Origin of the sequence: Paenibacillus sp. UMB7766-LJ446, assembly GCF_030226665.1 — a bacterium.
GTDB classification, from domain to species: Bacteria; Bacillota; Bacilli; order Paenibacillales; family Paenibacillaceae; genus Paenibacillus; species Paenibacillus vandeheii.
In genome coordinates, this window is sequence record NZ_JASOYM010000024.1 from 1 (window position 1) to 52425 (window position 52425).

The window sequence follows — 52425 nt, forward strand, 5'->3', positions numbered from 1 at the left end:
GCATGTATTAGGCATGCCGCCAGCGTTCGTCCTGAGCCAGGATCAAACTCTCCAATAAAGTATTGAAAAGAGCGATAAGCTCATTTTGAAACTGACGAGATTAAAAATCTCATTTGTGCTTCGAAATCATACGGTCCGAAGACATGTACCGATTTCTCAGCGTCGATCTTGCAAGCAAGATCGTTACTCACTCGTTGTTCAGTTTTCAAAGATCAAACCTGATAATTTTCTCGCTTTTTCGTCACCATTTTCTCTCAGCGGCGACTTTTATAATATACCATACTTCATTTGTTTCAGTCAAGCTTTTTTTGAAATTCTTTTTTCAAGTTCTTAACAAACTCAGTCATTTCGTCAAAAGCAATTAACCAATCAAGCAAAGCAACGAGATATAATGTACCATATAATTATCTGGGGAGTCAACTACCCAAACAAAGAAATTTTTAAACCCAACAACAATCCAACTCCCGGCAATCCTAGAATGCTTACAGTACCTATTGTGGCAGGGTTCAGTGGAATGTAAGTTCCGGTGATCCAGCCTGAATAATTAACGATATATATCCCTACCGCAGCCAATACCAGATGTATCCCGAATGATGTAAAGAAGGATAGCCCAATCCGTTTTCTAAACAAGATGATGACCAACCCCAGTAACGATACAACAAGCACACTGCCTAATATAATGCTCTTCATGTTCAACACCCCCAAGTTTGGATAGTATACCATCACTTACATTCCCATCCCTCGATCACCTATAGACGCCCTATTAACCCCTAAAAAACGCTTAGCCCGCTTCAAATGAATCTGATATTTACGCTCCGCAGCTTCCAATACATAGATCGCATAATCTATCTCATCCTCCCCTTGTGCCTCTTCAAACTGTCTGACCGCCCGTTCCCACTCCGCCTTGGCTTTCTGAATATCTGAATAGATCTGGTCTTCTTCCATTTCCTTTAGCAATCTTTCACGTTTCTCCACCGATCTCCCTACATTTCGCCATATCAACATAAGCCCTCTCCCTCCTGATCAGCACAGCATATTCTCATACATATCAGGGAAAGGACAAACTTAGAACTGAGCTAAATAATTTAATCAATCGTTAATTTGATGTCAACGCAATTCTTCGGCTAAATATTTATACATCATAAGAATTGAGAGTCTTCACATTTTACCAACGTTAAAACGATTATTAGAACAAAAAAAGAGAGCCTAAAGGGCTCTCCAAAGTAATCCAAACTCATCTATTCTTTTGTTTAAGAAATTAAATTATTATATGTGCACACTCTCATCAAGCAACACGCACAACTATCTCATTTCCCTACGCCCTTCCAGCGCTTTGGAAAGAGTCACTTCATCCGCATACTCCAGGTCGCCCCCAACAGGCAATCCATGGGCAATCCGAGTCACCGATATCTCAAACGGACGGACCAGACGGGAAATATACATTGCCGTGGCCTCACCTTCGATATTCGGATTTGTAGCCAGAATCAGTTCTTTAACCCGTTCATCACTTAACCGAGTCAAAAGCTCCTTCAGACGGATATCATCTGGACCTATCCCCTCCATAGGAGAGATCGCACCCTGCAGCACATGATAGTATCCGTCAAATTCCTTGGTACGCTCCATAGCCACCAAATCTTTGGAATCCTGGACTACACAGATTACCGAGACATCCCTGGATTTATCCTGACAGATCCGACAAGGATCAGTATCCGTAATATTACAGCACACCGAACAGTAATGGAGATTCCGCTTCACACTGACGAGTGCTTTGGCAAAATCAATAACGTCATCTTCCTTCATGTTAAGCACATGAAAAGCTAGTCGCGCGGCCGTCTTGGGGCCAACACCCGGCAAACGGGTGAAGGCATCAATCAGCTTCGCTATCGGTTCGGGATAATACAATCGATTGCGTCTCCTTTGATAGGATCAATTTAAATTAAAATAATCCCGGAATTTTCATGCCACCTGTGAATTTACCCATATCCTGGTTCGCAATTTCATCAGCTTTGGTCATTGCGTCATTAACTGCTGTCATAACCAGATCCTGCAGCATCTCAACATCTTCTGGATCAACCGCTTCTGGCTTGATTGTGATTGCCAGCAATTTTTTATGTCCGTTAACTTCTGCAGTTACAACACCGCCACCAGAAGTACCTTGGACTGTTTTGTCCGCCAGCTCCTCCTGTGCCTTCAGCATTTGCTCCTGCATTTTCTTCACTTGTTTCATCATTTGGTTCATGTTGTTCATGATTATTCATCTCCTTTAGTATAGTTATCGCGCCAGGCGCATGTATATCTATTCTTTGATCACTACAAGGTCCTCACCAAAGAGCTGGATGGCTTCGTCAATCCAAGGCTGCTTGTTGCCTGAACCGCCGTCTTCATGCTCAGGTTCAAGCTTAAAGTCCTCCTTTGGCGTTTCAGTAGCTCCTTCCATCGCTCCGGTCCAATCTTTGAGCATCATCGTCACAAGACGCGCTGAACGTCCAAGCTGTTCAGACAGCACCCGTTCGATCACTTCGCGATTAGCCTGCTTCTCCGTAGTTTCACGGTGGATGTTGTTCTTAAATGCCACCAGAACATTGTCTTCCAGCAGGGATACCGGTTCACCATCCATAAACCAGGCGTGAACGGTTACTTTCTCTTCTTTTACGCGCTGCAGGATCTGCCCCCACTTCTTGCTGACCTCCACAAACTCAGGAGATCCCTTACGCGCAACATACTGATCGAGCTGTGCAGGCAGCTTCGCTGGCGAATTGCCTCTCGACACCGGAGCTCTTGTTGCCGGACGTGAAGGAGCATTTGATGCAGCCTCTCCCCCAGACAAACCCCCCTTAAGCGCACGATCCAGCTTTTTCTCCAGTTCAGCAAGCTGTTGCTTCAATCGGTTGATCTCCCCACCATCCGCTGACGAGGATACGGCAGGAGCCGTACCAACCGAACCCGATACCTCACCCGATGTCGCCCCTTGTGCAGGAATGCTGCACAGTTTAAGGAGAGCTACTTCAAACAGTGTCTGCGGCTGTACTGCATATTTCATTTCGCTCTGGTACCGGTTAAGGGTATCAATCATCTGAAACAGCTGTTCCTTGGTGAATGATTCCGCCATATCACGGAAAGACTCGGGATCAAGCACCCGATCCGTCAGTTTATCTGCATCCGGCACCATCTTAATCATAAGCAAATCGCGGAAATAATAAAGTAAATTCTCCATGCACTTGTCCGCACTCTTACCTTCATGCATGAACCCTTCGATCATTTGCAAGATCTGACCTACATCACCCTTAAGGAGAGAAGCAGCCAGCTTCGCAAACTGTTCAGAAGGAATGCCTCCGGTCATATCCATAACCTGCTGATAGGTCACCCTTCCATCTGTAAAGGAAGAGATCTGATCCAAGACACTGAGTGCATCCCTCATCCCTCCGTCAGACAGGCGGGCGATATACTGGAGTGCGTCCCGATCTGCTTCCATGCCTTCCTGTTCGCAAATCAGCGTAAGTCGTGCCGTCTGTTCTTCCAGGGATACCCGGCGAAAATCAAATCGCTGACAGCGAGAAATAATTGTCGCCGGAAGACGATGGGGTTCTGTTGTTGCCAAAATAAACATCACATGTGGCGGAGGCTCTTCCAATGTTTTGAGCAGCGCATTGAATGCCTCTGTCGTCAGCATGTGCACTTCGTCAATAATATACACTTTCTGCCGGACTTCAGTCGGGGCGTATTTCACCTTTTCCCGAAGATCGCGGATTTCTTCAACGCCACGGTTGGATGCGGCATCAATTTCCTGCACATCCATTACAGCGCCAGTCGTAATCCTGCGGCAAGCTTCACACTCGTTACAAGGCTCAGGCGCAGGCCCGCGTTCGCAGTTTACAGCTTTGGCCAAAATCTTGGCCGCACTTGTCTTCCCTGTTCCTCTGGGCCCGCTAAACAAGTAGGCATGGGAAGTCCGCTGTTCACGAATCGCGTTCTGCAAGGTCTGAATAATATGCTGTTGTCCCACCATATCTTGAAACGACTGGGGACGCCAAGCCCGGTATAACGCGATATGCTCCATGATGCGTTACCTTCCTTCCACTTCGCATTCGAGTCCTTTGTCGTTCCCCCATTATACTATATTCCGGGGTGAATCCAAACTTTATCTGACTCATCATGCTGGTTTTTTTAGACATATCAAAAAGACCTCTGCATACATACAACTGCAAAGGTCTCTACATTTAAATGGTAAGCCGTGCACCTGCTATCGATATTTGCGATCCAAGCGGCACCCCTTAACAACAGCTCGGGCTAGGCAACCCTCCGGCACAAGAGTGATCTCACTTATGGCTGCTTCCTTCCGGACCTGACCAGGTTCATGAGTACTCATTGCGGAGGACCCAACCGTCAACACTACGTTAAGGGACCAAACCTCACATCGACAAAACCTCTAGCAGGAATTCAACCTCGCTGTAGCGGATTGCGAGTTACAGGGCACCGCTACCTCCCCATCTAGCACGGTAAGAAATAGTATAACTTAAGGTTGTCTAAATTGCAACCGGAGGGAATAGGAGAGCACTACAATTACATAAAAACATATAAAAACCCCTGCCGGAACGGCAGAGGTGATTTGGATGTAATAGTCAGACAATCCCCGAGGAATTGCTGAATTAGATTCCGTATTTTTTCTTGAAACGATCAACACGGCCGCCAGCATCGATAAACTTCTGTTTACCGGTGAAGAACGGGTGGCACGCGGAGCAAATCTCTACACGAAGTCCGTCTTTAACCGAACCTGTTTCAAAAGTATTCCCGCAAGCGCAAGATACTTGACCAATCGTGTATTTAGGATGAATTGCTGCTTTCATTACCTTTCACCTCTTTCCGCCCTGAGCCTCAAGCGGACCCAGAGTAAATGGCACAACATCGAAGATTATAACACGGCCTAATCCCGGTTGCAATCCATTATTGTCAAGAAGTGATCAGGCGTTTTGGACGTGCCATTCCAGCTGGCGGAACGTGCGTATAGGAGCCGATAACGACATCAGGCAGCTCTTCCTCAAAAATCTCAATCATTTGCTTCATGCCCAAAATATCACCTTGAGCTGGAGGAATTAATTCCAGATAGCTCTCCGGGTCAATATTGAGGTTACGCATTTGAATAAGACGCAACTCGGTTCTGCGAGCAAACTCAATCATCGCTTCAATCTCTTCCTCACGATCCGTTACTCCCGGGAAGATCAAATAGTTGATCGACGTATATACACCCTGGGAAGCAGCGTATTTCATCGATTTTTCCACATTGGCCAGTGTATATCCGCGAGGTTTGTAATAAGCATTATAGTGGTCATCCAATGCACTGATCGTACTTACACGCATTAGATCAAGCCCCGCATCAACAATACCTCTCATGTGGTCATTCAAACCGGCATTGGTGTTAATGTTGATATATCCCATGTCGGTTATGGAGCGCACTTCACGAATGGCTTCAATAATCAATTTGGCCTGTGTGGAAGGCTCCCCTTCACAACCCTGACCAAAGCTGATAATCGATTCCGGTGTCTTTAAGTGCTCCAGCATGACTTCAACGATTTCGTCCACACGCGGACGGAAATTCATCCGGGTCTGCGGGGAAACGAAACCACTATCATCTGGTTGTTCAGAAATACATCCGAAACAACCTGCGTTACAGGAATAAGATACCGGAACGCCGCCTTCCCAACGATTCAGGAAGGTATTAGACGAAGTCAGACATTCATACCCGAGGGCACAATTGGACAGATGGGTATAGAGGCGGTTTTCAGGATATTGCTTCGTTAAACGTTTAACACCCGCACGTACGTCATCCCGATCACAGTTCAGCGGATTCCATTGATCTGGGTGATCCGACATCCGGGCAGTGACGTAAAACTCACCATCTTTCCATACGACAGCCGAGTAACCGAACAACGGCAGTTTGTACTCCTTATCCGTCTTTACATACCCTGGCAGACACAACCGAGTGAATCCTTGCGGAAGCAAAGCCCCAACCGCCTGGGTGTCGCTAGGCATTGGCAGCATCTCCCCAGTATCCGGGTCCATACCAATCGGACGTGTACTCGGCAGTCCAACCAGCGTTGCACCTTCCGGCAAAGGAATCAGCTCATCCTCCATAATTTCGACGATCATATCTCCGCTGCGGGCAAGCCCGTACAGGGAAGGATGATCAAATACATTACCTTTTTCATCTGCGTATACTAAATACATGATGTTCTCCTCACATCTAATAGGTTATAGCCAAACGACGAGTATATTGTTATTCTAAGCAGCAGCGCTACAAATTGGAGTTAAATCAACGACGTAATTCTAGGTAGTTGTACCGGAAGCCGCAGTCTGTCTTGGCGAGCGCCGAGTCGTAGTCTGTCCGGAGTTACTTGTCGGACTGTTGCCAGCTGTGTCAAATGCCGCCAAGAACTCAGCATTCGTTTTGCTATTACGCAGTTTTTTCAGGAAGCCTTCGACAAAGTCGTGGGAATCGTTCATGTTTTTACGGATCGCCCAGATTGTATCAAGCTCTTCCTTGCTCAGCAACACTTCTTCGCGACGTGTACCGGAACGACGAATATCGATTGCCGGGAAAATACGGCGCTCTGCCAGCTTGCGATCCAGATGAAGCTCCATATTACCCGTACCTTTAAATTCTTCATAAATAATATCGTCCATACGCGATCCCGTATCAATCAATGCTGTAGCCAAAATCGTCAGGCTTCCACCCTCTTCCACATTCCGTGCAGAACCGAAGAAACGTTTCGGGCGATGGAATGCTGCTGGGTCAATACCTCCACTAAGTGTCCGTCCGGACGGTGGGATAACCAGGTTGTATGCACGAGCAAGACGCGTAATGCTATCCAGTAAGATAACGACATCTTTTTTCGCTTCAACCAGACGCAGCGCACGTTCAAGCACCAATTCCGCAACCTTGATATGGTTCTCAGGCAGCTCATCAAACGTAGAAGCCACAACTTCCCCTTTAACCGAACGCGACATATCCGTAACTTCTTCTGGACGTTCATCAATCAACAGGACAAATAGTTCAATTTCTGGGTTGTTGGTTGAGATGCTGTTGGCGATTTCTTTGAGGAGAAGTGTTTTACCCGCTTTGGGAGGTGCTACGATCAATCCGCGCTGTCCCAGTCCTACCGGGGCGAGCACATCCATAATGCGTGTGGACAAATGGTTGGGGGATGTTTCGAGAACCAGTTTCTTCTGCGGGTACAATGGGGTTAATGCCGGGAAGTGAAGTCGTTCCGCAGCCGCCGATGGATTCTCACCATTTACAGCGTTAACTTGCAGCAAACCGAAGTATCGCTCGTTTTCTTTAGGTGTTCTACACTTACCTGAAACGAGGTCACCTGTTCTTAGGTCAAACTTGCGAATCTGTGAGGCTGAGATGTAGATGTCTTCCGTACTTGGCAGGTAATTGATCGGACGAAGGAATCCGTAGCCTTCAGGTAAAATTTCGAGCACGCCTTGCATGAACATTAATCCGCTCTGTTCAGCCTGTGCACGTAATATGGCGAAGATCAATTCTTTCTTTTTCAATGTGCCATAGTAGGGAATTTGATATTTTTTGGCCAGTTTGTAGAGGTCCGTTAGTTTCATTTCTTCCAAATCGGAAATTTGTAGATCCATATAATAACCACCTATTCAATTAATAAGTCCGTGAAATGGATAGTTTCGCTTGATGTTCCGGCTATAAGAGCAGCATCGTTCTGCAATTCTCTTCTGTCCATTGTACGGAATGTAACCGTTATAATGCAAATACTTGTCTTTGAGTGTAAGTTTCCGGGCGGGATGGCCAGCTTTCGGCAAGATCCGCTAGTGAGTGAACACGAATACATGAGGCGTTCGATCCGGGTAGACCGGCTATGGAGCGCAGTTCAAACAAAACCGGGGTTTGGGGAAAAGGAAATGATGTTCTTACAGCCATATGAAGTCTGACTCAAAAAAAGACCCTCCGGTAAAGGAAACAGGAACATTTCGTCTTATCCCGGAGAGACTGAGAACTCTATTAAAACAGGTTTACCCAATTACTGTAAGGATATGCAGTTCTGTCAAAATAATCACTTTAATGCCGTAAAACTCGCCATTCCTTACAGAATTAATCTGTTTCTCGCCACACATCTGCACCTAGCAGACGCAGGTTGGTTACTAGATGATCGTAGCCACGATCGATAAATTCAACGCCAGTCACTTCGGTCACACCTTCACTGACGGTGAGACCTGCGATCACCAGCGCTGCACCAGCGCGAAGATCAGATGCTTTTACCTTAGCCGCATTCAAAGCACTGCCTTCAATAATAGCTGAGCGCCCTTCGACACGGATCTTTGCGCCCATGCGTACCAACTCAGGAACGTGCTTAAATCGGTTGCTATATACAAAGTCGCTCAGGACACTCACCCCCGTTGCCTGTGTCAATACACTGGTCATCGGGGACTGCAAATCCGTCGGAAAACCGGGATAGACAAGTGCCTTAACGTCTACATGATTGTATCTCGGCTTGCCAATGACACGAATACTTTCGTCGAGCTCTTCAATGCCAACGCCCATTTCCAACAACTTTGCCGTTAAAGCCTCCAGATGTTTGGGAATCACATTGTCAATCAGAACGTCGCCACGTGTTGCAGCCGCAGCGATCATATACGTGCCCGCTTGTATCCGGTCCGGAATGATGGAATGACGGCAACCCTTCAGCTCCGACACACCTTCAATACGGATCGTTTCGGTACCGGCACCCTTGATGCTGGCACCCATTGAATTCAAAAGTGTTGCTACATCTATAATCTCAGGCTCTTTAGCCGCGTTTTCGATAATTGTAGAGCCTTTGGCACGAGTAGCCGCCAGCATGATGTTAATGGTTGCACCTACACTGCTTACATCCAGATAAATCTTTGCTCCGCGCAGCTCTTTGGCATGCAAATGAATGGAGCCATGTTCATTCGTTACGGTTGCGCCAAGCGCTTCAAACCCTTTGATATGCTGATCAATCGGACGAGGCTCAAAGTTGCAGCCTCCTGGTAAACCAATGGTTGCTTCTTTAAAACGCCCAAGCAGTGCTCCCATCATATAATACGAAGCACGAAGCTTCTTCACGGGACCATTCGGCATGGGAATGGATTTGATATCGGAAGGATCGATCTTCATCTGACTGCCTTCCCAATGTACACGAGCACCGAGTTCCTCCAAAATTTCTGCATAAACCGCCACGTCACTCAAAAGCGGCAGGTTGTCCAGCACGACTTCTGACTCGGCAAGCAATGCTGCAGGAATAAGCGCGATGGCGCTGTTCTTGGCGCCGCTTATAGTTACAGTTCCCTGTAACGGACGTCCGCCACTAATCATTAATTTTTCCATAAAGCTTAATGTCCCCCTACGTGTTTTGCAGCCGGTTAACGGCAATACGTGCTGTTGGCATTCGATGTAGAAATAAGGCGTGAAAATGGAAAGACACCGGCTAGGCGGTGTTCTTTCCACTTACACAGTATGGAACTGGTAAAGACAAATTACGCTTTGTTGTTGGATCCAAACTCGCGAATTTTACCTTTAACGGTTTCTTTGATTGCATCACGGCCTGGTACGATGAACGTACGTGGATCGTAAGCATCTGGTTTAGCTGCAAGCACTTCGCGAACCACTCTGGAGAACGAAATTTGGTTCTCAGTGTTCACGTTGATTTTGGAAGTACCCAGGGAAATGGCTTTGTCGATATCATGTTTAGGGATACCTGTACCACCATGCAGTACCAGTGGAACGTTAACTGCATCGCGAACTTCTTCCATTTCTTTGAAGCCCAAGTTAGGCTCGCCATGGTAAGGACCGTGTACGGAACCAAGAGCTGGAGCCAATGTGTCGATACCTGTTTCTTTAACGATACGTACACACTCGTTCAGGTCAGCGTACATGATACCACCGATAACGTCGTCTTCTTGTCCACCAACAGTACCTACTTCGGCTTCTACAGAAACGCCTTTAGCGTGTGCATATTCAACAACTTTTTTAGTCATTTCGATGTTTTCATCGATGGAGTGGTGGGAACCGTCGATCATTACGGATGTAAATCCAGCATCGATCGCTTCTTTACACTTATCAAAGCTGGAACCGTGGTCCAAGTGAATAGCAACTGGAACGGTGATTTTCATGTCGTGAATGAGTCCTTCTACCATTTTAACTACTGTGAAGAAACCGCTCATGTGACGAGCTGCGCCTTCGGATACGCCCAGGATTACTGGGGATTTCTCTTCTTCAGCAGCAGCAAGAATCGCTTGAGTCCACTCAAGGTTATTGATGTTGTATTGACCAACTGCATATTTTCCTTCGAGTGCTTTGTTCAACATGTCTGTCATAGATACTAATGGCATGGTTTCAATCCTCCTAGGGGTGTTGGGTTGTGTCTATGGTTTTTAGCCGAAATCACATACGGGCTTATTATACCACATCCCATGTCAAATACTAAACAAGCATTTGCAAAAATGCTGTGCTTTGCAGCACAGTTTTCATAGACACAGCATGATGGCGTATCCATTTCCAATATTCCCCGGATACCAGACTGAAATACCCGTCATGCTCACCCACAGACTCTCAAAGCTTCACACGCAAAAAAATCCTGTATCCACAGGATTCAGCTGCACTTATTCGCAGTATCATTTCGAAGCTGCATATTGACTGCCACTCGCATTTCATCGATATCAAACGGTTTCGTAAAATGCATGAGCGCTCCGAGATCCGTAGCTTCCTTGATCATGTCCAGTTCCCCATAAGCCGTCATCATGATGACTTTGATATCCGGATCAATTTCCTTAATATGTTTCAGAATTTCCAGGCCATCCATGCCAGGAATCTTCATATCAAGCAGTACAAGATCAGGTTTGTCATTATTTACTATCTCCAGGGCGATCTTCCCATTAGGCGCTTGGAACGTATTATATCCTTCGCTGCTGAACACTTCCATTAACAGGATTCGAATACCATTCTGGTCATCGACAATTAACACTTTTTTATTTTCCACTGATTAACCTCCTAGAATTAGGAAAGCATGTACGTCTGAATCTGGATAACAATCCCATAGTCGTCATGATAAGTATTCTACCTTCCCCATCGAAATCCTGCTTACATCGTAAAATGCCAAAAACCATTTTCTCTTATCTCGACATATAAAAAAAGGATGTTCCGGCATCCTTATCGGTTGCCAAGAACATCCTTTTATTTATAGTTTAATAATCAGTGCTTATTTTCCAACGCTCTCCAGAGAAGCTTTTACAAACTCACGGAACAACGGCTGTGGACGGTTCGGACGGGAAGTGAATTCCGGGTGGAATTGTACTGACAGGAACCATGGGTGACCCGGAAGCTCCACGATCTCAACCAGACGTCCATCCGGGGATGTACCCGAAATAACCAAACCGGCTTTTTCAATCGCTTCACGGTATTCATTGTTGAACTCGTACCGGTGACGGTGTCTCTCATAGACCAACTCATCATCATAACAAGCCATTGCCAGGGAACCTTCCTGAAGCTTACAAGGATACAGACCCAGACGCATTGTTCCACCCAGGTTCTCGATATCTTTTTGTTCAGGCAACAGGTCGATTACCGGGAACTCCGTAGCTGGATTAATCTCAGAGCTGTTCGCTCCAGTCAAACCAACGATGGAACGTGCATATTCAATAACAGACACCTGCATACCCAGGCAAATACCGAAGAACGGAATTTGTTTCTCACGGGCATAACGAATTGCAGATACCTTACCTTCGATACCCCGATCACCAAATCCGCCAGGTACAAGGATTCCGCCTACACCGTGCAGCAGGTCGCCTACATTCTCATCCGTGATATCTTCGGAGTGAATCCAGCGGATCTTCACATCAGCATTGGATGCAAATCCTGCATGAGACAAGGATTCAACAACACTTAAATAAGCATCATGCAAAGCAACATATTTACCTACAATGGCAATCTCCACTGTATGCTCCAGCTTGTTGATTCGGTCAACCAGCCCTTCCCACTCGCTCATATCCGGTGCAGGAGTAGTCAGCTTCAGGTGGTTTACCACGATCTCGTCCAAACCTTCTTCACGCAAATTCAAAGGCACTTGGTACAATGTGTCTGCATCACGGCATTCCACCACGGCGTTTTCATCAATGTCACAGAAGAGAGCGATCTTGGCTTTCATGTCTTTGGAAAGCTCATACTCTGTACGGCAAACAATAACGTTTGGCTGAATTCCGATGCTGCGCAATTCCTTCACACTGTGCTGAGTTGGTTTGGTTTTCACTTCACCAGCAGCCTTGATGTAAGGGATAAGTGTTACATGGATGTACATGACGTTGTCACGACCTACATCACTCTTGATTTGACGAATAGCTTCCAGGAAAGGCAAGCTCTCGATGTCACCCACCGTACCGCCAATCTCCGTAATAACGACATCCGAACCCGCTTCACGTCCTGCGCGGAATACACGCTCTTTGATCTCGTTCGTGATGTGTGGAATGACTTGTACCGTTCCGCCCAGATATTCCCCGCGCCGCTCTTTGCTGATGACGGAGGAGTATACTTTACCAGTCGTGACGTTGCTGTTTTTGGAGAGGTTGATGTCAATAAAACGTTCGTAGTGGCCAAGGTCAAGATCCGTTTCCGCGCCATCATCCGTTACAAACACCTCACCATGCTGATAAGGACTCATTGTTCCCGGGTCGATATTGATGTATGGATCAAATTTTTGAATGGTTACCTTCAACCCTCGGTTTTTCAGCAATCTGCCCAGCGAGGCAGCCGTTATCCCTTTGCCCAGGGAGGACACAACTCCGCCTGTCACGAAAATATACTTTGTCACTGTTATTACCCTCCTAATATAAGTACGGAATTCAGGCGATATATGGTATTATCGTAACCCGTTTCCCAGGTAATCATCGTTAAAAAGAGCAATGGCAGAAATTCCCTGCATCTGCGAACTGCTCTTTCATGCGAAGACCGTTTGTAAACAACGTTGTTCTACAGCGTAGAATGGTGCAAACCTTCCGGAAGCCATTACCCAGATCTGTCCCAAAAAAGAGATCATTGGATCATTGAATTTGGTGTTTTGGATATACAAAAACAGACCACGGATTGTTGGCCGGGAGCATGCGGAATTCAAATCATTTTGCAAAATTCTGCCTCTAAAAATACAAAAAAAGTACTCCCGCAGGACGGGGCACTTTTTATAAAAAACATAAATATTTTGTCGCTCATTCATAAGCCCATGCAATAGTTTACCCGTTACCCCGTCTGCTGTCAAGGTTGACTATGCGGGGAAAATGGGTAAACTATCGATGTCAAAAATGACGGTTACTTATCGGAATCGTCGTCAAATTCAGCCTCGTCTTCAGACTCTTCTTCTTCGTCTTCCTCGAGGTCTTCCTCTTCCAAATCGTCATCTTCAACCAGAACTTCTTCATCGCTATCTTCTTCGTCAAAGATGTCGTCTTCGTCATCATCATCGTCATCATCATCTTCGTCCTGATCATCATCAGAATTATCGAAGTCTTCGTCGCTGTTGTAGCTGTCTTCCTCTTCGCCGAAGTCCTCATCTTCCAGATCATCGTCTTCATCGTTGATAATGCGCGGACGCTTCGCACCCGTCATTGTATCTTCCGATCCAGCTACCGGATACCAGCGCTTCAAGCCCCACAGACTCGTACCGACGCAAGCAAAACGGCCATCGATATTAATCTCGGTATATAGCTGGGCGATAAACTCGTTGATTTCTTCATCAGTCATTCCGCGCTGTTTAGCTACCTCATTCATCAAATCACGGTAGTAATACGGCGTATTGGCCGCTTTCAGCACCATAAAGGCGAGGTCCACCAAAGGAATCTCTCTGACCTTTTCTTTATCAATTTTCAAATTGAGCGAGGTACTCACTGACAGACACTTCCTCTCACACATAATTCACTTTATATCCCTACGAACTGGAACGTTACGTATAACATATCCATTAACAAACCTAAGTAAAACCTATTTAGCGTTAAAAAGCAAGTTTTTATGTATGGATGTCTGGCGGGCACATCATCTTTAGGTCAAAAATGGCATCATCATATAAAAAAGACGGAGTCCCCCTCCGCCTTCTGACTGTATACCCTTGAAGGATTGCTCCTCACCAGGGTCCCCGCAAGAGCCCTCTAGCCCTCCATCCATCATATGTCCCTGCGCCCGTTTTGACACGAAGAGAATGTGTTTTTGTAAAAAAAGGGCAGGTTCCCCATGCGGCGGGATGAACGCATTCATAGAATACCTCAGCATGTTCATCCCGAAGGGGGCTGCCCATTATGGACTATACTGGTTTTCTACATCAATTGGTTGAAGGAATGCAACGTCCCGAACCAGAACAGGGGCGGCGATACCTAATTCGGTTCGCCAAACCGAAGCAATATGAAGCCTGCCTCGTGGAACTGTCGCGGATGAGGAATGAATTTACTGATCTTAGTGCGGTCCGCTCCTCCCGGCTGGCCCGCTCCATTATCGCCCCGGTGCATGACCCGGAAGAACTATATCGCTACAGTGATGACATTACGGTAGAAGAAGATGTGTCCATTTCATTGCATGCCGCCACCGCGCTACACAGTAAACCGAGCAGCGTTCAGGGCGTACCTTGGGGCGTAAAGCAGATTCGCGCTCCCAAAGTATGGTCCGTTTCCACAGGGCACCGGATAAAAATCGGTGTAATTGACACAGGTGCCGATTATCAGCACCCTGATCTTCGCTATTCGCTGGCACGCGGAATCAATCTGTTAAACCGCAGTCTGCTTCCTCATGATGATAACGGTCATGGCACCCATATTGCCGGAACCATTGCCGCAGCTAATAGTACGGCAGGCATGATCGGTGTAGCTCCCCGCTCGCTGATCTATCCGGTGAAGGCGTTCGACCATAATGGCTCGGCCTTTGTGTCAGACATCGTACTTGGAATTGACTGGTGTGTGCGCAATCGGGTCGATATCATCAATATGAGCTTTGGCATGAAAACGCGCAGCAAAGCATTACTTGATGTCGTGAACCGTGCGTATCAGGCCGGGATCGTCATTGTCGCTTCGTCAGGAAATGACGGCAAACGCCGCAGCATTGATTATCCGGCACGTTATCAGCAAACGATATCGGTCGGTGCAACCGACAAAAACCGGCGGATTGCCTCGTTCAGTAACCGAGGCGCATTCGTCGATGTGTATGCGCCAGGGGACAAAATCGTCTCCTCCTGGGTGCAAGGCAAGCACCATGAGATGAGCGGCACCTCCATGGCGACGTCGCACGTCAGCGGCGCCATAGCGCTCCTGCTTGCAAAGCATCCCGGCCTGTCACCAGCCGAGATCAAAACGCTCGTGAAGCGCTCGACCGTTCCGCTGCGCCCACGCAAGACCTCCACCACGAAGAGCAAAATACGCGGTGGCGAGATTGACGCCCTCAAGCTAATGCAAGAGGGCGGAGGGTAAGGAGCGCCGGCTGCCGGCGCTGGCCTTGAGTGCCTCGGGCCGTGTAACCATGGCCGCGGGCACAGCAAAAAGTCTCCATGTCCACGCTGCATTGCAGGCGTGGTGCATGGAGACTTTTTGCCAAAGCCATAGGGCGGCTGAGCACCGCCAAGGCTTGTATTACATTTTGTCCGGTGCGGATACGCCCACCAGACGAAGCGCTGTTGCGATGACGGTGCGTACAGCACCGATCAGCGCCAGACGCGCCTGGGTTTGTCCCGCGTCTTCAGTAATGACGCGCTCTGCACGGTAGTAACTGTGGAACAGGGATGCCAGTTCATATACATAACGAACAATACGATGAGGCGCATATCCCGTAGCAGCAGTCGCGATTTCTTCAGGCAGCTCACCCATTTTGCGAAGAAGGTCATATTCATGCTCCGTTGTCAGCTTCGAAAGGTCGATCTGTGACAATGGCAACAGCTCAATGCCCTGTTCTTCTGCCTGACGGTACACGCTGCATACCCGAGCATGAGCATATTGTACATAGAATACCGGATTTTCATTAGACGTCGAAATGGCGAGGTCCATGTCGAAGTCCAGATGAGAATCCATGCTGCGCATGGTGAAGAAGTAACGAATGGCATCGATGCCTACTTCGTCCATGAGATCTTCCATCGTAACTGCTTTGCCTGTACGCTTGGACATCTTCACTTTCTCGCCGTTCTGGAACAAGCTCACCATCTGTGCAATCAACACGACCAATTTCTCCGGATCGTTGCCGAGTGCTTGCATGGCCGCTTTCATCCGTGGAATATAGCCGTGGTGGTCGGCTCCCCAGATGTTAATCATTGTGTCATATCCACGCGCATATTTATCACGGTGGTAAGCAATGTCTGGCGTAAGGTACGTGTACGTACCGTCATTTTTAATCAAAACGCGCTCTTTGTCGTCACCATACTGCATGGTTTTCAACCAAGTTGCTCCGTCTTGCTCATAGATTTCATTACGATCCCGTAATTCGTCAAGCACACGCAGCACTTCTCCGTTATCATACAGTGAAGTTTCGCTGAACCAGATGTCGAAATTGACACGGAAGCGATTCAAGTCACGTTTGATCTTGTCCAGCTCTTTCTCCAAACCGAAGTCACGGAAATAGGCAGCACGGTCACCCGGATGCATGGACAGCAAAGAATCGCCCTTCTCGGCTACCAGCTCCTTGGCAAATCCTTTGATATCCTCACCGTGATAACCGTCTTCCGGCATCTCTGCATCTTGGCCCAGTTCTTGCAAATATCTAGCTTCAATGGAGCGCGACAGGTTAAACACCTGGTTACCGGCATCATTAATGTAGTATTCACGTGTTACATCATACCCGGCATAGTCGAGGATGTTACAAAGCGCATCACCAACAGCCGCTCCACGCGCATGGCCCAGATGCAGGCTGCCTGTCGGGTTGGCACTGACAAACTCCATCTCGACCTTGCGCCCTTCACCCACATTGATTCTTCCATAATTCTCACCCTGCTCATGTACAAGCCCCAGCACAGGATAGAGATAGCTCTTGTCCAATTTGAAGTTAATGAATCCTGGTCCGGCAATTTCAGCCTTCTCGATTCCAGCTTCAGTCAGATTGAGATTGGCAATAATCTCTTCTGCAATCTGGCGTGGATTACGCTTGGCAATCTTGGTCAGTTGCATAGCGGCATTGGTCGCCAAATCGCCGTGTGTTTTCTCGCGTGGTACTTCAAGGGTAATGGTCGGCAGGTCCTCCTGCGCAACAATGCCGGCAGTCACAATGGCATTGCCGATGGCTGTACTTACCCGTTCGTTAATCGTATCTAATGGATTACGTGTCATGAAATTGGTTCCTCCTGTATATGCAAACTAATCGCGAAATGTCCGGATTCTTCGTCAAAGCGGTAAAAGTCGTAGCTCCACGCTGCGCGTGCGCTCAATCCCTGAATGGAAAGTTCCAGCTCCTGTGTATGCGTGGACAAGGCAAACGACATATACGGCGAGCGGTAAAAACCAGGGAGCTTGCGGCCTAGTTCAAACGTTTGCTCCGATTCCACCTCGCCATGACGTATAATCTTGATGGATTGTCCGCCCAGCTTCAATGTTGTTCGGGTAATACCGCCCTCGGGTCCGGTCTGTGGTTCTTCATACCGTACATAGAGCACAGATCCTTTCAACACGGCTTCACCCTGCATTTCCTGCAGTACATCTTCACCTTCATAACGGCTGTGCAGCCGGATCTGAACCGGTCGCATGTTCGACATGAATGTTAACCTCCATTATATTCGAGGCGACGCAAAATCAGGCACGGCCGGTGAGAACAGCCCTTCCTGTATTGTTGTGCCGCTATACGCGCTCATATTTCCGGATAGCTCGCTATCCTACACTCTACTGTATAACTATATCCAGTTCACCCGCTCAATTCAAATCCAAATTCAGAGTTATTGCCCATCAGCGCCAAAAAAAGCAGAGCCACACCTGTAAAGTGCAGCTCCGCCTTGCTTCATTAATAAGGAAATACGTTCCGAATCAGGTCCATCGCGGCTCATATGGAAATGGACAGGTCGACTCTACCAGCTTGGCGCGCACCTGTACGAGACAGCCACAATAGCGACAGGTCGTGCCGTACTGTAAAGCTGGACAATGGGAGCAAATGCTCATACGCCGCTCATATTCACTATCCTCGACTACCGGACGTGAGCGTGAAGCCAACGCCACGAGACGCGCCATCTTGGCTTCACTGATCTTTACATCATATTGATCATTACATCCCTTGCAAGGTTGCTGCTTTCCGATAGGTCCACCTGTCACAGATGCTTCCATTGGATCAGCCCTTTACAGCGATTACTCCAACAGAGGCCGGAGGCAGCACAAAACGCAGTTTGTTATTTTCGAGTGTAATACCCTTCCATTCCGCAGGCTGAACTCGATCCGGCTGTTCAAATGTGTTGAACGCACCATAATCTGCATGATGTAGAATCTGTCCGTATACAGAAGCAGCATCGACTGATTCGATGTGACAGACCACTTCAAGCTCATCCGTATGACTAAGGTTACACGCTGTCACATGAATAATTCCATCATTGCTGCGAGAAGCCGACAAACTTAGTTGAGGGATGGTCTCGTCCCCGAATGTATATCCAGGACTCTCATAGTTCAGCTCCAATCGCTGTGCGTCCATATGCACCTGATACATATCGAACACATGATATGTAGGCGTAAGCAGCATCTTATCTCCTTCAGTCAGAACGAGCGACTGGAGAACATTAACGATCTGTGCCAGATTGGCCATGTGCACTCTTTTATTGTGTGCGTTAAAAATATTCAGATTGATCCCGGCAAGTACGGCATCTCGCATCGTATTTTGCTGGTACAGAAATCCCGGATTCGTACCCGGTTCAACGTTATACCACGTTCCCCACTCATCCACGATAATACCGACTCTGCCCTCAGGGTCGTATTTATCCATAATCTCGGAGTGCTTCACAAGTAACTCTTCCATATATAGCGTCTTTTTCAACGTTGTGAACCATTCGGCTTCTCCAAATCCTGTAGCCTCACCTTTATCCGCCCACTCACCTGTTGGAATGGTGTAATAATGGAGGCTAATTCCATCCATAAAACGACCGGCCTCCCGCATTAATACTTCCATCCAATCGTAGTTGTGATCGTTTGGCCCACAGGCGATTTTATATATCTCATTTCCGGAATAATTACGTACATATGTCGCGTAACGACGGTACTCATCTGCGTAGTATTCAGGACGCATATTACCGCCGCAACCCCAGTTCTCGTTCCCGACACCAAAATATTTCAGCTTCCATGGCTCTTCACGGCCGTTGCTCTTCCGCCAGTTCGCCATCGGAGATTCCCCATCAAACGTGATGTACTCCACCCATTCCTGCATCTCCTGCACCGTACCACTCCCCAGATTGCCACTGATATACGGCTCTGTACCGAGCAACTCACACAATCTCAGAAATTCATGCGTACCAAAATGATTGTTCTCTTCTACCCCGCCCCAGTGTGTGTTGATCATGCGGGCGCGCTCACTTTTTGGACCTACGCCATCTTTCCAATGATATTCATCGGCAAAACAACCACCAGGCCAACGAAGTACGGGAATATGAAGTTTTTGCAGTGCCTTCAGCACGTCATTCCGTATACCTTCTGTATTCGAAATAGGTGAATCTTCCCCTACCCACAGCCCTTCATAAATACATCTCCCCAGATGCTCTGAGAAGTGACCATATATATTGCGATTTATTAATCCTTGTTCCGAATCCGTCTTTAAAATAACATCAACCATAATTTCAACCTCCCCAAAAGTGTTGTTATCGCTTACAATAACGTGTTTGTGAACAGGATTCAACCGTTTTTATTTAAGAACAAACAAGCCCTTTCCGGCAGTTTAAATCCGGAAAAGGCTTGTTTGTTCATGTCGGCCTCATCAGGCCAAATAAGTTAAGATTTATACACTTTTAGATTGAAATTGCCTTGAAATTATTCCATGGCCTGACGCCAATTACTCGTTTTCAGCGGGCAACAATATTTTTTGCTTCCATGTTGTTCCGCCATCTGTCGTCTCATAAATAGCAGGAGAATTGTCGCTTGTTACGACGAGCCAACCTGTTTTGGCAGAAGGAAACGAAATGCGGGAGCTATAACCTGGATCCTTCAGGTCAATATTTTTCCACGTGGAACCTGCATTATAAGAACGGCCAATCCCTACTTTGCCTGCTGCAGGGGATCCTCCCGAGAGATAGGCCGTCTGATTACCGATCAACGCCATGTTCCCTGGGTGACCCCCTGGTTCTGCGGGACCTTTTCCGTTCCCTGTGCTGCTTGCACCTGGAGCCGGACCACCACCTGCTGTATGTTGGGCGAAGACCTGTCTCCAGTTCTTGCCTTCATTCCCGCTCGCGTAGAGAGAATACGACTGCTGGGACATGCCTGCATCGCCATATAGAAGGGCCCATACCTGGTTACCGCTCGCGTATATATCTCCACCGCTCCACGTTGTTGAGGTTACCTTCAGCGATTGCGTCCAGTTCTTGCCTCCATTACTTGTCTGCATGATTCGGTACCCCGAGCCAGGAGCGACTACAATCGCATAACCTTGCTTCTCTGTCGTGAACACAGCTCCGCGTGTATTGGCTGGTGTAGAGATGGGGCTCCATGTTGCACCCCCGTCCTTTGTCATATATGCCCCATTATAGGTGTACCCAAAGCCTTCATTTTTAGTGCGAAAATCAATTCGCTTAAATTGTAAGCCACCAATATCCATCCGTGTCCAGTGTGATCCACCATCTGTTGAGCGGATGAGATACGTCGTAGGAGAATTCTTCACCTGAGCCAATGCAAATCCATTCACATTATTCGGAAAATCAAGTTGTGTGAACTGCCATTGACCGGTATAAATGGACTGCCACGTACAGCCTGCATTCGAGGTACCGATCAGGAATCCCTCGCCAGCAGCCCGTCCGGTTGTATTGTTTAAAAAGTCGATATCCGTAAATTGCAGTCGTTGGTCTTCCACACCACTGCCCTTTTTCAACGTAGCTGTTAATCCATGATCTCCACTTCCACACGTTGGGGAGGATGCAGCGTTAGCGCCTGGTAGTGTATGTACCGGACCAAGTCCCCAAGCCAGCGTTACCGATAATGCGAGTGCGCCGATCCGTTTCCATGTCATTCTGCTCATTGTTGTCATTGTGACACCTCCTTCTATGGTTTTACCCCATTTTGCAGGATTTAACGTAACAATTTGTTTATCCCGCGTGACATTATTGCAATAAAAAAAAACACTCATGCCCACATTTTTTATCTCATGGGCATGAGTGGTTCATCATTAATCTCTACTACGAGCCGATTTAAATGGGATATGTCTTAAAAGCAATAATCACAAAAGTGATACTTAAAATAAGGCACAGGACAAAATGCAATTTATTGTATTTAAGTGTCTTGATGCTAAAGGCAACATATAACATGGCGAGATTAGCCAGTATTAACGTTAAATTGATGAACAAAGTCATTGTTAATATAAGATTGATGGTAAATATCATAAGTACCGCTATAAACCATTTGGGATACATACTCAATTGAGCCCGGATTGCATGCATAACAAAACCCCTTCCCTCTATTTCCATATTATACATAAATATTAAGATAGAGTCATCCCGAATAAGTGTTTTCTGCATGACACACGGGTGTATTTATATATACAACAAATGGTAGAGGTATGGGAACATACGTGCTATAAACGATGTTATGGACTTGAATTGCAAGCGAAAACCCACCTGATAAGGTCGGAAGCCTGACGGTGGGTTTCGCTTGCATAGCAATATTTAATTCATGCACGCCGTGGCAGTCCACAGCCTTTCGGGGTCCTAAGAGTCTTTACCGTTGGCGCGGTGAAGGCTCTTTTTTATATATGGTCAAACCCAATCACCATATACTTCACGAATGTAATATATCAATGAATATATTACTGAATACTTTTGTAGTCAGTATAACATCATCCAGAAATGAGGTTCAATCAATCAAGTTTAAGAGACGATCATAAAAAATGCCCTCTCCTACGCAGGCTTTTAACCTGACGCAGACAGAGGACGCTGTTATTTTGCTATTACTTCACAAATCCAAGCAGCATTTCACGGATCATCTTCGCAGCCACAATTTGTGTCTGTTCCGTAGGATCGTAAATAGGTGCCACTTCCACCAGATCACAACCCACTACATTTACATCTGATCCTGCAATCATGTGGATGGCTTCAAGCAGTTCCTTGGACGTAATACCGCCCGCTTCTGCTGTTCCTGTACCCGGAGCCGCAGACGGATCAAGCACGTCGATATCAATTGTAACGTATACCGGACGGTTACCCATTTTCGGAAGAGCTTCCTTCATCGGAGCTGCCACTTCAAACGGATAGAAGTTGATGTTCTCCCGTCCGAATTGGAACTCCTCACGGGAACCGGAACGAATTCCGAACTGATAAATATTTTTGCCGCCCATCAGTTCAGCTGCTTTACGCACTGGTGTCGAGTGGGACAATGGCTCGCCTTCATAGTTTTCACGAAGGTCCGCATGTGCATCAATATGAATCAAGATAAGGTCGGGATATTTCTTGTACATTTGCTGAATGACAGGCCAAGTGACAAGGTGTTCCCCGCCGAGACCAATCGGGAATTTGTCGTCCGCCAGCAGGCCACCGATATATTCTCCGATGACTTCGAGACTGCGTCCTGCATTACCGAAAGGCAAAAGCAGATCCCCAGCGTCAAAGTATGTCATATCCACAATGCTTTTATCCAGGTAAGGACTGTACTCTTCAAGTCCAACCGACGCCTGACGGATATGGGAAGGGCCAAAACGGGACCCTGGACGGAAGCTGACGGTGTAATCCATCGGCATACCATAAATAACCGCTTTGGAGTTCTCATAGTCCTCCGAACTGCAAATAAACACGTTACCTGAATAAGCTTGATCCAACTTCATCTGATTATTTCCTCCTTATTTCGTAAGGTCTTCCACGAATTTAGGAAGAACAAACGCCGCTTTGTGCAGACGTGGAGAGTAATATTTCGTATCCATCTCTGGAATCTGCGTCTCGTCCACCTCAAGCGGATTATGTTTTTTGCTACCCATTGTAAAGGTCCACAGACCACTTGGGTACGTAGGGATATTACAACCGTACACAAGTACGATAGGGAAGATTTCTTTAACGTCCTTGTTTACCTTTTGAATCAGGTCCGCTTTGAACCATGGGTTGTCCGTTTGAGCAACGAAGATCCCATCTTCTTTTAGCGCTTCATAGATGCCCTGGTAGAAACCGCGCTCAAACAGCGGAGCAGCCGGACCTACAGGCTCTGTGGAGTCAACGATGATTACATCGTATTCATTTTTATGCTCTATAATATGCATGTAGCCGTCGTTCACCAGCACTTCAACGTTAGGCTCGTCCAACTTACCGGCGATTTCAGGCAAATACTTTTTGGAATATTCAATCACTTTCCCGTCGATTTCGACGAGAACTGCTTTTTCTACAGCAGCGTGCTTAATAACTTCACGGATAACTCCGCCGTCACCGCCACCGACAACCAGCACCTTTTTCGGATTCGGGTGTGTGTTTAGCGCAGGGTGGGCCGCCATTTCATGATAAACGAATTCGTCTTTCACCGTCGTCATCACCATGCCGTCAAGCAGCAACATATTGCCAAATTCCTCGGTCTCTACCATAGCCAGATCTTGAAAATCCGTCTTTTCGCTTACATAGGTCTGCTTAATCTTCGCGGTGATTCCGAATGCGGGGGTCTGTTTCTCCGTAAACCACAATTCCATAATCTCTACCTTCTTTCCGTAAAGTTAATGATCAGCCATACCTGACAAAGCGCGGGTGCGCTGCCAGTTCGCCCAAGCACGTCCAGCGTTCGGCGCCATACAGCGTTATGGTTGCTGGCTGCGGGAAAGGTCCGCGTTTCACTACATTATATAGATTAAATTGACCAGAGCGTACATAGCGTCTGAGTGATCAAAGAATCACTGACAATGGTACTGTTCGATCTTCCTTGCCTGTTGTATGTTGTGCCGAACTGTTATCTTTCATTACCCTTTTGCATTATACGCGATTGACGTTTATACTGCAAAACGGTTTTTTTTCTGCAAAAAAGCTATATTTTAAACCGTTAAACGGGATGATTGAATATCCGTGTCACCGAATTCCCATACTGGAAAGAAAAGAAAGGAGCCCGTTCCATGACCCAACCAAGCCAAAAGACCCGCAAACGCGGGTTCCGCATATGGAAAGTCATCAAAAGTCTGACTCTGCTCGCTATTCTCGGCCTAATCGCCCTGGCAGCAGGATTAGTCTACCTATACGCCACTAGTCTGCCGCTGGCTGACTCGGATCGCAATTCCAGGCTGCTGGACAGCCAGGGCGAAGTCATTGCCACTTTCTCGGCGGGAGGCAAAGACTCGGTGCCTGTACAGTTAGGAGATATTTCACCTGACTTGGTCAACGCCACACTAGCAGTTGAGGACCGCAAATTCTATGATCATGTCGGCTTCGACATCCGAGGAATGGGACGGGCTGTACTCGTAAACCTGGAGCATATGCAGATGTCTCAGGGCGCAAGTACACTGACCCAGCAGCTCGCGCGTAACCTGTATTTGTCCCATGAAAAGACGTGGACCCGTAAAGCCAAGGAAGCCATGTACACGGCACAATTGGAGATGAAATACACCAAAGATGAAATTCTGCAGATGTACCTGAATGAAATCTATTACGGTCATGGTGCCTACGGAATCGAAGCGGCTTCCCGGATGTATTTTGGCAAATCGGCCAAACAGTTGACACTCGCCGAAAGTGCCATGCTTGCAGGAATTCCAAAGGGTCCGACGTACTATTCTCCATATAATCATATGAAGAACGCCAAGGATCGGCAGAAGGTTGTATTAAATGCCATGGCTGACATCGGCAAAATTTCGCAAGCGGAAGCTGATAAGGCTTATGAAGAAATGCTCTCGTTCAAGCCGGAAAGTGAACGTAAAACCGTGGAAAGCGCCCCCTATTTCCGCGATTATATCCGGAATCTGGCGGTCAAGGAGCTGGGAATCAGCGAAGCGATGCTGGATCATGGAGGATTGAATATATACACCACGCTTGATCTGCGTGTACAAAAAGCGGCGGAAGACGCCGTAGCCAAAGGCATGGATGCCAAAAGCGAGCTGGAAACCGCTCTGGTATCGATTGATCCCCGTACCGGATACATCAAAGCGATGGTGGGCGGCAAAAATTACCGGACCAATCAGATTAACCATGTACTGGCGACTACACGCCAGCCAGGATCTGCTTTTAAACCGATTATGTATCTGGCTGCCCTGGAATCCAAACAGCTCACCAGTGCTTCCATGTTTAAAAGCGAGCCAACCCTGTTTCATTATGACAATGATCGCAAGACCTATAAACCCGGCAATTTCGGGGATAAGTATCTAGGTGAGATTGATCTGAGACAGGCCATCGCCGCTTCGGACAACATCTACGCGGTAAATACGATTATGCAGATCGGACCTGAACAAGTGGTGAAGATGGCCAAGAATCTAGGGATTACGAGTAATATGAGCCCGGTACCCTCCCTTGCACTCGGAACCTCACCGGTTAGTCCTCTGGAGATGGCTTCCGCATTCTCCGCTATTGCCGCAGGTGGACAGCGAACACCTCCTGTAGCCATTCTACAAGTGACGGACGCCGCAGGACGAGTAATCTATGAAACACCTCAGACCAAGGCTGAGAGGGTCGTTGAACCCGCTGCTGCTTATGTATTAACACGGTTGATGGAGAGTGTGTTCGAAAATGGCGGAACAGGCAATCGGGTATCTGCAACCATTAAACGGCCTGTCGCTGGCAAAACAGGGACAACGAATACGGATGCCTGGTTAGTTGGCTTTACCCCAGAGCTCTCCACAGCTGTCTGGGTCGGTTACGATCAGGGCAAAGCCATCTCCACATCCGACGGGCGTCGTGCGGCACCTATGTTTGCCCAGTTCACGGAACAGGCTCTTGCCAGTGTTCCACCGAAGATCTTCACCGTACCGGATAACGTCGTCAGTGTATATATCGATCCCGAATCCGGCAAACTGGCTGGCAATGGCTGCGCCGAGAAACGGCTGGAAGTTTTTATTGATGGCACAGAACCGACTGAGGTCTGTCGCAGCGCTTCAGACGATTCGGGTTCAGAGGATGATAAAAACAGTCGCGAAGTGCAGAATCAGCAGGGAATACAGGAAGAGAAGCATTCATGGTGGAAGGATTTCAAACGCTGGTGGGTGGAATGACCAAAGTGACGTAAATACGTAATGACGCAATTACGCCACTCCAAAATTTCCAGTTTCAGCACAAAAGCAAAAGCCCCGAACCGATCATCTCGGTCACGGGGCTTTTGCTTCTTTTTTTAAACGGCTTTGCACATGAATTAGGCAAGCGCTTCTTTCAATTCATCTGGAGAAGCGTTCCACCATTCTTCGTTATGCGTAATCAGCAGTTTTTTGAGTGCTGCGCGATCCTCCGGTCCAAGATCATCCAGCATGAACCGGCGCTTCATAGCATAATCCATACGATTCACATGTTCGGCCAGCAGTTTCCATCCACGACGAGCTTCTGTATCAATCCACATCTCACACGCGGTTGCTCCACCATAGAGCTGCCCCTGTTCGTTACGGTCCACAGCTACCCATACCAGCCATACCTGGCGTCCATTGGGTACGTCCTCACGATTGGTGGAGAATTTGATGTTGCGCTCTACCTTACTCTTCGCATGCATTGCACCAATATCGATCTTAGCTTCTCCGTTATCAATAATAACTGGAGACAGGTTGTTCAGATCAATAGAGCCTGCACCGAAGCCTTTGTGTTTGCTCTTTGCACTAACGATATTCAAGGCAATCTGTTTTTTGCCGTTTTGCTCGTTTTGGTCCATTTTATAGCCTCCAAGGGTTGATACAAATATTTTAACTAATAATCGCCCCAATGCAAACATATACATGCTGTAGATGCTTGTCAACGGGAGGTATTTAACGATGATTCCACGACGCGCCAAGAGCTGGCTCACCGCAATTATAGCCCTGTGTGTAATTGCCGGGGGGATATGGCTTGGTCTGGGTACCACACGCTCCATTCATTCTGACTTGCCTGCGCTCGCCCCGGAATCGGGCAAGCCTACGGCACCCGTCAAAACCCAAACATCTCCGGAAAGTATACAGACACCTACCGCTGAAGTGTTCAGCAACCGCGTAGTGGAATATCACATGGATGTGAAGCTCGTAGACGGAAATGTCTTACAAGGGACTCAGACGATAACCTGGACACATCCAGGTAAGAAAACCGTCAGTGAGCTTTATTTTCACATGTATCCCAACGCCTTCTCTTCTGCCGACACCACCTTTATGAAAGAATCCGGGGGAAAGCTTCGCGGCGATGTTATGCCCACGGACGGTTATGGTTCCATGCATATTACAGAAATGAAAACAGAGGACGGGCTTTCCCTCTTGCATCGGATGCAATATGTGCAGCCGGATGACGGAAATATGAAAGATACTACCCTAATTAAGGTACGGCTGCCCAAACCTGTTAAAGCCGGTGAAAGCATCACGCTTCACACCCGATTTGAGGTCAAGCTGCCGAAAATTTTTGCCCGCATGGGAACAGCAGATAACTTTGTTATGGCAGGTCAATGGTTCCCTAAACTTAGCGTATATGAGCCAGTAGGCACACGTGGTCGAACGTCCGAAGGCTGGAATTTGCATCAGTATCATGGCAATTCAGAGTTTTATGCTGATTTCGGCATCTATAGTGTACGTATTCGGGTACCGGAAACATACAAGGTGGCTGCCACAGGATTCCCAACCCAGCAAGCTGTGGTGAAGAACGGCGAAAAAATCTATCAGTTCTATGCGGATGATGTACATGATTTTGCCTGGTCAGCCTCACCTGATTTTGTTTATGCGGAAGAGCCCTTCTCTGCTCCTAATGTGCCTGGCGTTCGAATCAAGCTGTATCTCGACCCTGCGCATGAGGATCTAAAGGAACGTTATTTCTACGCCGCCAAAGCAGCGCTATCCAATTATAGCAAATGGTTTGGCCCTTATCCGTATTCTACACTGTCCATCGTTGTCCCGCCCAAATCGGGGAATGGTGCAGGGGGAATGGAATACCCTACTTTGGTCACTGCCTTCGGTGCGGATGATTCCGCCCCTGGTTACGATCTGGAACGGACGGTTGTGCACGAGATTGGACATCAGTATTTTTACGGTATGGTCGCCAGTAATGAATTTGAAGAGGCTTGGCTGGACGAAGGATTCACCTCCTATGCGGAAGACAAACTGATGGAACAGGAATACGGACTTATCCCGAATCTGCCCGTACAATCAGGTCTCATTACTTCCCCAGCTCCACTGACACAAGAATCCTGGAAGTTTGATTCCCAGAATCATTATGCAGCCAACGTATACACAAGAGGCAAGCTTGTATTACTCGGGATCGAGCAGCAGGTTGGTGCTAAAACGATGGAGCGCATTCTCTCGACCTATGTGAAGAAATACCGCTTCAAACACCCTACTTCTTCTGATTTTCAAAAGGTCGTGGAACAAGTGACCCGCACGTCCTGGTCGGATTATTTTGAACAATACGTATACGGAGACGGCATGGCTGACTTTGCAGTGGAGAAGATCAAGGTCACTCCCGTCCTGAAAGACGGTCAAACCTTGTACGAGTCGTCGGTTACAGTGCAGAAAAAAGGCAGTGAATATACGAAAGTGCCTGTTCGAATTATGTTCGAGGATGGGAAAACCATGACGAAAGAATGGGATGGTAGCAAGGAGCGCATTACCTACAAATTGACCTACACTTCCCCGGTTTCCTGGGCGATGACTGATCCGCTATACACGATCGTGCTGGAGAACCATCATATGAACAATTTTCTGAAATCCGGACTGGATGAGCCAACCAAATCCCGCTGGAGCATGAGCGCAACCAAACTTATAGAAGCTATATTCGGAAGTCTGTCATGGTGAGGTGGATACAGTGAAAGCGAAAATACGTGAAGGCTGGTTTCTCGTCCGTCAGCATATGTTCATTGCGGCACTCTTATTTCTCTATCAATTAATATGGGGATACTTTCTTTATCGGATGGTACAGTCAGCTGTAGTCCCGCTTCTCCTGCGTTATCCTGAACCTGATGCCGGGGAGCTAAGTACAATTCTATTCAAAATGGAGAGCCAGCTTGGTCTGTCAACAAACCCGGAGGTCCATCGCCATTTATGGATTCTAGGGGCTATGCTGCTGCTGCGGATGCTAATTAGCCCACTCATTCAGGCAGGGCTGCTCTACTCACTCCAGCATTTTAATCATTCAGAAGAGCGCGTTCCATTCATTCGCGGCATCAAAAATTTGTGGAAACCGATGTTGTTGCTTCACACGATTCGAACCGTATTGCTGCTGCTGCCGGCTTATTGGCTCGTACCGAAGCTCTATTCCATCTTTATGGATGGCTTTCATTCCCTCCAGCTGCTCTTGCCGGGTATTCCCTATGTTGCTGGTTGGATTGTATACGGGTGGGTAATACATCATGCCCTTCTCTACATGCAGTTTGGGGTCTCGGCTCCTGACGGGGAAGGTGGAGCGCGTGGTACGTTCCAGGCCCTATGGATTGCTCTGCGCCAAATCATCACCTTGATCGGTATTGCGACCCTGCTGGGAGGTCTTCATCTGCTGGTCTTTGGTGCCTTTACCTCAGCTTCATGGTTAGTAACAGGCTTAACCGGCCTTATACTACAACAAACGTACCCACTTGCCCGGTGCTTGCTGAGTCTGTGGAAAATATGCGCCCATTTCCGGTTATGGCAGTCCAACTCGGTCAAGGAATAAATTGAACGGTCAAAATTGTTACCATCTCTATGTAAAGTTAAGCTCATCAAATGCCGTTAAACAAGCAAACCTCGACCTTTCCCCGTCAAAGGTCGAGGTTTTTTTTGCTAATTTTGTTGCTAAACGTTGCCAAAGTGATATACCTCTGTTACAATAATCGCAGTGAGTTTTTAGTAACAACTTTGTAATCTTTACCTTCATATTTGTAACTACTTAAAATTTAATCGTCATTTCTTGATTTCGCAGGTGCACAACTAGCATAGCCAAATTCCTAGCACCTGGGAAGCGGGGGAACCAGTTATGGGTGAATTGATCTTGCAACAGAGGGATCATAGGGGACCTTCAACCGAATCCTTAAGCTAACCTCGCAGGCATTGGAAGGGGTATATCTTTTGTTTAAGAAGAAATTAACCGCAGCTGTACTTAGCCTCACATTCGCATTATCGCTTGGAGCAGGCAGCGCATTCGCAGATTCAAAAATGGACCAAGTCATTGATTCAGCAATGGGAACTACATACAAAAGCGGAGGAACAACGCTTAACGGCTTTGACTGCTCTGGGTTTACAAGTTATGTATTCGACAAGCTGGGCATTGATCTGGCGCGCCAATCAAGTTCACAATTCGACATGGGCGATTCAGTATCCCGTATGGAAATGAGACCAGGTGATCTGGTATTCTTCAATACAACGGGCAAAGGGGTCTCGCACGTAGGGATCTTTGTAGGAGATGGAAAGTTTGCACACTCCTCTTCTTCCAAAGGAGTTACAATCAGCGCATTAAGTGAAAGCTATTGGGCTAACCGCTATGTTGGCGCTAAACGCATTATGAGCACGGACGCATATGAGACATTGGCCATCGACTAGGGACAAGCGGAGCAACGTCATGCTGTAACAATAACACTACTGTAACGAAGCATAATAGAACCGTCTGGTACATTCTCCGCAGGAATGTATCCGGCGGTTTTTTTGTGCTTCGTTTCATCAAAAGTATTTTGGGATAAGCTATCTAACCTAACTTTACTTTTTTCAGGGCTATTTTGCATTGCTTCGTCCGTGCTCTTATAATGTTTTTACCCATCCCACTATAATATAAACGAAATTACCAGAACTTTTGTTTCACTTTTTTTCAATAACGAGGACTTGCCAAATGAACGCCTCTTTTGTAGAGTGAAAACAAGCATAGATATGGAATGACATATCTATGCTATTGGTTAAATTAAAATCATTATAGCTTGTTCACAATGAGAGGAGCGTGCAGTTGTATGGATGAAGCCCCTGTGACGTTTCACGTTGTGCCCATGCAAGAAGAACATGCGGAGCTCATCTGTGATTGGCAGTATGATCCGCCTTATAATATTTATAGCTGGCTGCCCTGGGAGCAGATGAAAGCACTCGAAGTGGAATTCGGAGATCCCCAGCTTCGGAAGGAACAATATGCAGTGGTGTTGGGAGAGGATCATCAAATTTGGGGTTTCGCTCAATACTTCCCACTTGAAGGTGTCACTCGCATTGGGCTTGGTATGCACCCCGAACGCTGTGGTCATGGTCAGGGAACAGCTTTTGTCTCGGCCATTGTGAAGGAAGCCCTTCGCCGGAACCCGGCAAACGAAATTGATCTGGAAGTCCTGACCTGGAATGAACGGGCCATTCGTGTCTATCTCAAGGCAGGATTTGTTACGCAGGATACATACGAACGACAGACACCGAGCGGTTTGAAACCTTTTTACTGCATGGTCTATGAAGGTCCACGCGATTAAATAGGGCTTCAAATCATCGAAAAAGTCCCCGGTTATGTGATTAGTTCAAAAAATTACCACAAAATGCTATGATGTAACTACAGGTTCCGTTATAATGATATGGATAGTTTCAGGTTAGATGATCTTTCATTCTGGAGGGGACATAAGGGATGCACAAATGGATCATGAGCGGGGTATTTTTTGCAGCGTGCGCTTTAGCTATTGTACTAATGTTTACGCTTCCAGGGAAAGAGGAAGTTGCAGAAGAAGCGAAACCGACGATGCCGCAAGTTACCATGGATGCAGGACAGGCCGAGACACTGGTCAAAGCCAACTGTATTACCTGTCACGGTGATCAGCTTCAAGGGGGCATGGGCCCTAGTCTGCAGAAGATTGGCAGCCAGGACGATGTGGAGAAGATTTATACGACCATTGTCAAAGGCAAAAGCGGCGGTATGCCTTCGTTCAAAGACAAGCTGAAGGAAGAAGAAATCGCGAATATTGCGATGTGGCTGGCGGAGAAGAAGTAACCCCATCGTTTAAGGCGAACAGTTAAGACAGGTTGCAAGCATGTATAGCGTGGTGGCTTCAATCACCTCCTGCTCTTTAACGCATGCTCTAAACCACGTTGATGCTGAACGCATAACGTAGCCAACCGTATCACAGGGTTACCGGGTTTAATCAATGTTCTACAGATAAGAGGCTCTCACTCTCCCTTGCCGGGAAAGTAAGAGCCTCTTGGTCATATTTACATGCTTAGCGTGTAGAGAAAGCTCCGGTGAAAATATGCGGCGCTATGGCTACTCCGGTTGCATGAGCTCATTCTGCCGCCTATAATTCATCCTAAAGAAGAATGGTTTACTGCGTTTTTGCCTTCTGCTCGGCAAGGAAAGCCTGCACTTCACGTGCAGACGGCATCCCGGACTGGGCGCCGAGCTTCGTCACGGACAACGCGGCTGCGCCCATGGCGAAGCTTACCGCCGCGTCCAGCGTCTCTCCGCGCGCGAGGGCTACCGCCAGCGCGCCGTTGAAGCAATCGCCAGCGCCGGTCGTGTCGACGGCGCTTACGGCGTAGCCGGGCGCACGGCATGCGCCGGCACGCCCTGCCTGTACGCGGCCGCCAGGCGCCGCCGCGTATACAGCCCCCTCGGGGCCGAGCGTCGTAACGACAGCGGCCCCGAGGGATGCGGCGAGCTCTGCGACCGCCGCATCTACGTCTTCCGGCCGGAGATCATCCCGGCCGGTAAGCACGGCGAGCTCGCTGCGGTTCGGCGTGACGACGTCGACGCACCGCAGGAGCTCCTGGGGCAGACCCGGCACCGCGGGAGCCGGGTTGAGCACCACCAATGCGCTGCCTTCAGCCGCCAGTTGGGCGGCGCGGGTGACCGCAGGCAGCGGGATCTCCAGCTGCAGCAGCACCGCTGCGGCTGCAGTCAGGCTTTTTACCGTATCCGCCTCTTCCAGCATCGCAGGCACAACCTGCCCATTCGCTCCAGGAATGACAATAATCCGGTTATCTCCTTTGGAGAGCCAGATGGAGGCCGTACCAGTAACCGTATCATTCAGAATGCGGACCTGTGAGGCATCCGCCCCGCTTTCCGTTAGACTGTGCAGCAAGCGTTCACCAAAACCATCCGATCCTACCGCACCTACCATCGTTGTCTGTCCGCCAAGTCGTGCTGCTGCCACCGCTTGGTTGGCACCTTTACCTCCGGCCAGATAGTGCAGTTCCTTCCCGCTTACCGTTTCCCCTTCCTCGGGAATGATGTCCGTCTTCACCACCAGATCCATATTAAGGCTGCCTACGACAGTAATAAGTGGTTTGTTCTGATCATCGTCTGACATGTATGCTTCACTCACTTCCGGTAGTGCGATGATAACCGCGCCAGTTTATTCCGACCTCTTTTTCTCAAACGCCTCGTTATATTGCTCTGCTTCTTTAATATCTACAGATGTGATGCCACCTTCATCCCAAGATGTGAGACGTAGCGTGACCGTTGTATAGTCAATCGTAATAAAAGGGTGATGATTGAATGCTTCTGAAATCGCTGCGACCTCATCCACAAATGCAATCCCTTTCATGTAGTTGGAAAATACGAACTTGCGGACAATCCATCGTCCCTCTTCCAGTTCCCAGCCTTCCAGCCTTCCCAGATGAGCTTCGACTTCCTCTTGCGAAAAAACCATACGTTATCTTCCTCCCCATATGATGGCTCATCACAGACAGCTGTCCGCGGTGCCATCAAAACCTTTGGCGCTACCACAGCAACCCAAACGCATAGGTCCACCGCCCTGCGGTTCGCCCGTTTCATGACTATCATCTTACCACGGACAAGCCTCAAATTCCAATAGTACAAATGGCGCTAGATCCACTAACCATAAGGCTTTTGGGAGATTCTCCAACCCCGTTTTCCATGCCAAATATCTTATAGGAGCATACTAAATGAGTGGTACAAAAGTCAGCTCTTCTTCCCCAATTAAGATATGAATTCGGTGCTGTTCCTTGTCATGAATGACCACTCCACTTCCTACCGGAATGACAGACTCCTCACCCAGCGCATAGAACAGATCTTCCGCCAATGCCTCATCCACTTCGAGTTGCTCTGTTACACCAAGGCGTGACCATTCTTCCTCATCCATCTCAAAGAAAACATAGCGGTCCGGTATTCGGCCTATAGCCTGTGTCAAATCTGTCAATATTCCTTCATAATCCCGTCCATGCTTTACGCCCATTGACTTTTCACTCCTGTTTAGCCCCTAAGGAGCAGATTTGTTCTTATTATACCTGAAAATAACCCTTAAAAAAAAAGGCCATCTGGTCGATAAATACTATACATGACCGTTTTAACTGTTTCTGCAACCCTCAAGGTTGCCTAACATTAAACGGATTGCGGTGTAACGTTCGTCCGGAAGCCCGAATAAAGCCGCTTGAAAGGATTCAATTTTATCTCATGGATGAGGTGTATGATGGAAATTTCAACGATTATCGGACTAGTTTTAGGGCTGGTTTCACTTGTAGTGGGTATGTTCCTGAAGGGTGCACCCCTTATCAACCTGGTTAACAACCCGGCAGCCTACGTTATTATTTTTGTTGGTACGGCAGCAACTATTTTCATGGCATTTCCCATGTCTGAAGTTAAAAAAATCCCCAAGCTATTCGGGGTACTGTTCAAAAAGCAGCAACTGATTGACCGTGTTTCTCTAATCGGCACATTTATGGACTGGGCTTCCACCACCCGCCGTGAAGGTTTACTTGCACTTGAATCGAAAGTCGAAGATATCGATGATCAGTTCCTGCGCGGCGGTATGCGTATGATTATTGACGGCAATGATCAGGAATTTGTAAGTGATGTACTCATGGAAGATATTCATGCTACAGAAGAGCGCCATCGTGGCGGTGCCTTGATCTTCGCCCAAGCGGGGATGTATGCACCAACGCTCGGGGTACTCGGGGCCGTTGTAGGTCTCATCGCAGCGCTTGCCGATCTCAGTGATATGGAAAAGCTCTCTCATGCGATTGCAGCAGCGTTTATCGCGACGCTTCTCGGTATCTTTAGCGGTTACGTGTTGTGGCATCCGATGTCCAATAAACTGAAGCGGATGTCCAAGAAAGAGATGGAAATCAAGCTGATGATGGTCGAAGGCTTGTTATCGATACAATCCGGTGTATCCACCATTGCCATTAATCAAAAATTATCTGTATTCCTGACACCTTCCGAACGTAGACAGTTGGAAGAGAAGGAGGGTTCATCAGGTGAAAAAGGCTAAAAAACACGAACCGCATGAAGAACATATAGACGAGAGCTGGCTGCTTCCCTACTCCGACTTGATGACGTTGTTGCTCGCTCTGTTTATCACACTATTCTCTATGAGCTCTATAGATGCAACGAAGTTTGAACAGATGGCTTCAGCTCTGAGCAGCGCATTGAACGGTGGTTCGGGTGTACTGGATCATACCTCCATGAACCCTACAGATTCCACTACAGATTTGGGCAAAAACAAACAGCAGCCTGAAGATATCAAGAAGACACCGGCTCAGATTACAGATGCGCAGATGGCTCAGAAAGAACAGGAAGATCTGGAGAAACTCAAGAAAAAGCTTGATCAATATATTCAGAAAAATGGCCTTTCCGACCAGCTGAATACCAAGCTGAATCAGTCTGAGCTCAAGATTACGATCAGTGATAACGCCCTGTTCTCCTCAGGCCGGGCTGATGTTAAGCCCGAGTCTCGTTCACTGGCCAAAGCCATCTCTAGCATGTTGCAGGAATTCCCGGAATATGAAGTCGTTGTGTCTGGCCATACTGATAATGTTCCCATTTCGAACAGCCAATATAAGGATAACTGGGATTTAAGTGCCGATCGAGCACTGAATTTCCTCAAAATTCTGTTATTAAATGAGACGCTGGACCCAGCGAAATTCACACCTAGTGGTTATGGAGAGTATCACCCGATCGCTAGCAACCAATCTGAAGCTGGACGAGCTCAGAATCGTCGGGTAGAAGTTTCAATTATCCGTAAGTACCAGAGTAACAACACGTCCGTGAAAGCAGTTGAACAAGGTAACTAACGGGGCGTTCGTTGTGCAAACTCACGCTTAAGTCACTCTCCTTCATTACAGGAGAGTGACTTTTTTCTATCCACTGATATCAAAAGCGCTGCTTTCCTTGTGGAAAGCAGCGCTTTGACAATCATTATTTATTATTTATTCCATCGTATAGTCCAGGAGACTGCTTAATTCCGATTTTTCTGCGGACGTTAGTTCTCTCCATGTGCCTGTGGCCTGTTCGCCAAGATGAATGTTCATAATTCGAATCCGCTTCAACTTCCGAACCTCATAGCCAAATGCACTACACATCCGGCGAATTTGACGGTTTTTCCCCTCCGTCAGAATAATGCGGAACACCCGATCAGATATGCGAGTCACCGTACAAGGCAACGTCATTTCGCCAAGGATCTTGACGCCTGTGCTCATGCCTCTCAAGAAACTTGGCGTTACTGCACGATCCACGGTCACAATATATTCTTTCTCATGGCGCCCTTCGGCTCTTAGAATTCGATTGACGATATCTCCGTCATTGGTCATCAGGATCAGACCTTCCGAATCCTTATCCAGACGACCAATCGGGAAGATGCGCTCTTTGTGCCCTACAAAATCAACGATATTCCCTTGAATGTGACGCTCAGTTGTACTCGTTATTCCAACAGGTTTATTGAGCGCAATATATACGTGTTTGCGTTTTTCCTTAATGGGTTGACCATTAATTCGAACATCATCACCATCTTCTGCTTGACTGCCCAGTTCTGCCGTCACTCCATTAATCGTTACTTTTCCGCTTTCCACCAATCGGTCGGCCTCCCGACGGGAACAAAAACCTGTTTCACTGATAAATTTATTAATACGCAAAAGGTAATCTCACCTCGTCTAGTTCTCTTCGTCTGTAGGTTCATTGTCCGTCTTATGCTCTTCCTCTATACTTTCCGGTTGCTGCTGGGAAGCAGGCAGATCGATAATGACGGTCGTCCCCTTGTTCATGACGCTTTTGATATCCATCATGCCCTTGTGTGATTGAATAATGCGCTGGCTGACCATCAGGCCAAGCCCTGTACCCGATTCCTTGCTTGTAAAGAACGGTTCTCCCAGCTTAGGCATCAGTTCTTCTGGAATTCCAGTGCCTTCATCCTTGATTTCAATCCGAACCCGATTATTCTCTTCGTCATGATTGAGTTTAATTCGGATATTGCCTCCGTCTGGCATAGCCTCCATGCCGTTCTTCAACAAGTTAATGAAGACCTGCTTCAACTGGTTCTCTTCACAGTGTACCATAGCTGAGTCGGATGAAGCATTCAGTACAAATTCCACACCATGCAGATGCGCCTGGCTGTCCAGTAATGATATAACATCTCCCAGAATGAAGCGAATATCCCGTTCCTGAAAATGAACCGCCTGTGGTTTCGCCAGTATCAGAAACTCACCCACAATGAGATTAATTCGATCCAGCTCGGACAGCATCAAATCCAGGTGACGATGATTAAGCTTATTCGTCTCTTGTTGGAGCTGGAGGAAACCACGCAGCGTTGTAAGCGGATTACGTATTTCATGTGCAACCCCGGCTGCCAGCTGGCCTACCGTCGTCAGTTTCTCGGAACGTCTGAGCAGCTCCTCCATACGATTACGGCTGGTAATGTCTCTGGATACACTAATTAGTGCTGTAATCTCGCCTGCTTCATCCCGAACTGGTGCTGTACTCACGCTAACTTCGACACGGCTGCCGTCCTTCTTCATCCATGTCGTTTCATTAGAGGTAATGGACATGCCCTCAATCAACTGGGCATGCTGCTCTCGCATCTGCTCTTCAGTACCAGGAGGGATAATCTTCAATTGGCGGCCTTCAACTTCACGACTGCGCCAGCCATACAACTGCTCAAAGGCACGATTCACCCGCAGTACATTTCCATCCAGATCCGTAATATGAATCGCGTCTGCCGTTTGGTTAATGATCGATTCCAAATGCTCTTTTACCGCCCGATTTTCTTCATACATCTGTTTCAGGCGATTCGTATAATGCCCCAAATTACGAATCATGGCATTAATACGATTGGCTAATTGGCCCAGTTCATCTTTCCTTCTCACTTTCAGACGGAAGTCAAAATGACCGTCAGCCACATCATTCACTTTGCCCAAAATAGATTGAATAGGACGCGTAATATAGCCCGCAAGCAAATAGCTGCCAAAGATCACAATCTCCAGCAACACAAGTGAAATCGAGGCATGGCTAACCAGCTGTTCAGATACCATGGAGGATATTTGCTTATAGTCCATGACAATACTGATCACATAAGATGATTCATTTGGAGTAAATATAGGAATGAAGCTTTTGAGTACCTTTTGTTCATGAGTTTCACTGACAAAGGATACATTCTGCCCAGTACGAATTGCCCGTACAACCGCCTTGTGATCCTCTTCTGCGGTACCATATTGATATGTACCGAAACGAATAGGCCTGTTGTTTAGCTTGCTGTGGTTCGTATCCCTTCCGTCATTGCTCATGCTTGAGCTGCCGAAGGTCAACGGGTTGATGCCTGTAATCTCCAGAATCGATGGATTAACTTCACGAATCTTATTCAAAATCTCGTCTGGACCAGAGATCTTCACATAGCTGTCAACAGCGGCATTATTATAGAAGGGATTGATTATGTAATTTCTCTTCCCATCATGATAGTAACCCCAGATATCAACATCTGACGGATTGGATGTAGAGTATTCGAATCCATCCGACCAAAAATGGTCCAATTTCTGTCCCTGTGAAATCGTAACCTGATGATTTTCGAAAAGCTGTTTAAATGCCTGATACCAATACGTCATGGATTTGGTAGACAATCCAATCTCCTTTGGATCGGAAGACCGGGTAACCACAATATCATCAGCCGTTTGCTCCATCAACGAAATATGGGAGACCCCGACTTTTTCTCTCATGCGAACCAGATCTTCATTTGTGATATTATGAATATCCGGGTCCAATTCTTCCGCTGCCATTACAGAGGCCAACCACAGATTGTTCCCAATCTGTCGTTTTACATATTCTGAACTGGACTGACTCTGTTCGACAGCAATTGCAATCTGTTTGGCCGTAAGCACCATCTTGTTTTCGCTGTCCTGCCTTAAATTCTCTTCTGTAGTATAATAACTCAGTGCTATATTCAAAACTAATATGACGAGCACCGAGCACGACATAATCATGGATAATTTCGTTTTAATAGACAACTTTTTCGTTCACCTCTCGGCTTGTACCCTCTGGCGATATATGGCAAAACCTATATCCATCATAACTGTTGTCTGTCTATTTGAAAAGGATAATTGACCCTCGTCCAAAAGTTACCGTTTGGCTGAAAAACGCGAATTCCATTGTATTTTGTCTTTTCCATGCCTACAATGGGAATAACCACTAAAAGATATACACAAATCCACAGGCATGTGGATAGTATGTTCATAACTATGTGAGCAACTCATCAGTTATCCACAGACTTATACACAACATGTTAACAAACGAATGTTTGTTCGCCGCACAAATGCTCTTTGGAAGGAGTTTTATATTTTAATGAAGGATGACGTTCTCCAACCTGATCTTTCGCATCTCTCGGAGGAGGCTCAACATGAGCACTGGATGCGTGAAGCTATTGCTGAAGCTTACAAAGCGGAAGCACTTGGTGAAGTACCCATCGGGGCTGTAATTGTTCAACATAACCGCATTATTGGACGTGGTTACAACCTGCGCGAAACAACACTTGATTCCACAGCACATGCGGAGATGGTCGCCATAAGGCAGGCCAGTGAGGCCATCGGTGCATGGAGACTCCTGGATTGCAGTCTGTACGTCACACTGGAGCCTTGTCCCATGTGTGCAGGTGCTATTGTACAATCCAGAGTACCTCGAGTCATATATGGTACCGCTGACCCCAAGGCCGGCTGTGCAGGAACGCTGATGAATTTATTGCAGGAACCTCGTTTTAATCACCGAACCGAAGTGGTTGCTGACATTCTGCAACCGGAGTGCTCCACCATGCTGACTCAGTTTTTCCGGCGTTTACGCAAAAGATAGAATCTGACACCCATCAGGAAAGGAAGTGCAATCCATGCCGCTTACACTGTACGACACACCAAAAGGGATAAGTCTCCGGTTACTTACTTCACAAGATACAGAAGCGTATCTTGCTCTTATTCAAATCACACGTCTTCCCTACCAAGCTGTTGAGCCTATCCGGGATGATGAATTCTATACGCTGCATGCGCAAACCAGACGTATTCAGGATAGAATGCAGGCAGGAGAGGAAGGAACAGGGTATCAATTCGGAATTTTCACAATCGATGATGGTGTTCTTATTGGCCAGGTTAGCTTGAACAATGTCGTTCAGGGCGTTGCCAATTATGCTGATATGGGATACTTTATCCATCCAGACTATCAGGGCGGCGGACGAATGACCGCAGCCGTGAAGCTCGCTGTATCCTACGCCTTCCGTGCCTTGAAATTAAATCGTGTTCAGGCGGCCATCCTGTTATCCAATACTGGTTCCAAACGTGTCCTAGAGAAAAACGGCTTTCAGGCTGAGGGCATTGCTCGTAAATATCTCAAAATTAACGGAGCGTATCAGGATCATCAGATCTACGCTGTGCTGGCCGAGGACTTAGGCGAATCGTTACAGTAATGGAACAAACCGTGGAAACAACATACAAAGAGCCGCTCAACCCTAAGGTCGAGCGGCTCTTTGCTTTAACGTATGAATCGGTGACTTAGTATCCGTAAGATGCGTTCATTAGTTCTTCAAACTCATCCATTGTTATAACGTCCTCACCAGTAGGAATATTGATTTTGAAAGCTGGCTTCTCGTTAATTTTGGTGTATGTGTTTGATCCAGTGAATGCAAGCTTAACTTCATCCTTGGTATCAGGCTGTTTAATCAACAGATCAGCAACCATTTTTTGATATACCGGGAAATCTTTTTTGTCTAAAGCAAAATCAATGTGGAACTGGTTAATGGTCAGTGTGTCTTTCAATTGGTCCAGATCTTTAGCCATTTCAGCTTGATCTGCTTCAGTGATCTTCAAATCCTCTTTGGCTTTGTCGATATCTGCCTGACTCATTTGCAACATGTCACGATATTCTTCTTTAGAGATGATATCCAGTACTTTTGGCAGTGCTTTGGTTACCAGAACAGTAACGGCTTCTTTCACATTGTCATTGTTGACCGAAAATTGAACCACTTGCTTGGCATCCAAACCTTCAGGAAGCTGCGCATCCTTCACATCCAGGTTTTTAAAGAATTTATCCTGGTCATACTCGCTCAGAACCGCATCCATAACTTCATTGCTCAGCTTTTGTGTTTTCGCGGCATCCATAGCATCCGGGTTCCATTCCGTTCCTTCCTGCTCAGCCAGTTCTTTCAGATCCAGCTCCAGGAATTTACCAACAACTGTTTCCGGAATCGGGAAGAACGGAATACTTGGCACCTTAACATATAACTTCTCAGCGGTCATAACCATTGGAATGGTAAATGTCATACCCATATCGCCCTTAAGTTCAATGCCTACCGTCATTTCGGTTTGCATTGGCTCACTTTGGTATACGCCAGTTACATTCAACTGGGCATCCTTCAGCATGCTCATAAACTGAGACATCGTTGGATCCTGCTGTGACTCGTCTGCAGCTTTATAGCTCAATTCATTAATAGTGAAATTAGAACTCATCTCATACGAAGTCAGTTTGGAAGCATTGGCTGCCGCCGTCTTCATTGCCTCTTTCGGTTCTTGCTTGCTGCTACATGCTGTCAGTGCCATAGATACGGTTAACAGCAACGTAAGAAGAAGCGCCCCCATACGTTTAGTCATTTGTTTCTCTCCTCTCGTGATAACCCCAAAAAAATAATTCAATATCAATGATATACCATTTATTCTGAAACGGAAACACGATTTGGGAAATTTGTGAGCTTTACTCTCTAAATTGGCTACAAAGACCTATGTAAGCTTTAAATATCAATGGTGCACTCCTTTAATTCATGTATGAACGCGCAAAAACCCCGGTTAGTTAACCGGAGTTATAGGAATTGTTATGCATTTTTAATATGTGCTAAGGAAAGGAATGATCTTTCCTTTAGTTAACCTAGCCCTGAGGATTGTTATGATCCACATGGTTCTGGTTTTTCACTTTTTTGGAGACAACGGTTCCTGCATGGAAGAATGCTTTTCAGGTTTTCGGTGTTGCTCAGCAGCCTGGGCTTCAGGCACAGGTGTTGTTTTGGGTTTGCTCATGTTGTTCCCCCCTCTTCGTTTGGATTAGGAATGGGACGGGTCCATATCTTCCGTTTTGTCATGATTCATGGAATCCTGATGCCGACGGTCATTCGAGTCCTGTTGAATCTGTTGGGCATGGTGACTATTCACAGGTATCTGATCCAGATCAGCGACTACATTTTGCAAGTTTTTATCAGTTCCAGCTTTGGCTTTGCTCACGTATTACCACTCCTTTGACGTCTACCTACTGTCTGGTTTTGGGTTGCAACGACTGGGCACATTCATGAATATGACGCGTGTAATCCTGAGCCAATTCCTGAATGGGCTCTGTCCGCTCATCCGTCGTTCTGCCATCACGTTCCACATCAATCAGCTGCACACTGACTTCACGAGAATCCACATAGGCACACTTGAAATCAAAAGAGTACATCTGGTGTCCCGCTGTTGCAATGTGAATTCGAATAGCCTGCTGATCGGCCTCGTCAGCCATAACCTGAGCCCGATCTCCGACATTTAGAACTTCAGGCAATCTTTCCTGCCAAGCACCTACAAGCTCCGTCTGATCTATGTTTAATTCGCGGTTCATCTTACCACCTCCACTCTTATATAAAATGCGGCGATTCGGATATTTTTATGCATCACATGGATATTGAAACAAACTGATTTTCTGAAGTAAACACGCTCTGGAAATACAGCGTATATGCAACTGCGCAAGATGTATAAATAAATGCAAAAAAGGACCCGAGCTTATCGCTCAGATCCTTATCATAATTGTAGTATGGCGGAGAGGGTGGGATTCGAACCCACGTGGAGTTGCCCCCTAACGGTTTTCAAGACCGCCCCGTTATGACCGCTTCGGTACCTCTCCAGGACATTAACTTTTATAAACTTGCCAACGAAATTGATCATAACATAATTGTATGCCAGAAAGCAACCTTTTTATAAGAATTTATATATCCAATTTTATGAAGAAGGGATTTCCTCTACCAAGTAAAGATAAACCGCGCTGGCCCGACGATTGGAATTGTTGTTCAGAATCTGTTCAGCCGTGCCCTGTATAATTGAATCTAGACTTTTTCATGATGGGGTGATGAATTGTTTATAGGTGTGTATCGGAACAATGACCCTTTGAACTCCTTACCTGAGGAACGAATCAGCGAACTGATCTCGGAGGGAATGAAAAAAGGTGCGCATGTTTTCCTTTTTGATGCCAGTCACATTGATGTGGAACAGGAAGTGATTCATGGTACCTTCCGGGAAGGAAATTCATGGGTGCAAAGGAACGTCCCCCTCCCTGACGTGGTGCTTAATGAAGCACCTGAGCCTGGTCAGAACAGACCTGAATGTGAGGACTGGCTTCGCCGGAGGGTCCCTTTTACAACATTTCTGATTCATGGAAAATACGACATTCAGAAGAAATTGGAGTCCCTCTTCAAAGATTACCTCATTCCGACAGAATGCTTGCAGGATCCGGATCAATTTCTTGCTTATTTGGATGTTCACGGAGAAGTTATTGATTTCCGAATACATATTCAGCGTGATGGAACGGGACGATGGGCCCTGACCAAAATGTATGCCCGCATTGGAAATACGGACTCCATCATCAGAAATATAAGTAAAGGTGGCCGCATTGAGGATGTTGCTGATCTGCTCTATCGTTTATTCCCAAGTCAAGCAGACCGGATCAGTCGTGAGATGGAGCGGCTTGCTATTCGTATGGCAGAGACAATCAACCGTTCGTATTCCTTTCTTATTGATGAGCTTGGCATGGATTTTATCGTGACTCCGGAAGGCCGAATATATTTCGTGGAAGCCAATGTTAGCCCCCCAACACCGTCTCATGAACAGGTTCGAGCAGCAAGAGCGATTGAATATGCCCACTATGTAGCCAAAGCAGGGCAATTAGTACCCCATCCCGTTATTGCCATGCTTACCAATGACCCCAATGATAAGCAACTCGCGGATGCCTGTGCCTATTCAGCAAAATGGAATAATGCAGCGTTTTACTATTTTGCTCCACACGATGTTCATGCGGAATTACGTTATATCAAAGGATATGTCCTGGAGGACGGGGAGTGGGAAGCTCGGTACTGTCCCTTCCCCGATGTGGTCTATGACCGATTGAAGGCACGTGGAAATACGAATTACAGTGATGTATACGAGGCTTTAAGACATATACCTTTCACCGATGAACGAAACGAAGGTTCCTTTAGCAAGAAAGAAGTTTTTGAAATACTTCAAAATTATGCAGAGCTTAGTTCGCATCTGATCCCGTATACTGCCGTTGAAAACGGTGGTGAGATTTTGGCTTTCATCGATACTTACGGGACTTCCATCATTAAACCCTCGATAGGCCCGTTCGGCAGCGGAATCATTGTTGTTCAGCGTGAACAGGAAGGCTTCTCCGTAAAGACTCATGAGCTTGTTCACCAAATGAATGGTGAGGAGTTCGGGCAACTGATTTCCATGCTTGCAGCCCAGAAGGGATTAATTATTCAAAAGTTTGTTCGCAGCGAAACCAGGAAGGGACTTCCTTATCATATAAGACTGCATCTGGTCCGGAACGGAAGCGGGGAATGGTCTTTCATTTCCGCTTTCCCTTTTCTCTCTACCCCTAGCGAGTATAAGGTGGTAAACGACGCCGGCTCACTTCGTGCATTTACGACATGGGACTGCCTTTCTCGTCATGAGTTTCCTAATAAGGAAGAAGTCATGCTGATGAGACTGGAACGAATGGCGAACATGACGGCTGATCACATTGCAGGCCATGTGAAGGAGCGAATCTGCGAGCTGGGCATTGATGTAGGGATTGATTCGCTGGGTGAGATTTGGATTTTTGAAGTCAACATGAACAAAATCGATTCAACGCACAGGGAATTTGAAGTCGCACAACATATGATTCCGTTCGCACTTTCTTTGCGTTAGTTCTACATTTACAACATGGACATACGTACTAGGCTGCATTGTACAAAATCATCATAACCCTACCCAACAAAAAAAACCGTCTCCTTAGCCAATGGGAAGTTCGAACTTCCATTGGTCAGGAGACGGTTTCTTTCATTCATTTATTGAATAGCTTAGGAACGACGTGCAATCACGCTGACTCCGCCCATGTAAGGACGCAGTGCTTCAGGAATAACCACTGTTCCATCTTCTTGTTGGTAGTTCTCCAGTATAGCAGCTACTGTACGCCCTACTGCCAGTCCTGAACCATTTAAGGTATGAACAAATTCCGGTTTCGCTTTTGGTTCTCTACGGAAGCGGATATTGGCCCGACGTGCCTGGAAGTCTTCGCAGTTGGAGCAAGACGAAATTTCACGATACGTATTGCTTTCCGGCAACCAGACCTCAATGTCATACGTTTTCGCAGAGGTGAAGCCCATATCTGCCGTGCACAACGTCAGAACACGGTAAGGCAGTCCCAATAATTGAAGCACACGTTCCGCATTTTGTGTCATTTTCTCCAATTCCTCATAAGAGGTTTCAGGAGAAGACAGTTTCAACAACTCCACTTTATTGAACTGGTGCTGACGAATCAAGCCGCGTGTATCCCGTCCAGCAGAACCGGCTTCGGATCGGAAACAAGAGCTGTATGCTACAAAGTGCTTCGGCAGTTGATCTGCATTCAGAATCTCCTCGCGATGATAGTTCGTTACCGGAACTTCAGCGGTAGGTATCAAGTAATACTCTGTATCTTTCAGCTTGAACAGGTCTTCCTCGAACTTCGGCAGTTGACCCGTTCCAAACAAGCTGTCCCGGTTTACGATGTATGGTGGCAAAATCTCTTCGTATCCATGCTGATCACTGTGGAGATCCATCATGAAGTTAATCAAGGCACGTTCCAGACGTGCACCAAGCCCCTTATAAAAGGTGAAACGGGACCCTGTAACTTTGGCAGCCGCTTCAAAATCAAGAATATCGAGATCCTGTGCGATTTCCCAATGTGCTTTTGGTGTAAAGGAAAACGACTTAGGCTCTTCCCAACGTCGAATCTCCACATTATCATCTTCAGACGCACCAATAGGTACACTCTCATTAGGGATGTTCGGAATCGCCATCGTAAGATCATTGATTTTCGCTTCCAGTTCACGCACTTCTTCGTCCATTGCTTTGATTCGGTCGGAAACCTCACGCATCTCAACAATCAGATCGTCCGCATTTTCACCATTCTTTTTAAGTTTGGCTACTTCACCAGAAACAGTATTCCGGCGATTTTTCAGGTTTTCATTCTCTTGCAGCAATTCGCGACGCTTGGCGTCCATCTCCGAGAACCCGGCGATTAGATCCAGCGATTTGCCGCGGTTCGTCAACGCTTCTTCAACACGTGCGTACTCATTCCTCAATATTTTCACATCAAGCACTAGATACCCCTCCTAAATAACACCACAAAGTAGAAACCTTCCTTATTGCCCATTCCATAGCTTTGCGGCTCCGCATAACTTTTATGATTCCTTATTGGTAAAAAACAACCTATGGCCTCCGGCGCTACCCTACGCTGCGATTCCCGCTTAAATACGGGCAACATCAGGCATCCGACCAGACAGCACCTCACCAGCAAGCCTTGTGAGCCTCTGAAGGACTGATCTGGTATACCGGCAGATCATAGGTTGTATATCATTCACTATTGGTTCTGTACAGACTGTTTATACGATCTGGCCATGTCTACGAAGTAAGCATGCAGCCGATAATCATCTGTCAGTTCTGGATGATAGGAGCAAGCCAGCAGATGCCCCTGCCGAGCAGTAACAATCTCATCCTTGTAAGTGGAAAGAACCTCTACCTGGTTCCCCACACTCTCAATCAGAGGTGCCCGAATGAACACAGCCCTTACCGTTTCCTCAATACCTTTAACCGGAAGATCTGTTTCAAAGCTTTCCCTCTGCCGTCCAAATGCATTTCTGGATACGGTCATATCCATCAGCTCCAAATGAGCTTCCTCTTGTCCTGCAATATGTTTAGCCATAACGATCAAACCAGCACAGGTTCCGAACACTGGTTTACCCTCAGCAGCGAATGCCCGAATGGCCTCCATGAAACCATATTTGCGCATTAGTTTGCCAATCGTGGTACTCTCACCGCCAGGAAGAATCAGCCCATCCAGCTCCTCAAGTTGCTGAACCTGTTTGATAGCCAATCCCTCTGCTCCGGCCCGTTCAATACTACGAATATGCTCTGTGACTGCCCCTTGAAGTGCTAAAACGCCAATTTTCATTTGCAATTCCCCTTCTCTTACCAACCGCGATCCTGCATGCGCTCGGAAGGTGCAAGTTTGGAAATCTCAATACCTTTCATCGGTGCCCCAAGGTTTTTGGACACTTCAGCAATCAGTTTGTAGTCTGTATAATGCGTCGTCGCTTCTACGATGGCACGTGCAAATTTCTCAGGGCTGTCCGATTTGAAAATCCCTGAGCCTACAAATACACCATCTGCGCCCAGGTGCATCATAAGTGCAGCATCTGCAGGAGTCGCTACGCCACCAGCTGCAAAGTTAACTACAGGCAGCTTTCCATTCTCATGTACATCTAGCAAAAGCTCATATGCAACGCCCAGGTTCTTCGCTTCAGCATATAGCTCGTCCTTGGACATATTGGTTACTTTACGAATCTGACCATTAATAAAGCGCATGTGACGAACGGCTTCGACAATGTTTCCTGTTCCCGGTTCACCTTTGGTACGAATCATGGAAGCTCCTTCGCCGATCCGGCGCAACGCTTCGCCCAAGTCTTTGGCGCCACATACAAACGGTACAGTGAACTCATGTTTGTCGATATGGAATACTTCATCGGCTGGAGTCAGAACTTCACTCTCATCGAGGTAATCCACTCCCAGGGATTCCAATACCTTGGCTTCAACATAATGACCAATCCGCGCTTTGGCCATAACAGGAATGGTTACGACTTTCATCACTTCTTCAACAATGGTTGGATCCGCCATACGGGCTACTCCTCCTGCTGCACGAATATCAGAAGGAACACGCTCCAATGCCATAACTGCTGTTGCACCTGCTGCTTCAGCTATTTTAGCTTGTTCGGCATTCATAACGTCCATAATGACGCCACCTTTTTGCATTTCAGCCATACCTCTTTTAACGCGTGATGTTCCCGTTTCCATATTCCAAGCCCCCCGTAATGTATGTGTCAATCTTGTCCAAGAACAGGATGTGAAACCTCTAATGTCAGGTAGAAGAACAATAGACTTTTTAGCTGATTCATACGTAGAATTCTAACTTGATATTTTACCGGAAAAATTGTAAATATACAATCCATCCGGTCGGAATTACTTGTATTTTGTCAATGGACCATCGACACAATATTAAAAATGCCATTGTATCCTGTTCTCTTGGAGCCTTTGCCTATTAGAACAGGTTTTTGATGCCATCAAACAGATCAACGAAGAAATCTTTTACTGCACGGAAGAAGAGACGGAACCAGCCGCCTTTTTCAGCTTCTTCTGCGGTAATAAGGTTCACTGTCTTCTCCTGAGGCTCGATTCCATCCGCTTTATACGTATAAGTAACCGTCCCAACTTTGGTTCCCGCCTTGATTGGAGCAACCAGCTTATCAGCCTCAGTTACATTGGCTTTAAAAGTGACATCCAGGTTTTGAGTACCTTTGGGTACAACGAAACTAACAGCATTATCCGTCACTACAGGTACAGTCGTTTCCGTCCCTTTTTTCACAGGTACAGCTTCCCAGCCTGTGACTTTAGTTTTGGCAGCAACCGCCTGTTTAACTTCAAAATTGTTGAATCCATAATCCAATACTTTCTTCGTTTCTCTGAAACGCGCCGGCTCTGAATCCGTACCCATAACCACACTAATCAGACGCATGCCATCACGTTCAGCCGTTCCTGTAAAGTTATTCCCTGCGTTCGTGGTATGGCCTGTTTTCATTCCGTCCAGACCCTCGTAGGCATAGCTTTTGAAATTGGTTATATTTTTATTCGCTTCCAGCATCCAGTTATAGTTGATGATAGGATCTTTATCATTTGGACGGAATTTATAGGATTGAATTGTTGTAAAATCTTTGTAGTCCGGGTGATCCATGATGATGTATCTGCACAAAATGGCCGCATCCCGTGCCGACATAACGATTTCTTTATCTTCAGCTGGACGGAAATCCGCAGGCATATCCGCACGGTCCAGACCTGTCGAGTTGATGAAATAGCTATCCTTCATTCCCATACGCTTCGCTTCATCATTCATCATTTTTACAAAAGCTTCTTCGGAGCCTGCCACGTGCTCGGCCAGAGCAACGGTGGCATCATTCGCAGATCCAACAGCCATGGCAATGTATAGCTCTTTGACCGTATGTTGGTCACCCTCTGCGAGGAAAATACGTGAGCCTACACTTTGTGCTGCGTTCTTTTTAACTGTAACGACATCATCCCAGTTTAATTTCCCTTGCTTAACTTGCTCAGCCACAATATACTCTGTCATCATTTTCGTCATGCTGGCAGGCGGCATAGCTTTATCCGCATTAACATCGAGTAGAATTTGTCCAGTTGAAGCCTCCATCAGCACGGCTGATTTTACATCGAGTCCCAGTGTATCTACTGAAGGAATGTTCACGATCTTTTCTGTCTTCGTTGTTGTAGCCGCCGCGGTCAATACCTGGCCGGAATCGTTGGCAGCAGCCATAACAGGCATTACCGCAGACATGCAGAGCATATTAATCAGCATAACCGAGGCTACACTTTTTTTGAGAATTTGACGTTTTTTCTTATTCATTTGTTTGGCTTTCAATGATGAATACTCCCTTCGGTCCGAAGCTACTCTTGTGTGCTTCAGTGCAGCTTGTGCTGCGATTTTTTCTTAGTCCCTATCAGGTGAAGATGACGTGTGAGATGTGTAGTATATGCGCTGTATCGAAAGAGCAATGTCATTGCTCCTGAAGTCGTATCGATTGTCACTTAGTTAGCATTAAATGAAATGCTTATGTAAAAGGACGTCCGCGCTTCTTTTCTTGCTGGGCAACCTTTTTCTATCAATCCAGATTCATTGTCAGAAGCAGTTTCATAGACTCACGTCAAAAAACCGCCGCAACGCCCCAATCCATAAAGGATCATCACCGCTTGTTCTATTCTATCACAGGGGTATCCGCAAAAAAAGACAGACCCGGCGAAAATCGCCAAGCCTGTCCTGGGAATAATTAACACAATTCGGATTACAACGAGTAGTTAGGTGCTTCTTTTGTAATCTGTACGTCATGTGGATGACTCTCGCGAAGTCCCGCACCTGTAATACGAATGAATTGAGTGTTATTACGAAGCTGTTCCAAACTGCTTGTACCACAGTATCCCATACCTGAACGAAGACCACCAATCAACTGATGAATGGTATCAGATAAAGGTCCTTTGTAAGCAACGCGTCCCTCAATTCCTTCAGGAACCAGTTTTTTGTCATCATCCTGGAAGTAACGATCTTTACTTCCTTGTTTCATTGCAGCCATTGAACCCATGCCGCGGTAAACTTTGTAACTACGTCCTTGGAAGATTTCCGTTTCTCCCGGGCTTTCTGCCGTACCTGCAAACAAGCTTCCCAGCATAACTGCATGAGCACCTGCAGCAAGAGCCTTGGTAATCTCACCAGAGTACTTGATACCACCGTCAGCAATGATTGGTACGCCATATTCACGTGCTACATTGGCACAATCGTATACTGCTGTAACTTGAGGAACACCAATACCAGCAATTACACGAGTTGTACAGATAGAGCCTGGACCAATTCCTACTTTGACAACTGACGCCCCTGCTTCGATCAATTCACGGGTTGCATCGCCTGTAGCAACGTTACCAGCAACAATCGTCAGGGTAGGGAAACGCTCGCGCAGCTGACGAACGGCATCAATGATGTTAATGTGATGTCCGTGTGCCGAGTCTACTGTAATCAGGTCAACACCAGCTTGAACCAATGCATCAGCACGTTCAAAGGTATCTTTGGAAATCCCGATCGCTGCACCAACCAGCAAACGTCCTTGTGCATCTTTAGCTGCGTTAGGGAATTGAATTGCTTTTTCAATATCTTTAATGGTAATGAGACCTTTCAGTGTGTTGGACTCATCTACTAATGGAAGTTTCTCGATTTTGTGTTTCTGGAGAATGCCTTCAGCTTCTTGCAGTGTAGTACCTACAGGCGCAGTAACCAAATTCTCACGAGTCATGACTTCACTGATTTTAATGGAGAAGTCGTGGATAAAACGCAAGTCACGATTTGTCAGGATACCCACAAGCTTTTGATCTCCTTCGACAATCGGTACACCGGAAATGCGATATTTCGCCATAACCGATTCTGCATCCGAAACCAGATGTTCCGCTGTCAATGAGAACGGGTTGGTGATAACGCCACTCTCCGAGCGTTTAACCCGATCCACTTCCTCCGCTTGCTGCTCAACAGACATATTTTTATGGATGATACCAATACCGCCTTCACGGGCAATCGCAATAGCCAATGTCGCTTCAGTAACAGTATCCATACCAGCACTAATCAAAGGAATATTCAGTTTTACGCTGTCACTCAAACGAACAGATACGTCCACTTCTTTAGGCAGTGTCTCGGACTTCCGGGGCACCAGCAGTACATCGTCGAAGGTGAAACCTTCCTTACCAAATTTATCTTCCCACACGCGGGCGTTCCTCCTTATGTTTGCTCAGCTTTACGGTCCAAAACCCGAAGATCCCAGGCTGTATTTTATGCCGAAAATACGTTTTCTGAAAAATTTATTATTGCCATCTTAGCAAAGCGTTATTTAGACTGTCAAGGGAAACTCCCTGGTTATATTAGGTGTATTGCCTCATGCATACAACTGTATTTCTTGCACGGACAGCTTCATTTTATATATAAAAAAAGCCACTCCATATGAGTAGCGTTTACCTAGGTTAAACCAGATCGTTAACTGTATCCAAACTAATATAACTAATGTTTAATTCTAGTTTTCATCCTTATAAACAAATAAAAACCACCACCGAATAACATCGGCAGTGGTTCTTTGCTTGGCGGCGTCCTACTCTCCCAG

The 52425-nt window shown here is 46.8% G+C and carries 47 protein-coding genes, 1 tRNA gene, 1 other RNA gene and 1 riboswitch; of the genes, 12 read left to right on the forward strand and 37 right to left on the reverse strand.

Annotated features, from left to right (window positions below):
* Window positions 1–420: 420 nt before the first annotated feature.
* From QP794_RS32175 to rpoE, 14 genes are all read right to left on the reverse strand, one after another.
* Window positions 421–690 (reverse strand): pro-sigmaK processing inhibitor BofA family protein, encoded by a 270-nt coding sequence (locus tag QP794_RS32175; protein ID WP_285080726.1) that lies wholly within the window; start codon window positions 688–690, stop codon window positions 421–423.
* Between the two features lie 36 nt (window positions 691–726).
* Window positions 727–1005 (reverse strand): DUF2508 family protein, encoded by a 279-nt coding sequence (locus tag QP794_RS32180; RefSeq protein WP_029880699.1) that lies wholly within the window; start codon window positions 1003–1005, stop codon window positions 727–729.
* Between the two features lie 297 nt (window positions 1006–1302).
* Window positions 1303–1902 (reverse strand): recombination mediator RecR, encoded by a 600-nt coding sequence (gene recR, locus QP794_RS32185; RefSeq protein WP_062329683.1) that lies wholly within the window; start codon window positions 1900–1902, stop codon window positions 1303–1305.
* A gap of 34 nt (window positions 1903–1936) precedes the next feature.
* Entirely contained in the window at window positions 1937–2248 is a 312-nt protein-coding gene (locus tag QP794_RS32190; RefSeq protein WP_024628773.1) for a YbaB/EbfC family nucleoid-associated protein, read from the reverse strand.
* Between the two features lie 48 nt (window positions 2249–2296).
* A complete protein-coding gene (gene dnaX, locus QP794_RS32195; protein ID WP_285080727.1) occupies window positions 2297–4057 on the reverse strand; it encodes a DNA polymerase III subunit gamma/tau in 1761 nt (586 codons plus the stop codon).
* Window positions 4058–4229: 172 nt separating this feature from the next.
* Window positions 4230–4497, reverse strand: an RNA gene (gene ffs, locus QP794_RS32200) — signal recognition particle sRNA large type.
* Window positions 4498–4646: 149 nt separating this feature from the next.
* Complete coding sequence (gene rpmE / locus QP794_RS32205) at window positions 4647–4844, reverse strand: 50S ribosomal protein L31 (RefSeq protein ID WP_024628775.1); 198 nt, start codon at window positions 4842–4844, stop codon at window positions 4647–4649.
* 103 nt (window positions 4845–4947) lie between these two features.
* On the reverse strand, window positions 4948–6222 hold the full coding sequence (locus QP794_RS32210) for a radical SAM family protein (RefSeq protein ID WP_079345588.1): 1275 nt from the start codon (window positions 6220–6222) through the stop codon (window positions 4948–4950).
* Between the two features lie 99 nt (window positions 6223–6321).
* Window positions 6322–7647 carry a transcription termination factor Rho gene (rho, locus tag QP794_RS32215; RefSeq protein WP_024628777.1) on the reverse strand — a complete coding sequence of 442 codons (1326 nt, stop codon included), beginning with the start codon at window positions 7645–7647 and terminating at the stop codon, window positions 6322–6324.
* Window positions 7648–8116: 469 nt separating this feature from the next.
* The gene (locus tag QP794_RS32220) at window positions 8117–9370 is read right to left on the reverse strand and encodes a UDP-N-acetylglucosamine 1-carboxyvinyltransferase (RefSeq protein ID WP_024628779.1); all 1254 of its coding nucleotides are present in this window, start codon (window positions 9368–9370) and stop codon (window positions 8117–8119) included.
* A gap of 149 nt (window positions 9371–9519) precedes the next feature.
* A complete protein-coding gene (gene fba / locus QP794_RS32225) occupies window positions 9520–10374 on the reverse strand; it encodes a class II fructose-1,6-bisphosphate aldolase (protein WP_285080728.1) in 855 nt (284 codons plus the stop codon).
* Window positions 10375–10634: 260 nt separating this feature from the next.
* Complete coding sequence (locus QP794_RS32230) at window positions 10635–11021, reverse strand: response regulator (RefSeq protein WP_024628781.1); 387 nt, start codon at window positions 11019–11021, stop codon at window positions 10635–10637.
* 219 nt (window positions 11022–11240) lie between these two features.
* Window positions 11241–12845, reverse strand: coding sequence for a CTP synthase (locus QP794_RS32235; protein WP_024628782.1), 1605 nt, complete (start codon window positions 12843–12845; stop codon window positions 11241–11243).
* Window positions 12846–13336: 491 nt separating this feature from the next.
* On the reverse strand, window positions 13337–13912 hold the full coding sequence (gene rpoE, locus QP794_RS32240) for a DNA-directed RNA polymerase subunit delta (RefSeq protein WP_285080729.1): 576 nt from the start codon (window positions 13910–13912) through the stop codon (window positions 13337–13339).
* A 404-nt stretch (window positions 13913–14316) separates the two neighbouring features.
* Here rpoE and QP794_RS32245 point away from each other — a divergent pair, with 404 nt between their 5' ends.
* On the forward strand, window positions 14317–15474 hold the full coding sequence (locus QP794_RS32245; RefSeq protein ID WP_285080730.1) for a S8 family peptidase: 1158 nt from the start codon (window positions 14317–14319) through the stop codon (window positions 15472–15474).
* 159 nt (window positions 15475–15633) lie between these two features.
* Here the strand turns inward: QP794_RS32245 and argS are convergent, their stop codons facing one another.
* From argS to speE, 7 genes are all read right to left on the reverse strand, one after another.
* Window positions 15634–17313: an arginine--tRNA ligase gene (gene argS, locus QP794_RS32250; protein ID WP_285080731.1), complete on the reverse strand. Its 1680-nt coding sequence runs from the start codon at window positions 17311–17313 to the stop codon at window positions 15634–15636.
* Window positions 17310–17735, reverse strand: coding sequence for a YwiB family protein (locus tag QP794_RS32255; protein WP_079345574.1), 426 nt, complete (start codon window positions 17733–17735; stop codon window positions 17310–17312). The genes argS and QP794_RS32255 overlap by 4 nt, the downstream gene beginning before the upstream one ends.
* Window positions 17736–18000: 265 nt before the next feature.
* The gene (locus QP794_RS32260) at window positions 18001–18294 is read right to left on the reverse strand and encodes a DUF6171 family protein (protein WP_285080732.1); all 294 of its coding nucleotides are present in this window, start codon (window positions 18292–18294) and stop codon (window positions 18001–18003) included.
* A gap of 4 nt (window positions 18295–18298) precedes the next feature.
* On the reverse strand, window positions 18299–19780 hold the full coding sequence (locus QP794_RS32265) for an alpha-N-arabinofuranosidase (RefSeq protein ID WP_285080734.1): 1482 nt from the start codon (window positions 19778–19780) through the stop codon (window positions 18299–18301).
* A gap of 216 nt (window positions 19781–19996) precedes the next feature.
* A complete protein-coding gene (locus QP794_RS32270; protein ID WP_285080736.1) occupies window positions 19997–21184 on the reverse strand; it encodes a WD40/YVTN/BNR-like repeat-containing protein in 1188 nt (395 codons plus the stop codon).
* Window positions 21185–22099: 915 nt separating this feature from the next.
* Complete coding sequence (gene speB / locus QP794_RS32275) at window positions 22100–22969, reverse strand: agmatinase (protein WP_024628791.1); 870 nt, start codon at window positions 22967–22969, stop codon at window positions 22100–22102.
* A 15-nt stretch (window positions 22970–22984) separates the two neighbouring features.
* Window positions 22985–23812 (reverse strand): polyamine aminopropyltransferase, encoded by an 828-nt coding sequence (speE, locus tag QP794_RS32280; protein ID WP_024628792.1) that lies wholly within the window; start codon window positions 23810–23812, stop codon window positions 22985–22987.
* A 414-nt stretch (window positions 23813–24226) separates the two neighbouring features.
* Here speE and QP794_RS32285 point away from each other — a divergent pair, with 414 nt between their 5' ends.
* Complete coding sequence (locus QP794_RS32285; protein WP_285080737.1) at window positions 24227–26305, forward strand: transglycosylase domain-containing protein; 2079 nt, start codon at window positions 24227–24229, stop codon at window positions 26303–26305.
* A 137-nt stretch (window positions 26306–26442) separates the two neighbouring features.
* On the opposite strand, the gene QP794_RS32290 is transcribed toward QP794_RS32285, so the two are convergent.
* Window positions 26443–26946, reverse strand: a complete 504-nt coding sequence (locus tag QP794_RS32290) for a YwhD family protein (protein WP_079345562.1) — start codon at window positions 26944–26946, stop codon at window positions 26443–26445.
* Between the two features lie 100 nt (window positions 26947–27046).
* Between QP794_RS32290 and QP794_RS32295 the strand changes: the two genes are divergently transcribed.
* The 5 genes from QP794_RS32295 to QP794_RS32315 all read left to right on the forward strand — a co-directional run bounded on the left by QP794_RS32295 (window position 27047) and on the right by QP794_RS32315 (window position 32156).
* The gene (locus QP794_RS32295; RefSeq protein WP_285080738.1) at window positions 27047–29038 is read left to right on the forward strand and encodes a M1 family metallopeptidase; all 1992 of its coding nucleotides are present in this window, start codon (window positions 27047–27049) and stop codon (window positions 29036–29038) included.
* A gap of 10 nt (window positions 29039–29048) precedes the next feature.
* The gene (locus QP794_RS32300) at window positions 29049–29891 is read left to right on the forward strand and encodes a hypothetical protein (RefSeq protein WP_285080739.1); all 843 of its coding nucleotides are present in this window, start codon (window positions 29049–29051) and stop codon (window positions 29889–29891) included.
* 251 nt (window positions 29892–30142) lie between these two features.
* Window positions 30143–30280: riboswitch (cyclic di-AMP (ydaO/yuaA leader) on the forward strand.
* Between the two features lie 3 nt (window positions 30281–30283).
* Window positions 30284–30754, forward strand: a complete 471-nt coding sequence (locus QP794_RS32305) for a C40 family peptidase (RefSeq protein ID WP_024628797.1) — start codon at window positions 30284–30286, stop codon at window positions 30752–30754.
* Between the two features lie 398 nt (window positions 30755–31152).
* The gene (locus QP794_RS32310; RefSeq protein ID WP_079345550.1) at window positions 31153–31647 is read left to right on the forward strand and encodes a GNAT family N-acetyltransferase; all 495 of its coding nucleotides are present in this window, start codon (window positions 31153–31155) and stop codon (window positions 31645–31647) included.
* Window positions 31648–31796: 149 nt separating this feature from the next.
* Window positions 31797–32156, forward strand: a complete 360-nt coding sequence (locus QP794_RS32315; RefSeq protein ID WP_094939379.1) for a c-type cytochrome — start codon at window positions 31797–31799, stop codon at window positions 32154–32156.
* Between the two features lie 328 nt (window positions 32157–32484).
* On the opposite strand, the gene rbsK is transcribed toward QP794_RS32315, so the two are convergent.
* The 3 genes from rbsK to QP794_RS32330 all read right to left on the reverse strand — a co-directional run bounded on the left by rbsK (window position 32485) and on the right by QP794_RS32330 (window position 34359).
* On the reverse strand, window positions 32485–33471 hold the full coding sequence (gene rbsK / locus QP794_RS32320) for a ribokinase (RefSeq protein ID WP_285080741.1): 987 nt from the start codon (window positions 33469–33471) through the stop codon (window positions 32485–32487).
* A 45-nt stretch (window positions 33472–33516) separates the two neighbouring features.
* Window positions 33517–33813, reverse strand: a complete 297-nt coding sequence (locus QP794_RS32325) for a 4a-hydroxytetrahydrobiopterin dehydratase (protein WP_079345544.1) — start codon at window positions 33811–33813, stop codon at window positions 33517–33519.
* A 252-nt stretch (window positions 33814–34065) separates the two neighbouring features.
* The gene (locus tag QP794_RS32330; RefSeq protein WP_285080742.1) at window positions 34066–34359 is read right to left on the reverse strand and encodes a hypothetical protein; all 294 of its coding nucleotides are present in this window, start codon (window positions 34357–34359) and stop codon (window positions 34066–34068) included.
* 234 nt (window positions 34360–34593) lie between these two features.
* On the opposite strand from QP794_RS32330, the gene motA reads away from it, so the two are divergent.
* Together motA and motB are read left to right on the forward strand one after the other, a co-directional pair.
* Complete coding sequence (motA, locus tag QP794_RS32335) at window positions 34594–35394, forward strand: flagellar motor stator protein MotA (protein WP_024628803.1); 801 nt, start codon at window positions 34594–34596, stop codon at window positions 35392–35394.
* On the forward strand, window positions 35381–36196 hold the full coding sequence (gene motB / locus QP794_RS32340) for a flagellar motor protein MotB (RefSeq protein ID WP_079345542.1): 816 nt from the start codon (window positions 35381–35383) through the stop codon (window positions 36194–36196). The genes motA and motB overlap by 14 nt, the downstream gene beginning before the upstream one ends.
* Before the next feature lie 135 nt (window positions 36197–36331).
* Here motB and rluF read toward each other — a convergent pair whose 3' ends face one another.
* Complete coding sequence (rluF, locus tag QP794_RS32345; RefSeq protein WP_285080743.1) at window positions 36332–37033, reverse strand: 23S rRNA pseudouridine(2604) synthase RluF; 702 nt, start codon at window positions 37031–37033, stop codon at window positions 36332–36334.
* Between the two features lie 18 nt (window positions 37034–37051).
* Window positions 37052–39391 (reverse strand): PAS domain S-box protein, encoded by a 2340-nt coding sequence (locus tag QP794_RS32350; RefSeq protein WP_285080745.1) that lies wholly within the window; start codon window positions 39389–39391, stop codon window positions 37052–37054.
* Between the two features lie 334 nt (window positions 39392–39725).
* Here QP794_RS32350 and tadA point away from each other — a divergent pair, with 334 nt between their 5' ends.
* On the forward strand, window positions 39726–40226 hold the full coding sequence (tadA, locus tag QP794_RS32355; protein ID WP_094939376.1) for a tRNA adenosine(34) deaminase TadA: 501 nt from the start codon (window positions 39726–39728) through the stop codon (window positions 40224–40226).
* A 34-nt stretch (window positions 40227–40260) separates the two neighbouring features.
* Window positions 40261–40830 carry a GNAT family N-acetyltransferase gene (locus QP794_RS32360; RefSeq protein WP_285080746.1) on the forward strand — a complete coding sequence of 190 codons (570 nt, stop codon included), beginning with the start codon at window positions 40261–40263 and terminating at the stop codon, window positions 40828–40830.
* Between the two features lie 85 nt (window positions 40831–40915).
* Here QP794_RS32360 and QP794_RS32365 read toward each other — a convergent pair whose 3' ends face one another.
* From QP794_RS32365 to QP794_RS32385, 5 genes are all read right to left on the reverse strand, one after another.
* Window positions 40916–42010 carry a hypothetical protein gene (locus QP794_RS32365; RefSeq protein WP_079345534.1) on the reverse strand — a complete coding sequence of 365 codons (1095 nt, stop codon included), beginning with the start codon at window positions 42008–42010 and terminating at the stop codon, window positions 40916–40918.
* Window positions 42011–42322: 312 nt separating this feature from the next.
* Entirely contained in the window at window positions 42323–42430 is a 108-nt protein-coding gene (locus QP794_RS32370; protein WP_483311977.1) for a small acid-soluble spore protein P, read from the reverse strand.
* Between the two features lie 24 nt (window positions 42431–42454).
* Window positions 42455–42631 (reverse strand): hypothetical protein, encoded by a 177-nt coding sequence (locus QP794_RS32375; RefSeq protein WP_173405207.1) that lies wholly within the window; start codon window positions 42629–42631, stop codon window positions 42455–42457.
* 25 nt (window positions 42632–42656) lie between these two features.
* Window positions 42657–42998 (reverse strand): hypothetical protein, encoded by a 342-nt coding sequence (locus QP794_RS32380; RefSeq protein ID WP_024628811.1) that lies wholly within the window; start codon window positions 42996–42998, stop codon window positions 42657–42659.
* A gap of 193 nt (window positions 42999–43191) precedes the next feature.
* Window positions 43192–43280, reverse strand: a tRNA-Ser gene (locus QP794_RS32385).
* A 260-nt stretch (window positions 43281–43540) separates the two neighbouring features.
* Between QP794_RS32385 and QP794_RS32390 the strand changes: the two genes are divergently transcribed.
* Window positions 43541–45337, forward strand: a complete 1797-nt coding sequence (locus QP794_RS32390) for a YheC/YheD family protein (protein ID WP_285080747.1) — start codon at window positions 43541–43543, stop codon at window positions 45335–45337.
* A gap of 152 nt (window positions 45338–45489) precedes the next feature.
* On the opposite strand, the gene serS is transcribed toward QP794_RS32390, so the two are convergent.
* The 5 genes from serS to guaB all read right to left on the reverse strand — a co-directional run bounded on the left by serS (window position 45490) and on the right by guaB (window position 52035).
* Window positions 45490–46773, reverse strand: a complete 1284-nt coding sequence (gene serS / locus QP794_RS32395; protein ID WP_079345530.1) for a serine--tRNA ligase — start codon at window positions 46771–46773, stop codon at window positions 45490–45492.
* A 260-nt stretch (window positions 46774–47033) separates the two neighbouring features.
* Window positions 47034–47624 (reverse strand): pyridoxal 5'-phosphate synthase glutaminase subunit PdxT, encoded by a 591-nt coding sequence (pdxT, locus tag QP794_RS32400; protein ID WP_024628814.1) that lies wholly within the window; start codon window positions 47622–47624, stop codon window positions 47034–47036.
* Window positions 47625–47641: 17 nt separating this feature from the next.
* A complete protein-coding gene (pdxS, locus tag QP794_RS32405) occupies window positions 47642–48523 on the reverse strand; it encodes a pyridoxal 5'-phosphate synthase lyase subunit PdxS (protein ID WP_024628815.1) in 882 nt (293 codons plus the stop codon).
* Between the two features lie 244 nt (window positions 48524–48767).
* Window positions 48768–50156: a D-alanyl-D-alanine carboxypeptidase family protein gene (locus QP794_RS32410; RefSeq protein ID WP_483311978.1), complete on the reverse strand. Its 1389-nt coding sequence runs from the start codon at window positions 50154–50156 to the stop codon at window positions 48768–48770.
* A gap of 421 nt (window positions 50157–50577) precedes the next feature.
* The gene (guaB, locus tag QP794_RS32415) at window positions 50578–52035 is read right to left on the reverse strand and encodes an IMP dehydrogenase (protein WP_285080748.1); all 1458 of its coding nucleotides are present in this window, start codon (window positions 52033–52035) and stop codon (window positions 50578–50580) included.
* Between the last annotated feature and the right edge of the window lie 390 nt (window positions 52036–52425).

Bases quoted from the DNA above. Each gene is read 5' to 3' on its own strand.
- QP794_RS32175 (WP_285080726.1), bottom strand. From the start codon at position 690: ATGAAGAGCATTATATTAGGCAGTGTGCTTGTTGTATCGTTACTGGGG.
- QP794_RS32180 (WP_029880699.1), bottom strand. From the start codon at position 1,005: ATGTTGATATGGCGAAATGTAGGGAGATCGGTGGAGAAACGTGAAAGA.
- QP794_RS32190 (WP_024628773.1), bottom strand. From the start codon at position 2,248: ATGAACAACATGAACCAAATGATGAAACAAGTGAAGAAAATGCAGGAG.
- dnaX (WP_285080727.1), bottom strand. From the start codon at position 4,057: ATGGAGCATATCGCGTTATACCGGGCTTGGCGTCCCCAGTCGTTTCAA.
- rpmE (WP_024628775.1), bottom strand. From the start codon at position 4,844: ATGAAAGCAGCAATTCATCCTAAATACACGATTGGTCAAGTATCTTGC.
- QP794_RS32210 (WP_079345588.1), bottom strand. From the start codon at position 6,222: ATGTATTTAGTATACGCAGATGAAAAAGGTAATGTATTTGATCATCCT.
- rho (WP_024628777.1), bottom strand. From the start codon at position 7,647: ATGGATCTACAAATTTCCGATTTGGAAGAAATGAAACTAACGGACCTC.
- QP794_RS32220 (WP_024628779.1), bottom strand. From the start codon at position 9,370: ATGGAAAAATTAATGATTAGTGGCGGACGTCCGTTACAGGGAACTGTA.
- fba (WP_285080728.1), bottom strand. From the start codon at position 10,374: ATGCCATTAGTATCTATGACAGACATGTTGAACAAAGCACTCGAAGGA.
- QP794_RS32245 (WP_285080730.1), top strand. From the start codon at position 14,317: ATGGACTATACTGGTTTTCTACATCAATTGGTTGAAGGAATGCAACGT.
- argS (WP_285080731.1), bottom strand. From the start codon at position 17,313: ATGACACGTAATCCATTAGATACGATTAACGAACGGGTAAGTACAGCC.
- QP794_RS32255 (WP_079345574.1), bottom strand. From the start codon at position 17,735: ATGTCGAACATGCGACCGGTTCAGATCCGGCTGCACAGCCGTTATGAA.
- QP794_RS32260 (WP_285080732.1), bottom strand. From the start codon at position 18,294: ATGGAAGCATCTGTGACAGGTGGACCTATCGGAAAGCAGCAACCTTGC.
- QP794_RS32265 (WP_285080734.1), bottom strand. From the start codon at position 19,780: ATGGTTGATGTTATTTTAAAGACGGATTCGGAACAAGGATTAATAAAT.
- QP794_RS32270 (WP_285080736.1), bottom strand. From the start codon at position 21,184: ATGACAACAATGAGCAGAATGACATGGAAACGGATCGGCGCACTCGCA.
- speB (WP_024628791.1), bottom strand. From the start codon at position 22,969: ATGAAGTTGGATCAAGCTTATTCAGGTAACGTGTTTATTTGCAGTTCG.
- speE (WP_024628792.1), bottom strand. From the start codon at position 23,812: ATGGAATTGTGGTTTACGGAGAAACAGACCCCCGCATTCGGAATCACC.
- QP794_RS32285 (WP_285080737.1), top strand. From the start codon at position 24,227: ATGACCCAACCAAGCCAAAAGACCCGCAAACGCGGGTTCCGCATATGG.
- QP794_RS32290 (WP_079345562.1), bottom strand. From the start codon at position 26,946: ATGGACCAAAACGAGCAAAACGGCAAAAAACAGATTGCCTTGAATATC.
- QP794_RS32295 (WP_285080738.1), top strand. From the start codon at position 27,047: ATGATTCCACGACGCGCCAAGAGCTGGCTCACCGCAATTATAGCCCTG.
- QP794_RS32310 (WP_079345550.1), top strand. From the start codon at position 31,153: ATGGATGAAGCCCCTGTGACGTTTCACGTTGTGCCCATGCAAGAAGAA.
- QP794_RS32315 (WP_094939379.1), top strand. From the start codon at position 31,797: ATGCACAAATGGATCATGAGCGGGGTATTTTTTGCAGCGTGCGCTTTA.
- rbsK (WP_285080741.1), bottom strand. From the start codon at position 33,471: ATGTCAGACGATGATCAGAACAAACCACTTATTACTGTCGTAGGCAGC.
- QP794_RS32325 (WP_079345544.1), bottom strand. From the start codon at position 33,813: ATGGTTTTTTCGCAAGAGGAAGTCGAAGCTCATCTGGGAAGGCTGGAA.
- QP794_RS32330 (WP_285080742.1), bottom strand. From the start codon at position 34,359: ATGGGCGTAAAGCATGGACGGGATTATGAAGGAATATTGACAGATTTG.
- motA (WP_024628803.1), top strand. From the start codon at position 34,594: ATGGAAATTTCAACGATTATCGGACTAGTTTTAGGGCTGGTTTCACTT.
- tadA (WP_094939376.1), top strand. From the start codon at position 39,726: ATGAAGGATGACGTTCTCCAACCTGATCTTTCGCATCTCTCGGAGGAG.
- QP794_RS32360 (WP_285080746.1), top strand. From the start codon at position 40,261: ATGCCGCTTACACTGTACGACACACCAAAAGGGATAAGTCTCCGGTTA.
- QP794_RS32365 (WP_079345534.1), bottom strand. From the start codon at position 42,010: ATGACTAAACGTATGGGGGCGCTTCTTCTTACGTTGCTGTTAACCGTA.
- QP794_RS32370 (WP_483311977.1), bottom strand. From the start codon at position 42,430: ATGAGCAAACCCAAAACAACACCTGTGCCTGAAGCCCAGGCTGCTGAG.
- QP794_RS32380 (WP_024628811.1), bottom strand. From the start codon at position 42,998: ATGAACCGCGAATTAAACATAGATCAGACGGAGCTTGTAGGTGCTTGG.
- pdxT (WP_024628814.1), bottom strand. From the start codon at position 47,624: ATGAAAATTGGCGTTTTAGCACTTCAAGGGGCAGTCACAGAGCATATT.
- pdxS (WP_024628815.1), bottom strand. From the start codon at position 48,523: ATGGAAACGGGAACATCACGCGTTAAAAGAGGTATGGCTGAAATGCAA.